The following is a 57,671-nucleotide window of genomic DNA, read 5'->3' as shown; positions in this document are numbered from 1 at the left end:
GCGCTGGCAACTTGTGCTGTGGGGTGTCTTGTCCGTCAGCTTCCTCCTTATTGGTCGTCGTTTGACTGTTAAAGACGATGACAAAGAAGGTGATCCGCATCTCAATAAAAGAGGGAGCCGATATCAAGGACGTGTGTTTGTGTTGAAGCAGGCACTCGCTCATGGCAAAGGCACGCTTGAGATTGGTGACTCTATTTGGCGTGTAAATGGCCCGGATTTACCAGCAGGTGCCCATGTGAAAGTCGTCGGCCAAGACGGCACAACTCTCATTGTGGAAGCAGCTTCAGAAGGCGAAGAGGCCTAGGCCTATTGGTATGGATTGAAATCTGGTGGCAGTGGCGGTTCTTCTGCCATCAGCAGAATTGAGATGCGGCGGTTTGCTGCAAGATATGGGTCATTCGGGAAGAGAGGCTCAGAATCAGCTTTTCCCACTACAGAATGAATATTGTTCGAAGGCAGACCATACTCAGAAAGAATCTGTCGTGCTGTGTTTGCGCGATCTGCTGAGAGTTCCCAGCCAGTTTCACTTGGAGCTGTGATGAGCTGTCCTGTCGTCGTGTGTCCGGTAATGCGGACACGGTTTGGCATCTTTGCCAGAACAGGCGCCATTTTAGCGAGGAGCTGCCTTGTTATCTCATAAGGGTACTTTGACCCTTCCGGATACATTGAACGGCCTTCCTGATCCACAATCAGGATGTTAAGGCCTTCATCTGTTTCTTCAAGAATGATGTTGTTGGAGATCTCTGTGATCTCAGGCATTTCCTGAAATGCCTGCCGGAGCGAAACCACTGCAGTTGCAAACTGCCTCGGCTTCTCGATGTCTGCCTTTTTGGTGGTGTGGGTGTTTGCTTCCGGGCCTTGTTTACGCTTTTCCGGATGGCTCTCAGTTGCAAAATCAGCGTCTGTAATTTGCTTCTCGTAGGTGATGTCTTTCATGAAATCGCGTAGTGGCACACCTTCGATTTCAAGAACACCAGCGCGTTTGGTCACCTGTTTGATGCCGAATGCGTCTTTGATCGAGCCCGCAACAACCTGAAGTTTTTGCTTGTCTTGGACCGAGAACGAAATAATCAATACGAAGAAACACACGAGCAGAGACATCAAGTCTGCAAACGTCAGCATCCATGCGGGTGCGCCTGCGGGAGCTGATTTTTTTCTACCTGCCATTGTGTCTCTCCCTTGCCCGAAGGACTAAGCCGCCGCTTCAATCATGTCGCTGCGGCCTTTTTCTGGGATATAAGCCAGCAACATTTCACGGATCAACGATGGGCTTTTGCTTTCACGAATCTGCAAAACGCCGTCGATGACAAGGGTTTGATTTAGCTCTTCCTGCTCAAATTTGGAATCCAGTTTATCGGCGACTGGGATACACACTACGTTTGCGATGAGTGAGCCGTACAGCGTTGTTAATAGCGCAATCGCCATGGAGGGACCGATTGTGGATGGATCATCCATAGTCGCAAGCATCTGTACCAGGCCGACAAGCGTTCCGATCATTCCAAAGGCGGGAGCTGAGTCGCCAAGTGCACGGTATACGCGGGCGCCTTCATTCAAGCGGGTCAGGTAGAGATCACGCTCTTTTTCCATCGAGTCGCGAATGAGATTGTAGTCGTAACCGTCAGCTACATACTGCATGCCTTTGGCGAGGGTAGGTTCCTCAATCTCGACATTCTCCAGACCGAGAGGGCCTTCCTTGCGAGCAGTTTCTGCAAGATGAGCGATATTCTCGACAAGTTCGCGAGGCTCGATCTTCTTATGGGTGAAAGCGAGTTTCGCTCCCATTCCAAAAGCACTTAGCAACCCATTTAGCGGGAATCTGACGAGTGTGGCTGCGAGGCCGCCACCTACCACGATCAAGATGGAAGGAAGGTCAACGAACTGGCTGAAGCTTCCACCCAGAAAGATAGCTATCAGCACAGTTACGCAAGCAGCGATAACGCCGATTATCGTGGCTAGATCCATTTAGCTTACCCGAATGTGCGCCTTTGATGAGGCAATTTAACTAGTGTTAATTTGGGGTATTAAGGCTAACCAAATCCTAATAAATGGGAAAAATTGGGTTGTGCTGTTGGAAGATGTGAACCAAATGGATGGCTATGAGAATCAAAATGCCCGAGGATGAACACATCTCGGGCATCAAAGAGCTTGTTCCAGGTGCGGGTCAGGCCGCGCCGATTTTCAGAAGATCAAGTGTGCGTATGATTCCAACTGGCTTGTCATTACTGACAATAAATAGTGAGCTGATCTTGAGTGAATTCATTACTTCCAGTGCTGATGGTGCCAGAAGTGTTTCTTCAATTGTTTTTGGATTGTGCGTCATGACATCCTCAACTTTCATATCGAGAAAGTTCGGGCTGATATGGCGGCGTAAGTCACCATCCGTGATGACGCCAATGAGTACTCCATCATTATTGGTAATGCCAAGAACGCCAAATCCCTTTTGGGTCATCAAAACGAGAGCTTCTTTCATAAGCATACCGTTTTGAGCGACTGGTAGATGATCACCTGTGTGCATGACATCTTTCACATGCATCAGACTTGCGCCTAGTTTGCCGCCAGGGTGGTAGACCTTAAAGTCTTGAGCTGTAAAACCTTTTGCTTCCAAGAGAGCAATTGCGAGAGCATCTCCCAGGGCGAGCTGAATTAAGGTGCTGGATGTGGGAGCCAATCCATGAGGGCAGGCCTCTGGAACTTTAGGCAATGTCAGACAGATATCTGAGGCTTGACCAAGTGCACTAGCTGCATTGCGGGTGATAGCGATCAACGGCACCTTAAAACGGCGGGTGAAGCCGAGGAGGCTTGCAAGTTCTTGGGTTTCGCCAGACCAGGACAGCGCAATTACCACATCATCTTCGGTGATCATACCAAGGTCACCGTGGCTTGCTTCGCTTGCGTGTACGAAGAAAGCGGGTGTCCCGGTGGATGCTAATGTCGCAGCCAGCTTGGTACCAATGATCCCGCTCTTGCCAATACCAGAGACGATTACGCGGCCTTTTGAGTGAGCGATTGTCTCTACCGCTTTTGTGAAAGGCTCTGCCAAGCCGTTGGAAAGGCTTGCCTGTAACGCGTTGAGCGCAGCAATCTCGGTTTCAATCGTCTTTGCAGCGGAGTGTATCCACTCATCAGCCGGGCGCAGAGGACGGTCTTCATGCGTTAGAAATGATGGCATATGCATTTGGCACTACTTCTTAGCTTTGCTCTCAGGAGCACAATGACGCTTTTGCAGCAAGATTCCTGCACTAAATAAGAGTGCATTGTGAACACTCTGGGGCAAGACTTGGTTTCCCCTCTACCAAATCTGAAAGGATAAAACAATCAGAGGTAGAGAGTCTCTTTGCAAGGAAACGTTAACCATGTTCGGCGAGTGTGGGGCTTGTTGAATTTCCTTCATTTGAAGGTGGATTGCTGGAATATTTTATGTGGTTGCGCCCAGACGTTTTGAAGAGCATTCAAAGCAGGTCAATTTTGGCCTGTGTTTTGATGCTGGGCGCATTTCCGTGGTGCTATGCTGTTGCGCAAACCAGTGATCTGGAGTTCAGGGATAGCCTCACTTTTGAGAATGACCCGAGTGCGGATTTTGAAAATCCTTCTGAAACGGATGCAGCGCCCTTTGAGCAATTGATTGAAGAAGGACCACCAGGTACCGCAACTCAGCCTCCTGTTCCGACTGTTAGCCAGCAACTCACTGGTACTGGTCGCAGGAGTAGGGAGGCCAAGTTTTCGGAGAGAGTTGCAGCTGCTTCTCGTCTTTCACGACCCGCCGGTGGAGGTGGGAATTCTGATGAGGGTGTTTTTGATGGAGAGACTATTCAGGACCGACCTGTTGGCATTCAGCTTGGATCGTTACGCCTGACGCCGTCGTTTGATGCTGGCCTTGGCTGGACCGACAATGCTGAGCAGGCAAATGGCGGTACGCCGGATGGGTTTTATGAAGTTGATGCGGCAGTTGGTGTGGTTTCAAATTGGGAGCGGCACGGACTCGGGTTGGAGCTTCGGGGTAGCCTTCGCGCTTTCTTTAGTGAACCTGATAATAACCAGCCTGTTGTCACCGGCCGTGGGAATGTGCGTCTTGATTTGAGTGACCTGACAACTGCCGGTATTGATGGTGTTTATTCATTTTCGCGAGAGGAGCGGTCCTCTGCTGAAAATGAGGCGTCGACTGGGCGTACCAATTCTGTGCAGGAAATTGGAGGTAGATTCTCACTCAGCAGGCAAGTTTCGTTGGTTCAGCTGCGTGGCGGCATTGGTGTAGACCGTACGATTTACGGTGGGCAAATGAGCAGTTCGCAGCCTCGCGATAATACTGTGTTTGATGCCACTCTGCGTACGTCATTTGATAATGGAGCTGCATTTGAACCTTACTTAGAAGGTGGGTTTCTTGTCCGAAAATACGATCAAGATTGTAGCGGTGATCCATCCTGCTTTGATAGAACATCGCGCGGTTACTTTGTAAAATCTGGTCTTCGTGTTGATCGTGGACCTAAGCTTCGGGGTGAGTTTGGGGTTGGTTATCGGGCTGAGTATCTGGATGACAATCGCCTTGATGCTTTGCAGGGGCTGATTTTCGATGGAGCTTTTGTTTGGTCTCCTACACGCCGGGATACTGTGACCGTTAGTGGAGCAACCAGCTTTAGCGGAACTAATATCAGTGGAGCTTCTGGTTCAATTCTTTATGCGGGTGATGTTCGGTATGCACATCAGTTTACTCAGGACCTGGTTGGTGATGTCCAGTTTGGCTACACTTACAGGACGTATCAAGGGGTAGATATTGTTGAGCAGGAGGGAACTGGATCCTTTGGTTTGGTGTGGGCTTTCTCCAAGGATGCAGCACTGCTTTCTCGTTATACGTTCCGTGCGTTTGAGAGCTCTTCGCTAAATAGCAACTACACAAGCAGCCTCATTGAAGCTGGCCTTCGGATAAGACGCTGAATTCTTGAAGTGTTTTGGAGCGCGTTAATTTTTTGAGATGCATCTAGTAAAAATTGACAAGCTTAAAAAGGGGTTTTGATTAAAAACGGCCTTTTTTTTACCATGGTTGACAGTCATGGCAGTATTGCCTCCGAGGGCTAAGCAAAAAGACTGCGCAAAGTGCGCCTAACAACCTCCCATTCGGGTGACTGGAGAAAGCAGTATGCGATTTTCTTCTTTGCCAGCTGTCCTGTGCGCTGGGTTTCTATTTTTCAGTAACTCCTACGGCTTTGCTCAGGGGAGTGATTTTCAAAAATGGATTGCAAGCTATAAGCGGACTGCTGGAGCTCAAGGCGTTAACGCTCAACTCTATGATCGTGTCTTCAAGGGGATGACCCCTGATCCACGAATTAAGAAGAGTGCAGAGAACCAACCTGAGTTTACGCGTGCTATCTGGCAGTATCTGGATAGCGCCGTTTCAGAGGATCGGGTGCTCCACGGGCGCCGCATGGTGGATGAATGGTCTGGTTGGCTTGATAAGATCGAGGCCAAATATGGCGTAAACCGTCATGTCGTGCTGGCGATTTGGGGGATGGAAAGTTCATATGGGCGTATTCTCGATAATACATCGATTGTTCGTTCAACGCCTCGTGCTCTAGCGACACTGGCTTACAATGGTGGCCGTCGCGGAAAATATGCACGCAAGCAGCTTATTGCTGCTCTTAAAATCCTTCAAAATGGTGATGTTTCGCCTACACAAATGCGGGGGTCCTGGGCGGGTGCCATGGGGCATACGCAGTTCATCCCGACGACTTATCAGGCCTATGCCGTTGATATTACGGGTGACGGAAAAAGAGATATCTGGAATAGCATTCCTGATGCGTTGGCTTCAACAGCAGCCTATCTCAACAAGATGGGTTGGCAGTCCGGGCAGACCTGGGGCTATGAGGTTACTCTACCGAAGAACTTCAATTACCGCTTAAGCAACCAACGCAAACAGCAGTCTGTTGTGAGTTGGGGCAAGCTGGGTGTGAAGCGGGCGAATGGCTCGAAGTTCCCACGTGGTGCTGACATGGCACGGCTTTATACACCTGCTGGAGCGAAGGGCCCTGCGTTCTTGCTGCTCAAAAACTTCTACGTGATCAAACGCTATAACAACTCAAGTGCTTATGCGCTTGGGGTTGGGCACCTTTCTGATCGATTGTTGGGGCTTTCTGGTTTTGCTGTGGAATGGCCGCGTGGTGATCGCCCTCTGACATTTAGCGAGAAAAAAGCGCTTCAGAAGGGGCTTTCCGAGAAGGGTTATAAACCTGGAGCTGTAGATGGAAAGATTGGTCAGAGGACCCGTCAGGCTATTCAGGCTTATCAAAAAGCGTCGGGACTGGTTCCAGATGGTCACGATTCAATAAAGCTTCTTAATAGGTTGCAAGGTAGAACATAATCGGGTTTCCTAATGGCAGGAAACCAATGCTGGTGGTTGGTTCCTGCTGGAGACTCGCGATTATGCAACGATCCTTTTTGTCCTTTGTGTTTGTGGCACTGATAAGCCTTTGCTTTGTCAGTGTTTCTGTTGTGCCCGTTGAGGTTGCAGCTCAAGTGAGAACCAACAGCACAGGCGCCCCCAAAAAAGGCAATAAGTCATTCTTTGGCTGGTTGTTTGGTGGGGGAAATAAAAGAATCGAGCAGGCGAATCCTACAAGGAAGAAGCGACGCAGAAGTACAACGCGAAAAAACCGTAGTGCTGGTGTTGCTGCAGTAAACACTCCCAAGATCGTTGAGAAAGAAAAGAGTAAGGACGCTAAGGTCCTTCTGGTCATTGGTGATGATCTGGCGATGGGCTTGGCTGATGGTTTGAAGGCCGTGTATGCTGAAACGCCTTCGATTAAAGTCAAGAAGCTTGTTTATCCTCAAACTGGACTTGTTGCAGATAAAAATCCGGACTGGCCGGAAGACGTGACAGCTGTGCTGAAGAGCGAAGATGTGGGTCTTGTGGTTGTTTCTTTGGGCGCACGCGATAACCGGAACATCAAGGTTGTAGGGCAAGGTGTTATTGATGGGCAGCCTGCCAGCTACGCTGAGGAGTTGCAGTTTCAAGGGGAAGAGTGGAAGAAAGAATACCGCTTTAGGACAGCCTCGTTGGTTGCAGCCGTCAGGAATGAGCAATTGCCTCTGATTTGGGTGGGCCTTGCGCCTGCAGAAGAGTATCTTACGAGTGCTAACTTCAGCTATCTCAATGATTTGTTCAAAGAGCAAGTTGAACCAGCTGGAGGTATCTTTGTCGACATTTGGGCTGCCTTTCAAAGTGAAGAGGGGGAATATACGCCTCATGGCCCGGACATTACTGGTAAGCGCCGCCGATTGAGGGCGAAGGATGGGGTCTACTTTACCTGGGCTGGATACCGGAAAGTCGCCTACTTTGTTGAGCGAGAAATAGCACGCATATTTGGTAGTGCGACGGCCTTCATTTTTGAAGGTGTGAAAGATGATCCGAACTTTATTGTTTTGACCGGTCGTCTAACGTCTCCTGAAACTAAGCTTATCGGACCTGATGATAAAGGCGGGAAAGCTGCTGCGGGAAGTGATCTGTTTAAGCTGACTGTATCTGGAGAAGTGCTGCCAGAAGTTTCTGGTCGAGCTGACGATACACGTTGGACCGGATTTTAATATCCGAAGTATTTTTTATTGATTGAGCTTTGAATATTAGCGCAGATTCAAGAATTTCTGCAGAAAATTAAATTTTATCGCTGTTTTTTCGAAAATGTATGCAATTCACAGCCTCATGGTAGTGTTCTGTTTACATACATGGGTAACATTACTCACATTAAATTTATGGGTGAAGTGGGGCTATTGATGGTTACCCAACCGCATGTTTTTAAGCTGTCGATGGTAGGCAAGTTTGTCTTGGTCGTATTTCTGGCCATGTCAATCATGTCGCTCGGCACGCTGTTTTCCTTTGTCACAATATACGATGCGTTGACGTCTGCTCTGGGAGATGAGGCGTTAAGGTCGCAGCTTATGTCAGATCATGGGCAAAGCGCGCTGGAGTCGCTGCTTGTCGACAATCTCATGTACATTGTGATGGTCTGTGCGCCTGTGGGAGCTCTGTTCTTTGTTGTGGCTGTCGTCATTGCACGGGGCATGCGAAACAACATGGCTGCGTTGCAACGTGGTCTGGATGCGCTGGCTGAAGGGGCATTGGACACTGAGATCAAATGCATAGAACGTGGAGATGAAATCGGGGCGATTGCTCGTTCTATTGCTCAGTTCCGTGTTGTGCTGAAAGATAGGGCTGAAGCAGATGCAAAAGCAAAAATACAGCAGGAGCTGGAACTTGCAGATGCACGCAAACAGGCGTTAGCCAGTGTTGCCCAGGAGTTTGAGGCTTCAGTTGGTCATGTCGTGCATGATTTGCTGGAGATCAGTCAGGCAGTGGAGACACGCTCCAGAGAGCTGGATGCGAGCGTGCAGGGTGCTCACAGTGCCATGACATCTTCCAGTGATGTCGCGCAAACCACACAAACCTCAGTGAAAGCATTGGCTGAAGCGGCAGAAGGTGTGTCGCGTTCTTCGGGGATGATTGGTGATAACACCACACAAGCTGCCCGTTTTGCGCAGGATGCTGCCGTGCATGCGCACAAGACCAATGAGATTGTTGGGCGTTTGGTGGAAAGCGGGAAGGCTATTGGTGAGGTGATCGAGCTGATTGATCAGATTGCTGACCAGACTAACCTGTTGGCATTGAATGCAACAATTGAGGCAGCACGCGCAGGGGAAGCGGGGCGTGGCTTTGCTGTGGTTGCAAGTGAGGTGAAAAACCTTGCTGGCCAAACCTCAAAAGCTACCGAAGAGATTTCAACACAGGTTGAGTCGGTGCAAAAGGTCGCTGAGCAAGCTGTGACAGCGATCCGCTCAATCGGAGAGACAATTGAGCAGATTAATTCCTTATCAACTGGCATTAATGAAGCTGTTGGTGATCAGAAGCAGGCAACTGAGGATATCTCTCGGGATCTGAATAGCGCGCACCAGAATGTGTCGCAGGTCGCGACAGACATGCTGGATTTGGATAGTGGGTTTCAGGGCACAAAAGACGCTTCGAATGACCTGCATCAGGCCGCTGGAAAGCTGGGTCATCTCTCCGAGAACTTACGATCTGAAGTGGCAAGCTTCCTGGAGAATGTGAAAGCTGCTTGATGTTCTTTGCATGCCTGCGGGCAAACGATGGTGAGTGGTATTTGAAAAAAAACTTATCCCCCTTAAGCGAATATGCCCTCATACTAATCCCATGCCCACGTGACGGGCAGCTGGCGGACCGTCCGTCAGCGTGTCGTGGGCTGGGTGGGGCTTTTGAGAGAGGTAACGCATCTTTCAAAGGTCCGGTGGAACCGATTTTCAGACGTGACTGCATGGTCTGAGAGGAAGGGCCCAAGCTTGAGGGGCATCACGCAGTGGCATTTGTTGGTCAGAGCAATAAATGTCAGGGACAGAGGACCTGTTTAGGCCGGGAAACTTGCCAAAGCAAAGCCGTTGTCTTTCCAGGAAACTGGCTATCGTGTCTTTCAGGATAAGAGGCGATGTTGTCCATATCAAAATGCCCGGGCAAGGCGCGTAGCCAATGCCAAAGACTCATTTCTAACAAGTAGCGCAGGCGTTGCCTGCCGCCTTGCTCATCCCGACTTCCGGGAACTTCAGTTCAACGCTGCATGGGGTGCCATGCGGTGCTTTCAGTGCTTGCACGCACTAATCTCGAGCGATTGCTTAGATCCAAGGAAAGCTTTTGATTGCTTTGAAGCTTGCTGCCCATGAAGGCCATCGATTACCGACAAATATTGAAACCTTCTGAGTGACCCAGAACACAAACATAAAAGCTGGAGAAAAAACAAGAACACCGAAAACACTGAACACGAACATGCCGACAAGAGACCTGACATGACTTGCAAAGTGCAAAGATAGGCCCTCCTGCCTAATTGCAGGATCATTTACTATGGTGAGCGCCCAAAACAACAACACAGCTAAAACAAAAGATCCGATCGAGCCTCTAAAGGCTCGCCACCAACCAACCGTCCCGCTACTGCCCCAAAATGAAAGGAATGGTATCGAGGCTAGAATAAATATAAAACCATACGCCCAAAGTCAGCTATCTTGGAGACCACTCATCCAAACGCAAAAGATAATGACCCATACTAAAATTGATACCAAAGCTGCGAAGCTTCTTGGATAAAATGACATATCCTCACCAGAAGTAATCGAACTCTATGAGCTACTCCCTCAACACCGCACCTCAATAGCCCGATCAGCGATGATCTCATCAGTATCCAGCCGGCATCCAATCGCGTAGACTTCAACACCTGCCTTTACAGCCGCATCAAAAGCCTCACCATATTTCGGGTCAATATCACGCGCCAAAACAAGCGCATCGCAATCATCACGCTGAATCAAAAACACCATTGCTGAGCGATGGCCTTCCCGGACCATATCAGCAAGCTCATCCAGATGCTTCGCACCACGCGCGGTCACAGCATCCGGGAACTCAGCAATCCCATCCTCTCGGGCCAGCGTAACGTTCTTCACCTCAACATAGGTGCGCTTGTCGCCCTCACCTTCCAGCAGAATATCGATACGGGAGTTCTTGCCGTACTTCACTTCACGGCGCAGCTTTTCATAACCGACAAGCTCAGGAATACGCCCTGCTTCAATCGCCTCTTCGACCAGGCCATTCGGACGGCTGGTATTGATACCCACCATCGCACCGTCAATCTCGAGCATTTCCCAGGAGTATTTCAACTTGCGTTTCGGATCATTATTGGGCGTCAACCAGACCTTAATGCCCGGATCTTTCAAGCCCATCATGGAGCCCGAGTTGGCACAGTGCGCTGTGATTTCAGCACCGCCATCATCGAGGGTAACATCAGCCAGAAACCGTTTGTAACGCTTAATCAGCCGGCCAGTGACCAGCGGTACATCAAATCGCATCGCGACCTTCCAAATTATTCAGCGTATTCCCGAAAAGTGGCTCCGGTTTTCGGACAAGAATACGCGCCAAAATGAAGACTGAAGATTATTTGGACCAGAAATCAGGATCCAGAAGAATAAGAACCGTGAACAGTTCCAGACGCCCCAGCAACATCGCGGCGCACAAGATCCATTTCACTGGATCAGGCAGCGCCGCAAAGTTGCCAGATGGCCCGATCATGGTACCAAGGCCCGGGCCAACGTTACCAACGGATGTCGCGGCGGCAGACACAGCGGTCACCAGATCCAGATGGAACAGGGACAGGATCAACGTCAGAATACCAACTGTACCGATGTAAACCACAAGGAACGCAAGAACGGAGAACGTCAGTTCTGGTGTCAGGTGCGTGTTACCATAGCTCACAGAGATCACGCGGTTAGGCCGCACCATCCGCCGCATATGCGCAATCACGGTTCCGAAGAACACAAGAAAACGGAAGACCTTGATGCCGCCCGTTGTCGAGCCTGTACAGCCACCAACAAACTTGAGCAGGAACGCAAGACCGATCACCGGAGCTCCCCAAGCGGTGTAATCCCCCATGGCATAGCCAGTACCCGTCACCACAGAAATCACGTTAAACGCGGATTGCAGGATCGCACTACCAAAACTATCTGCATTGCCAGAAGTGCCGAGATAAATCGTCAGAGCAAGAGAAATCAAACCCACAAGCCACAGAAACGCACGTACCTGCGGATCCCGCCACAGCAACATCGGCTGACCGCGTAGCCCCTGAATGATCAACACGAACGGCAGCGCGCCCACAATCATGAAAACAACTGCAATCCAGCCAGTCACCGGATTGGTGAAGTACCCAAAGGAATTGTCATGCGTAGAGTAACCACCCGTCGCAATTGTTGTGAGACCATGGTTGAACGCATCAAACATCGTCATGCCGGAGAACCAGTAAAGCACAATGCAAAGACTGGTCAGAAGCAGATACGTCAAACTGATCAGGCGGATCAATTCAATGGAACGGCTGACAATCTTTTCGCTTTGATCGGAGCTTTCTGTCTGAAACAGCTGCATTCCACCAATGCGCAGAAACGGTAAAAGCACGATCGCCATAACAACGATGCCAACACCGCCCATCCACTGCATCAACGAACGCCACACAAGCAGCCCCGGCGGAAGTGAATCAAGACCCGTCAGCACAGTAGAGCCGGTGGTGGTGAATCCCGACACGGCCTCAAACGCAGCATCAACATACGCAATACCCAGCCACAAAAACGGCAGAGCCCCAAACGCAGGCAACGAGACCCAGCATAGAGTTGTCAGGATAAAGGTCTGGCGTGTGTCCAGCCCGTCACGCAGCGCACCACCCATGGCCACGATTAGCAACATGCCAACCAGACCGGTAATTAACGATGAAATAATAAAGGCTTGCCAGTCAGCATTACGCGACACAACATCCACAAATGCAGGGACAAGCATGGCAGCAGCGAGGCCAACATAAAGGTACCCAAGCACACTTAAAACCGGTCGTATGGAAACCAAAATCAATCCGCCGATATAAAATCCAATTTAACCCGCCCGCTAGTCACATATTGTCCCTTAACGGACGAGATTGGAACGGTATGCTCTCAAACATTTATGAAGCATTGGTTTTAGGCCACTTAGTGATATCTGGCAATTGAATTAATCGGGCAACTACCTATTCACACAACAAGAATGAAACCGGACAGCCCAAACATGCTCAATGCACGGAATCCCTAGTCTTTCAGGGACGTAGCGTCAACGCCAGAATTGAGGATTAAACAGCACCAGCACCGTAAAGAGTTCCAATCTCCCCAGCAACATTGCCGCAGAAAGTACAATTTTCGCACTGTTGGGGATGTCGGCAAAGTTTCCAACGGGGCCAACCACATCACCAAGTCCCGGACCGACATTAGAAACCGCCGTCGTCGCTGCACTCATAGCCGTCACCAGGTCCAGACCAAGTCCACCAAGAATGACGGTAATCAGTCCCACAGTGGCCATATAGACCACTAAAAACGCAAGAACCGAGAACGCTAGTTCAGGCGTGATTTTTGTATCGCCATACCGGACAGGAACCACCTGGTCAGGCCGGATCATCTTATTCATGTACGCACGAACAGTGCCAAAGAACACGATAAACCGGAAAATCTTGATGCCACCACTGGTCGAGCCTGTACAGCCACCAATAAACGTCAACATCAGGAAGAAGCCCATCATCGGCGGGCCCCACGCCGTATAATCACCAAGTCCATAGCCCGTTGTGGTGATGATTGAAATCACCACAAACAGCGCTTCAACCACAGCACGGCCAAACGTGAACTTATTTTCAATGCCAAGATACAGAGCAGTCAAACTGGAGAGGACAATGATAACAAAGATAAAGACTCGTGCCTGAGGATCCTGCAGAAGTGCTTTCGGATTCTTGGTCAAGGATTTGATTAACACAACAAACGGCAGCCCTGAGGCAAGCATAAAGACCACAGCCACCCATTCTGCAGCAGTACTCTCAAAATATGCAAAGGACGCATCGTGAGTAGAAAAACCACCAGAGGATAATGTCGTCATTGCATGGTTCACTGCATCAAACAACGTCATGCCAGAAAACACATAAAGGATCGTACAGGTCAGCGTCAGCATGATGTAGACGCCACCAATCAAGCGCGTCAAATCAGTCGCACGGGCAACAATCTTCTCTCCGCGGTCAGAACTTTCTGTCCGAAACAGCTGCATCCCGCCAATACGCAGCAAAGGCATGAGCAAGATCGCCATAACGATGATGCCAACACCGCCGATCCACTGGGTCAGGGAACGCCAGAACAACAATCCCGGAGGCATACCATCCAGACCAATCAGAACCGTGGAACCTGTGGTCGTAAACCCCGAGACGCTCTCAAAAAAAGCGTTCTCAAAGCCGATCCCAAGGCTGAGAAAGGGCAGAGCGCCGCAGACTGGCATCACAACCCACGATGCTGTGGTCAGCAAAAACGCTTGTCGAATGGTGAGGTGTTCGAGTTTGTAGTTGGCCGTAGAAACAGCAAGCAGCAGGCCAAGCAAACCAACAAACAGAGAAGAGAGTGCAAACGCAATCCAGTCTGGATTGCTGAAGTAAATATCCAGCAATGCAGGTGCCAGCATCAAAATGGCCAGCCCAACCAGAAAGTATCCAAGCACCCGTAATACGGGACCCACCAGTGCCATAATATCTCTCATTTTCAGATGGGCTTCGCCTCTGGCGAGCGCACCAACACGCTTTAATCTCAAATCCTACAGAAACTCGGTTAAACTTCTCAGCAAACAGACACAACAAATCGGTTCGATGATTTTTGAGGTTACTGGGAAGTGAAAATTTGAAGGCTCATAACGAGACCGCAGATAAGTCCGGCAGGATGGATCGCCTATCTACGCCAAAAGTAGGGGGCAGCCAAGTTTTTTCTTATCCGGAATGCTCTCACCCTGGCAAAGTGCATAGCCATCAAGGTACAATTTTACCGGGCGTGGAGCCAACTTGGTGTCTGCAAAGTCCAATTTAAACTCGGAAAAACACTTGTATTACAAGTTCCCACAGCGCTGCGACAATACTACCTATAAGTCATTCTACCGCGACAGGATGTGATCCTCAGATCACGTTTTTCATTAGCCTTAACACCCGCTCAAAGTGAATTAATTTCATTATACTGTTGTTTTAAATAAGATATTGCAGCCTGAAATTTCACAGTATCTAAAAACAAGGCAATTCAACAAAATCAATTAGATAGCTCATATTGTCGCAGTTTTTCGTCTTATAGATTTCATCAATGACGCGATAGACTCATACGATTTTATTTAAGCTGCGTCCTTCTGCAAGTTCTCGCTGAACACCGTAAGCTTCCCTACGTCATTTCAGCTAGGGGCCTTTCGGAACTGAAGAACAGGGGAAGGGTATTCATGGTCTGAATTTGTGGTTTGCACGGTCTCTTGAAAAGACCCTGGAATCCGGAAGGAAAGATACAGCGAGTTTGAAGCCGCTGACGCAGTTGCACTTTAACACCTCCCATTAAGCTGCAACTCAAAACCCGAAAATCCTGACGGTTCCAACTCCTCCCAGCAAACCAGAAATCAAGGCCATGACGTGAGATGCCTTCATCAGCTTCGCTCACCAAGCAAGCACCGTGAAGCCACACTCTCCTTTCCTCCGTCAGTTTTATGGAGAATGGCTGTTATGCTTCAGCAGACAGACAAACACGAAGAATCCTATAGCGAGGCACACAAGCCTGCGAGCGAGTTCGAACAACGGTCTGATTATCTGGACCACGAACTCCAGATTATGAAACCACGCCGTTGGGGTCTCAACCTGCCGGGCCGCGACTTCCGTTTTGAAATGGAAGATTTTGTTCCTGCAATTGCAGGAACAATCGGCATCTCCGTGATGTACTCTGCGGTTATGACGGCATGGGCAACCGGCCTCACAGCAAAATGGCCACACGTCAATCTTGGTGCTGAGTGGATCATTGAAGTGGTTCGCGTTGAGATGCTCATCCCGGCGCTGCTCTTCTGCATCATCGGCTCTGGTTTCCTCAACCCACGTGCAAACCTTGCAGGCAACCACGGTCCAATGATCCCGCTCATTGGCTCTATCGCTCTTGCAGGCGCACACCCTCTGGCCTTGGCAGCACTCGTCTGTGCCTTCGGCCTACTCCTCAGTTATTTCAAAGGTGGCTCTCGTCTGGTGAACCTAACCAGTCAGGGCGTTGCTGGCGGCTTGCTCGTGTTCCTTGGCTTCATGGGGGCAAAGGGGCAAATCACATCCCTCTTCAGCTGGGCTGGCGGCCTGCAGGCGAAGCATGACCTTGCTTACAGCCTCTCTTACGTCGCTCTAGCAATCTTTGCCGTCAACATCGTGCTCTACGCCTTCCTCGCAAAGGTCGGAAAGCGCTGGCTCGCAATTCCAGCTTGCTCCGTCATCGCGGTTGTTCTGGCGCTCGCACTCGGCGCAGGTGTTGACCTTCAGTTCACCACAGCTCCTGGCCTGCCAAACATGAATCCATGGTACTGGTGGGGATCTACCGAGACCGGCTGGCAGCTTGGCATCCCTAGCTTCAACCACTTCGTTGCTTCTTTGCCTTGGGCAATTCTGGCAGTCGCAATGTGGTCCCCGGACTTCCTCGGCCACCGTATCTTCCAGGAACTCAACTACCCTAAGAACACAGATAAAGTTCTGATGGACGTGGATGACACCATGACCTGCTGCTCCCTGCGCCAGTTCACCGGTACATTCTTCGGCGGTGGTAACATCACCTCCTCCTGGGGCACCTACATGATCCCGGCAGCGATCGCGAAGCGTCCAATCCCTGCAGGCGCAATCCTGCTCGGCGCACTATGCATCGTTATCGCAACCATCGGCTACCCAATGGACGTAGCAGTATGGCAGCCAGTGATGTCCTGTGCTCTTCTGGTTGGTGTGTTCCTTCCACTTCTGGAAGCTGGCCTGCAGATGGTGAAATCCAGCAACGACACCAACTCCGCTGGTATCTGCATCTTCGCAGCCATCGTGACCAACCCTGTTCTGGCATGGGCAATCACCATGTTCCTCGACAACAATGGTCTCATTGGCGACAAGGAACGTGCAGAACGCCTGAGCTTTGCAGACCGCATCATCATTCCAGCAGGTGCAGTGATCATCTGTACTCTGGCAATGGCTGCAGTTGGCATGCTCCCAGGTATTCCAGCTCTCCTGTAAGCTGAACCAAACCAAATCTTAAAAGCGCGTCGCCCAGCGGTGCGCTTTTTTCGTTTCCTTAGGCACTGCGACAATACGCACCTGCGTAAAACCTGACGTCAGTAACCTACAGTACGGATGACAGCCTCGTCCTCATCTGACATATTCATAGGCACCAAGCAGCCCTATTCCTCTGATATTTCAAAATAAATCAGAGCGTGCAAAATTTTTCACCGCACCACTTTCTGTTTTTGGCTTTGCCCTATCCTCCACAAACCCACACTGTAATAGATTGCATCTATAACGTGATAGACTCTGGCGATTTCAACTAACCATGTGTTAGATGCAGACTCAACGTATGGATGCAGGCTTCCTCCCTCTCGCCTGCCTCCTAGGCGCATTCCCGAAATGAGGCTCGATTTTCGGAAAACAGGATGTAGTCGTAACAAAAGATCGAGGCGGTTTGCCGGGCGAGGCAATGCAAACTGCTTTGATTGCTCTAGGGGTTTGCTGATGTTTAAAATACCAAGCTTTATGCTGAAAGACGCGATCGTAGCCAAGCCGGGCTTCAATCGTTGGCTCGTTCCACCGGCTTCCATTGCAATTCACCTGTGCATCGGTTCTGCCTATGCATGGAGTATCTACAATCCGGCACTTGTCAGAGAAATCGGCGGCATAGCACCAGCAGCTGAAGATTGGTCTCTCAGTTCTGTGGTCTGGATCTTCTCAGTCGCAATTCTGTTTCTTGGTCTGTCTGCCGCTGTTGCAGGCAAATGGCTTGAGAAAGTTGGTCCACGCTGCGTTGGCACAACAGCTGCCTTCTGCTGGGGCGGTGGTTACATCATCGGCTCAATTGGCATCATGACCCACCAGCTCTGGCTACTGTATCTGGGGTACGGTGTCATTGGTGGTTGCGGCCTCGGTCTTGGATATGTTTCACCTGTCTCCACCCTGATCCGCTGGTATCCTGACCGCCGCGGTCTGGCAACCGGTATGGCCATCATGGGCTTTGGCGGCGGTGCAATCATCGCAGTTCCGCTGAAAAGCTGGCTTCTGGGCCTCTATGCCAAAGCACCAGATTATCTCGGCCCTCTCGCAGACGTACAAACAACCGTAGAAAACGGTGTACGCTACGTGCAGGTTGCAGGCCAGAAGCTTGAAGCCATTGTCGTCAGTGCATCACAAGCAGAAGCAGCCTTTGACGGTGCCCAAGCAGGCGTATATCTCGCTGGCACAGGCAACACTGGCGCAGCATCTACCTTCCTCACATTGGGTATTGTCTACTTCATCGTGATGATCCTGGCATCTTTCGCCTACCGCATTCCTGCACCAGGCTGGAAACCGGAAGGTTGGGAGCCACCACAGGAAGACCCTGCAAAACAAGGCCTTATCACTCGCAACCATGTGCATATTGATACAGCACTGCGGACACCACAGTTCTATCAGCTCTGGATCGTGCTCTGCTTCAACGTGACAGCTGGGATTGGCGTGATCTCCGTTTCCAAAACCATGATCTACGAGATCTTCGGCAACGGCATGCCAACCATTGTAGACGGAGCCTTCACCGCAACCTACGTCTTGATGATCTCCGTCTTCAACGCTATGGGCCGCCTCGGCTGGTCTACTCTTTCTGACTATATTGGTCGCAAGAACACCTACACCGTCTTCTTCGTGCTGGGCTCTTTCCTATACCTTTCCATTCCGCTCATCGCGGCGGAGGCAGGTACAAGCCCCTCCGTGATGTGGCTGGTGATGTTCTACGCAGCCACCATGACCATCTTCACCATGTATGGCGGTGGCTTCGCTACAATCCCCGCCTATCTGGCAGATATCTTCGGCACCAAATTCGTCGGCGGTATCCATGGTCGCCTGCTCACTGCATGGTCTGCAGCAGGTGTTGCTGGTCCATTCCTCATCACATTCCTGCGCGAACGGTCTGTAAACACCAAAATCCATGAGCTTGCGGAAAAAGTTGATCCAGCCGTATTCCTCCAGACTTTCGGTGAAGGCAAAGAGAAACTGGCTGAGCTCATCGCAGCAAAATCCATCTCTGTCTCAAGACTGATGGAAGTAGCTCCGGAAGGCACGGTTGATCCAACTCCGAGCCTCTACAACACCACAATGTATGTGATGGCTGGTTTGCTCGTCGCAGCACTCGTCTCCAACCTTCTCATGAAGCCAGTCCACCCCAAGTATCACATGGCTGAGGACGCACTGGGCGAAGGAGAGGCCACAACAACAAAACCGGCAGCATCTGGCAAACAAACATCTGCACCAATGCCTGCTGAATAAAAAGCAAACCCAAACAACTAAGCCCGCGATCATCGCGGGCTTTTTTTATGAGCAACTCGAAAGCAATGCTACTTTTCTAATCAACCTGCTCTGGAATCAGCGGCTTCTTATACTGAGCCGCACAATCCGCTAACGACGTAATAATTGCAGGCTCCAGCTCACGCTTTGTCATCACCATACCAATGCTGTGCGAAACAACTGGCTTGATCAGCGGTACGGAAACAATTCCTGCCCCAAGCGACAAGGCAGAAAATTCCGGCAAAATCGCGCAATACCCCGCACGGATGAACCCGCCAAGTGACGGGATTGTCTCTGCCTCAATCTCGGGGTCCAACTCAACACCGAGGAAGCGAAGCGTGCTATCCACCATCAACCGGTTTTGCAACTTCGGCGAAAGCGCCACCATCGCCCCGGCATTCACAGCCGTTTCCCACTCCACCGCGTCTACCCCTTGCAAACGATGTCCTACTGGCATGAACAGGCGGTAGTCTTCCTCATAAAGCGTGAAACTGCTGTGCTTCTTTGCATCGCTGAACTGAGTGTACGTGATGCCTGCATCAATCTGATAATCCTCAAGAGCCTTATGGATTTCATCATGGCTCATCAACTGGATCGTCGCATGTGCATGCGGATGGCTCTTCTTCAAATCCAGAATTAGAGAGGCTGTCGCAACATCAGCTGAGGGAATAACGCCGATATTAACCTTGCCGAACACCTCGGCACTCTTCCCCGCAACCTCGTTCCGCAAACTATTACAGTCCGCAAGCACCTTCTTCGCCCAAACGAGAATGCGCTCCCCTTCCGCAGTCAATCCATGAAACTTCTTGCCACGTTCAATAATGGGTACGCCCAGTTCAATTTCCAACTGGCGAATTCGGCCTGACAACGTTGGCTGCGTCACATTACAAGCCGCAGCGGCACGCGTAAAATGTCGCTCCTGAGCCAGAGTAACGAGGTACTGTAACTGCCGAATATCCAAGGACGATCACCCTTCACACAACGCTTGATAGAAACGCCCTATAGCACAATAGAGCAATCAGATCAGAATGGGCACGGACACTATAGCGTATCGCCGAAAAGTGGAAGCCGGTTTTCGGATAAAGATACGTAAGCAAAAAATGCCAATGCAGTGCACCAGGTTCTGCCCAGACGCGAACTGCATTAGCATTTGTTTTTTCAAAGAAAAGCAAAACAAATGCGCTGCGTTCTTACGCCACAGGAATATCGGAGTGACCTTTTCACAGAGTTTCCAGTGCGAACCATGACTTGGCCACATTGCCTCTCTTATCTGCCACTCTCAGTTTCCAGTGATTTGCAATCGGACCTTCCATGGCAAAAATCATTTCTCGTCCGCTCCTTTGGGCAGTCGGCACGGCCTTTTTCGTAATGCTGGCAGTCTTCGCCACGTACTTACTCCTGCCCTATGATCTGCCCGGTTCCGCAAATCTCACAAAAGTTAAAGATGAGCGCTTGCCAGCCCTGCGCGCAGATCTGACTTTCAAAGGAATGTCCTTGGGAAGCCCTGTTTTCCTACGTGTCTTCAAAGAAGAAAGCCGGTTGGAAGCGTGGATCCGGTCTGGCAAAACCTATCAGCCCTACAAGTCATGGGAGATTTGCAAATACTCTGGTGATCTGGGGCCAAAGCTGAAAGAAGGCGACGGTCAGTCCCCTGAGGGCTTTTACAATGTGTCAGCTAGACAATTGAACCCGAACAGCAGATATCACCTCTCCTTCAATCTCGGTTTCCCGAACGCCTTTGATCAGTCACTGGACCGCACAGGCTCTTACTTGATGGTCCACGGTAACTGCCTCTCCATCGGCTGCTACGCCATGACCAACCAACATATCGAGGAAATCTATCTGCTCGTGGAAGCTGCCCTTCAGAACGGACAAGGCGCAGTCCCAGTCCATATCTTCCCCTTTGAGATGACAGAGGAAAACCTCAGCAAGCACGCCAACTCAAACTGGCTGAACTTCTGGCGCAACCTCAAACAGGGCTACGATCTCTTCGAAGAAAACCGCATACCACCGGATGTGTCGGCAGAAGGAAAACGTTACAGATTTGATGTTTAGCCTACACCCTGAAAGCAGGTAGCTAGAGCAATGCTCCAACTACCCTCATTGATTACTCATCAAGCCTAGTGGCAGTGATAGGTCCCACGTTTGCGATCATTATGGCATCCATCACTATTCGTCCAACCGCTATGCGCCGCAGCGACCCCAACTCCTAAAGATACTGCAAACATTGCTAGGAATACACCAGCAAGAACTTTCCGCATTTTCCGCTCCATTAGTTCTCTTACAACAATGCGGAAATTACATTTTTCTTAAAATCAGCATATTCGGTAAAACAACAACATGCAGAGAACAGGTGAAAATATATAACTCATTGCATTGCCGAATCTTCTTTTGAGGACAACACAAGCAAATTGCTTCGAACCGCACTGAAAAACCATCACGCATTCTTGGCAAAAAACTGTGCAACAGTCTCACTATTGCAAGTTTACAATATAATTTTTTGGGAGAGTAATTTGGTGCGGACGGCGGGACTCGAACCCGCAAGCCCAGGGGCGGCAGATTTTAAGTCTGCTGTGTATACCAATTCCACCACGACCGCTTGCAGGCACCTGAGTACACGAGCAAACCACTTTCGTGCAAGAGCCTCTTTTCCGTTATCCAAGAAGTTCCTATAGCTTATCCCGGATTAAGCCCCTCAAAAAATCGATAGAATCCCAACAGGAACCACGGAATACAACGGGCTTCATAAAATGCGTGCGCAGTTAAGGATCTGACCTTCTTTTTTCGCTACACCTTTCAAAAATACCCGATATAAGTGGGGAAACACCAGATTACTCCCTAGAATGCCCCTAAAAAAATAGGAGAAGCTTCTACGGAGAAGCAGGGCTTGCGAGCAAGCATAACGGCATTTTACAGTTCCTCATGATGTAATCTGCGTTCGTCCCTGCGCGAAACGGAACAAGGAAAAAACGGGAAAATGATTGACTACGTAGACGCTGCCAACGCGCCCCTGAAAAATACCGGACAGATCAAGATCTACAGCCAGGAAGATTTTGAAGGTATGCGCAAAGCAAGCCAGATGACTGCACAGTGCCTCGACGCACTTGTGCCGCTGGTGCAACCAGGCGTCACAACGCAGGAAATTGATGACTTCGTTTTCAAGTTTGGCAAGGAGCGCGGCGGCGTTCCGGCAACACTGAACTATCGTGGCTTCAGCAAATCCTGCTGTACTTCCATCAACCGCGTCATCTGTCACGGCATCCCTGACTCGAAGAAGAAGCTGAAAGAAGGCGACATCGTCAACATCGACGTTACCTACATCGTTGATGGCTGGCACGGCGACAGCTCCCGCATGTATCCGGTTGGCAAACTCAAGCCAGCAGCCAAGCGCCTGATTGAAGTCACCCACGAATCTCTGATGCGTGCTCTGGAAGCTGCCAAGCCGGGCAACACCACAGGTGATATTGGTCATGCGATCCAGGAATACGTAGAATCAGAGCGTTGTTCCGTTGTCCGCGATTTCTGCGGTCACGGCGTAGGCAAGCTGTTCCACGACATGCCAAATATTCTGCATTACGGCCAGAAAGGTTCTGGCATCGAGCTCAAGCCGGGCATGATTTTCACAATTGAGCCAATGGTAAATCTGGGACGACCAGATGTGAAAGTGCTGAAAGACGGCTGGACGGCTGAAACCAAAGACAAAACATTGTCTGCTCAGTTTGAGCATTCCATCGGCATCACCTCAACAGGGTGCGATATCTTCACAACATCACCAGCAGGCCTGTTCAACCCAATGGAACCGGAAGCCGGAGCCGCTGCTTAGCCGCACCAAGTAAGGAGGGGGAATGAAACAAACCAGTTTCGGGTTTCATGAGGTAACTCCCTCTCCTCAGGAGCAGGCACCCACCGTGCCTGCACTCCAGAGCCATATCCCTCTGGACGAACCGGCAACTCTCCCGGTTCCGCCCTCTGCTAAACAGAGTAAATCCCCTAAGCCAGCCGCCAAACACTATCACGGTCATCGTGCACGCTTGCGTGAACGGTTTGAGGAAACAGGCCTGGACGGCCTCCAATCCTACGAGTTGCTGGAGATGCTCCTCTTCTCCTCCATCAAACAGGGCGACACCAAACCACTGGCAAAAGCACTGTTGGCTCAGTTTGGCTCCTTCGCGCAAGTTCTTGCAGCTCCAAAACAACGGCTGGAAGAGGTTCCCGGTTGCGGGCCACGCACAGCAAGTTTTATCAAAGAAATGCAGGCCGCATCTATTCTCTACGCTAAAGCGCAGGTTGTAGAGCGCGACCCCCTCTCCTCCTGGAGCAAAGTTCTGGAATACGTTCGCGCAGCTATGGCGCACAACGACAAAGAAGAATTCCGCATCCTGTTTCTGGACAAAAAGAACCGCCTCATCGCAGATGAAGTCCAGCAGACCGGAACAGTTGACCACACGCCCGTTTATCCGCGCGAAGTTACAAAACGGGCATTGGAATTGTCAGCCTGCGCGGTCATTCTGGTCCACAACCACCCTTCTGGCGACCCAACACCATCCCGCCAAGATATTGAAATGACGACGAAAATTTCAAACACATTGGAACCACTAGGGATAGTGCTGCACGATCACATCATCATAGCCGGCTCAGGTCACGTCAGTTTCAGAGGCCTTCAACTCATCTAAGCTATCCCCAGCAGCAGAACTCCATTCACATAAATTTCCCAAGCGATCGATAAAACACGTCGGTTGTACAGGCTCACTCAAGCAAAATCTCCGAACATAAGCATGGGCAAGTGCGTTTTCGCATACAATCAAGAGTTTTAAAGGCAGCATGAGTAAATTGCCGATGGCGGGACAACCGAGTTCGAAAACTCCCATGACTTCAGCAGTGTTGGGCAGTACTTTCGGCAATACGATTACACGAGGCAAAAAAATCGGAGCCCGCATGATGGCTCTGTTGATCCTGTGTGTTGTAGCTGCAGCTTTGGCTGTTGGGTATCTGGCGTTCTACTGGTCAACCCAGCGTGCGCTCGACTTCGAGGTCGATAAAGAAGTTCGCCTCGTACAGAGCAACCTCAAAGTGTTCCGCAATGGGCTCGCAAATGAAGCAGAGCGCATCGCCATCTCAAACAAGGCATACGCTTCTGTTCTTTCAGAAGAAACCAACATCCTGCTGGATGAGGATCTGACACCGACCCCAAGCACACGTGGTGATCGGGACATCTTCGTCATCCTCAACAAGGATATGAAGCCGCTTTACACCTACCGCCGCGACCTGCCATGGCACAGCGAAGTCTTTGAAGATCAGCTTCGTGGCCAGCTTGATGCCACACTGTCTGAGCTGGAAACACGGGCCAACACGAAGCAAACCCAGTTCCGTGTACCTGAACCACTGCGCAGCCACGCCCCTCTGGCATTGAGCTTGCGCGATGTTGTTCTGGTTGATGGTGCAATCGGCCTCGCCACAGTTGCAGCAATCACTCCGTCAACAGCACCGCCAAAAGGTATGCCAACAGTTGCCGGTTATCTGCTTTGGGTACGGTCACTGGACATCCGGTCCATCAGATCCTTTGAGGAATCAACGGGCTTGTCGGAAATGTTCATCACCACGAACAAGCCAAAAGCCGACTTCCAGCGTGTATCCCTGCCATTGCTCCGCCGCAACGGCGAGATCATCGCCAACCTGAGCTGGAAAACCACCGCAGCCTCTGGCGCGATCTACACCAACTCATCACCGTATTTTCTGGGAACCATCATCGCTATCTTGCTGATGACGATTCTCATTCTGCTCCGTTACATCAAGATGACAGACCGCATCTTGCAAAATGAAGCAGATGCGACACATGCAGCACTCCATGACGCCTTGTGTGGCCTGCCCAACAGAACATGGTTCGAGATTTTTGCAGCTGACGTGCTGCGACGCGACCGACAAAAACAGCGTATTACTGGCATTGTATTTCTGGATCTGGACCATTTCAAACAGATTAACGACAGCTTGGGCCACTCCATCGGCGATGAAGTCATCAAACTCGTCGCCGAACGCCTCAAAGTGTCGATCAACATGGAAGACCGGGTCGCGCGCGTCAGTGGAGATGAGTTCCTCATCGTACTGGCGCACCGCACCAGCATGGATGAGATCATCGAAACCTGCATGTACATCGAGAAGATGCTCTCGGATGCCTTCAAGGTTGAGAAACACAAGATCCTGACTACAGCCAGCATGGGCGTCGCGCTATCTCCTGAGCATGGACACGATCTGACAGCGCTTTTGCGCCGAGCAGATATTGCACTCTATCAGGCAAAGAAACTGGGCCGTGGCCGTTATGTGCTCTTTGAAAAGGAGATGGAGGACACTCTTCAGATCTCCCGCGAAATCGAAGAGGATATCAAACGCGCGCTCAATGCCAACGAATTCCAGAACTACTACCAGCCTATCATGGACAACACCGGCAAGAACATTCTGGCAGCCGAGGCTCTCATTCGCTGGAACCATCCGAAAAAAGGTCTTTTGCCACCAGCTGCATTTCTGCCGGTAGCTGAAGAATCCATGCTCATCAACCGCATTGGTGAGTGGGTGTTGGAGAACGCGATCAAGGATGGTTCAACCCTGAATGACGTCACCATGTGCGTGAACGTCTCTCCAACCCAGTTGCGGCATCCGGAATTCCCTGAGCTGGTCAACACATTGCTGGAAAAGTACCAGCTGGAACCTAACCGCCTGGAACTGGAAGTCACTGAAGACGTTCTCATCAACTACTCAGAAACAGTGGTTGAAGTCATCGAGCGTCTTCGTAATCTCGGCGTAAAAATTGCGCTGGATGATTTTGGAACTGGCTTCTCATCTCTCAGCTACCTGCGCCGCGATCTGTTCGACAAAATCAAGATCGATCGTTCCTTCATCAATGGTGCGGTGACTGATGCCAAAGCCAGAGAGATTCTGGCAAGCTCAATCACTCTGGGGCTCCGTCTTGGCATGGATGTGTGTGTTGAAGGCGTGGAAGAAGAAGAGCAGAAAGAACTGCTGCTCACCATGGATTGCCCAATGATGCAGGGTTATCTGTTCTCCCGCCCAATCCCACTTGGCAAGTTCCGTCTATGGCGTGATGACAGGGATGAAGAAGTGGAACAGAAGCCACGCAAAATCAGAGTGGGCGCAGCAGAATAATCTGCGCCCTTCGCGATCGGCTGTCATCTCAATTTAGTTCTCAGAAAAACTCTTCCAGAACGCAGCAAATGTCTCGCTGGTTTCCTGCTTGAAAGCAAAAGGCCGCTTGGCCGCTTCCTCCCAGCGCACACCGGAATTTTTCAGCACAGCAACACCCTGTTGTCCAAACTGCATCTTAAGCTGGTCAACAAGCCAGGCCTTCACCTGATCACGACGTTGAACCGCAAGACCACCATTATCGTGCAGCACAGAGTGATGTCTGTCGCTGGCCTCAATCAGCTCACTAAGGCCCCTGTTGTCCATTGCACTCAGCATCAACACAGGAACCTTCCAGTCCCCTCTCTTCGCACTCAAGCTCATGGCACCTTCCACATCCGCACGAGCACGGCTGGCAACGTCCCCCATATCAGCCTTGGTCACGCAGATAATGTCCGGCAGCTCCATGATACCCGCCTTCATGAACTGAAGGCTGTCACCAGATCCCGGCTGAATACAAAGCACGCAGGTATCAGCCACAAGAGCCACATCTGCCTCAGATTGGCCAATACCGACACTCTCCACGATCACCCGGTCCATCACAGCCCGCATCAGGATCACCGCAGCAATAGCATGCTCAGAGAGCCCACCAAGCCGGTCCCGCGCCGCCATGGAACGCACAAAAATCTTCTGATCTTCCGGATCTGTTGAAAGTCGTGTCCGGTCACCCAACAACGATCCACCAGTCACCTGAGAGGAGGGATCAACCGCAATCACACCAACGCTTTTTTCCGCGCTGCGGTATTCCGAAATCATTGCATTTGTCAGGGTAGATTTCCCAACGCCGGGAGGTCCGGTCAGCGCGATCACACGCGCGATTGGGTTTTGCAACGCCTCATCCAGCAAAGAGATCAGCTGAGGATGCCCCTCATAACTCTCGATAGCGCTGAGCAAACGTGCAAGAGCTGGCTTGCCGCCAGCTCTCAAGTCTTCCAGATTGGCAGGAGCCGACCGAGGCCAGCTCCTCCCCTTTTTCACAAAGCCACTCACCCCTTGTTCCGCTGTGCCAGCACTGCCTGAGCAGCAGCAAGACGCGCAACAGGAACACGGAATGGAGAACAGGACACGTAATTCAAACCAACAGTTTCGCAGAAGGCGATGGAGGCTGGATCACCCCCATGTTCTCCGCAAATACCAAGTTTGATATCAGCTTTCGTCTTACGGCCATTCGTGGCTGCAAGCTTCACCAACTGGCCAACGCCGTCCACATCCAATGAGACGAACGGATCCTTCTCCATCACCTTCCGCTCCTGGTACTTGCCCAGGAAGGACGCGGCATCATCACGAGAAATACCAAAGGTGGTTTGCGTCAGATCGTTGGTGCCAAAAGAAAAGAACTCGGCAGACGCGGCAATCTCTTCAGAAAGCAGCGCGGCCCGTGGCAACTCAATCATGGTTCCAACAGAGTACTCAGGCTTTTCGCCCAGCTCCTTGGCCACAACTGCCGCTGTACCGTCAATGCTCTCGCGAACAATATCCAGCTCGCTCTTCAAGCCAACCAGCGGCACCATAATTTCAGGTACCACCTTGCGACCATGACGCTTGGAAACGTCAAGAGCGGCTTCAAAGATCGCCCGTGCCTGCATCTCTGCAATTTCTGGATAGGAAATCAGCAAACGGCAACCACGATTGCCGAGCATCGGATTGAACTCTTCCAGCTCTTCCGCACGCTCACGCAATTCTTCCGGATCAATGTCCATCTGCTTGGCAACCTCAGCAATGTCCTCTTCCGTCTTAGGAAGGAATTCATGCAATGGCGGATCAAGCAAACGAATGGTGACCGGACGATCAACCATCAGCTCAAAGATATCGATAAAGTCCTGACGCTGGATCGGAAGCAACTTCGCAAGCGCAGCTTTGCGCTCTTTCACTGTGTCAGACAAGATCATTTCACGCACCGCAAGGATACGTTCGCCTTCAAAGAACATGTGCTCGGTACGGCACAGGCCAATACCTTCAGCCCCAAAAGAAAGCGCAACCTTCACATCAGCAGGTGTTTCTGCATTGGTGCGAATGTTCATGCGACGAATGTTATCAGCCCATTCCATCAGCTTTTTGAAGTCACCGGAAAGCTCAGGCTCCTGCATTTGGACCTTGCCAGCAAGCACCTGGCCATTGCCGCCATCAATGGTGATTGTATCACCCTTGCCAAAGCTGCGACCGTCAACCGTCATGGTCTCATTACGGGCATCAACACGAATGGTTCCAGCGCCAGCAACACAAGGTTTACCCATACCGCGTGCAACAACAGCCGCGTGACTGGTCATTCCGCCACGTGTTGTCAAAATGCCTTCCGCAGCATGCATGCCGTGAATGTCTTCAGGGCTGGTCTCGGTACGAACCAGAATAACAGAGCGGCCATTGGCCTTTTCTGTTTCAGCATCGTCAGAGTTGAACACGATCGCACCGCAGGCAGCACCCGGAGAAGCTGGCAGACCAACAGTCAGCTCATCCCGTTCGCTGGCAGGATCAATGGTCGGGTGCAGCAGCTGGTCCAGAGAAGACGGTGCAATGCTCGCAACGGCTTCTTCTTTGGTGATCAGGCCGCTCTCAGCCATATCAACCGCAATCTTCAGCGCAGCTTTCAGCGTCCGCTTGCCGTTACGGGTCTGAAGCATCCAAAGCTTGCCGTGCTCAACGGTAAACTCCAGATCCTGCATGTCGCGGTAATGGGTCTCCAACCTGTCACAAACAGCCTGGAACTCCGCAAACACCTCAGGCATGGTCGCTTCAAGAGATGGTTTTTCGGAATGCGCCTCAATGCGGGCTTTCTCGGTGATATCCTGCGGCGTACGAATACCCGCAACAACATCTTCACCCTGCGCGTTGATGAGAAACTCACCATAAAGCGCGTTTTCACCAGTGGACGGGTTACGGGTAAAGGCAACACCAGTCGCAGAGTTTTCGCCTGTGTTACCAAACACCATCGCCTGCACGTTTACTGCAGTGCCCCAGTCCTCTGGGATTTCATGCAGGGCGCGGTAAGTCTTGGCCCGTGGGATCATCCAGCTCTTGAACACGGCACCAACGGCACCCCAAAGCTGCTCTTCAGGATCCTCAGGGAAAGGACGACCAAGCTCTTCTTCAACCTTGTCCTTATAAGCCGCGACAATCTGTTTCCAGTCGTCGCCGGTCAGGTCAGTATCAAGGTAGTAGTCGTGCTCGTCCTTGAAATCTTCCAGAATTTCTTCGAAGTGATCGTGGTCTACGTCCAGCACCACATCAGAGTACATCTGGATGAAACGACGATAGCTGTCATAAGCAAACCGATCATCGTTTGCATCTTTGGCCAGCGCTTCAACAGTCCGGTCATTGAGACCCAGATTCAGAACCGTATCCATCATACCCGGCATGGAAACACGGGCACCGGAACGCACAGACAACAGCAGCGGTTTGGACGTGCTGTTGAACTTACGCTCTGTCAGCTGTTCAACAGCCGCAATGGCAGCATGAACCTGCTCTTTGAGCTCGGAAGGATACTGCTGACCTTCATCATAATAGTGCGTGCAAACTTGCGTTGTAATGGTAAAGCCGGGAGGGACAGGCAATCCTAGTCTGCTCATCTCGGCAAGGTTTGCACCCTTACCGCCCAGCAGCTCCTTCATAGAAGCATCGCCCTCGGTTTTGTTTTCTCCAAAGATGTAGACCCACTTGGTCATAACACCCCCCTTTATTGAGTGAGACGACAACCAATCTCACTTGGAATTGCACCACTGCCCACTATCTGCAATGAACAGGGTCATTATAGCAAGAGACTCAGACCTCGACCTTAGTGTTATTGCGTAAATACTTCTGAATTCTTGAGAAATATCAATATACTTACTTATCCGCAGATACTTGAAAAAATGTAGGTTCAATTGAAAGAATGTTCGGATACACTTAACAACATGCGGTGAGTTATCCGGCTGCTATAAAAACGCCATTCTTCGCTACTAACAGATTGATGTAATATTGAGTCGCAATCGGCTCTCAATGAGAGACATATATGACCCTGACAAGCTATTTTGCGCTGTTCCGCTCCAATTCTGCTTCTGCTCAGAACAATGGCCGTATGACCTATCATTCTGTTAATAAAAACAGATTCTCAAAAAGGGCCTTAATGGCCTCAGCGCTGGCGCTTGTTATGGTGAGTTCACCACTTGTTCCCGCTCAAAGCGCGAAGGCAAACTCCCAGTCCTTACCGGCTGCAAGCTCTCTGTCAGGAAGTTACCTGTCAGGCAGAAGCGCCCTTCTCGCTCAGGATCTGGCCGCCGCGTCCAACTATTTCACCTCAGCTCTGCACGGTGACCCGGATAATTTTTATATTCTCGACCGCGCATTTGTCACATCACTGGCAAACGGCAATGTCGAAAAAGCGCTCCCTCTGGCAAACCGCATTCTGGAAGAAGACAACGAGCACTTCCTTGCACAGCTGGCCGTTGCCGCGCAGCGCATTCATGAAGGTGACTTCACCACCGAACTGCCAGATGCCGTCACGCAAAACGTCAACCCACTGTCCCGTCTGAGCTTCGCTCTTGTTTCAGCCTGGGTCAAAGCGGGTCAGGGCAAAACAGATGAGGCCATCGCAGATCTGACAAGCACCACCGGCGCCAAGTGGTTTGACCTCTTCATCAATTTCAATGCGGGCCTGCTGGCTGAATACAACAACAATCCGCATCAGGCCGCCGAGTTTTATAAGGCAGCCTACGAGATTGACCGCGGTGCCCTGCGCAACGCCATATCCTACACCCGCATGCTCGCCGCCTCCGGCAGACAGCAGGAAGCGCTGGACATCGTTGCCGAATATGAGCAACTCATTCCAGAACATCCGCTTCTTGTCACACTGAGAGAGAAGATTGAGAGCGGCGAGGTTATTGAATCCGTCGCCAAATCACCAGCTGAAGGGCTGGCGGAAGCCCTGCACGGTCTCGGCATCGCAGTCAGCAAAGAAGGCGAAGAGCTCTCCGCAAATTACCTGCAACTCGCCGCCTACCTCAATCCGAAGAACGATTCAGCCCTGATTGGTCTGGCCTCATTGTTTGAGCAGCTTGGCGACAACGAGCGCGCCATTGAGTACCTATCAGCGGTGTCAGACGGCTCCCCAATGAAACGCGAAGCTGAAATCCAGATTGCGCTTCATTACAACATTCTGGATAATCTGGAAGAAGCCCGCGCCCATCTTGAAAAGCTGGTGGAATCCGATCCGAGTGACATAGAGGCCATCACCTCTTTGGGCAACGTGCTGCGCGGCCATTCTCTCTTTGAAGAAGCAGAAACCTCCTACAATCAGGGCCTGGATACCCTCAGCGAAATTCAGGCAAACCACTGGACGATCCTGTATTTCCGCGGCATCACCCGCGAACGTCAGGACAAGTGGGACGCTGCTGAAGAAGACTTCCGCGAAGCTTTGACCCTCAAGCCTGAACAGCCAATGATCCTGAACTACCTCGGCTACTCCCTGGTAGATCGCGGTCTGAAGCTGGATGAAGCGCAGAAGATGATTGAGCGCGCTGTTCGCCTGCGTCCAACTGATGGATACATCGTCGACAGCCTCGGCTGGGTTTACTATCGCCTGGGCCGTTATGAAGAAGCAGCCGAAAAGCTGGAACGCGCTGTCGCTCTGCGTCCGCATGATCCAATCATCAACGATCATTTGGGCGATGCATACTGGCAAGTTGGTCGCAAACTGGAAGCCCGCTACAAGTGGAACCACGCCCGCGACCTTGAGCCAGAACCAGAAGACCTGAAGCGCATTCTCGATAAGATCGAAAATGGCATGGAAGACGCCGTTCCGGTCGTCGCAAGCTCTGCAGACAACAAATAGCTCATAACACGATCATATTATGATGACTTTGGAAGATACAAAGGCAGCACGGGTTGAGGAATTAGCCCGTGCCAAGGTGAACCTTGCCCTCCACATCACCGGTCAACGGGAAGACGGCTACCACATGCTCGACAGCCTTGTGGTGTTCCCTGAAATCGGCGACCAGATCTCGGTTGAACCAGCCCCAGACCTTTCACTCCAGATCACTGGAGAGTTCTCTGCGAAGATACAGGGCGATCCTGCTGACAATCTGGTCATCAAAGCCGCAAACATGCTCGCAGAACACCTGCCCTCTGCATCAGGAGTTCAGATAGAGCTCGAGAAATCGCTCCCCGTTGCAGCAGGCATCGGTGGCGGATCCGCAGATGCAGCCGCAACCCTGCGCGCGCTCACGAGGATCTGGGGCGTGTCTCCGTCTCCAACAGATCTTGCCAAACTTGCCCTAAGTCTCGGCGCTGATGTGCCGATGTGTCTGGATGAAAAGCCTGCCCGCATTCGTGGTATAGGGGAGATTATCGAACCGCTGACAGATCTCCCATCTGGCGCGATCGTTCTGGTCAATCCATTGATTGAGGTCTCCACCCCAGCCATTTTCCACGCACTGGAAAAGAAAAACAACACCCCGCTGCCGGAAATACCGGAAGAGTTCGAGAGCATGAAAGCCCTCGCCAACTGGCTCAAATCCTGCCGCAACGACCTGCAAAAACCAGCTATCTCACAGGCACCAGAAATCTCTGAGGTCCTCGACCTTCTGGCCTCCCAGCCAGATACCCTCCTCGCCCGCATGTCCGGCTCCGGCGCCACCTGCTTTGCCCTCGTTGAAACCCTAGAAGCCGCCCAAGCCATAGCCTCCCACTTGCAGGAAGCTAAAGGAAACTGGTGGATCAAGGCGGCACGGGTTTAGGCTGAGCGTGGAAACCAAACTTATGTGCATCCAGGCTTTGCCATAAGTCTCTTTTTAAAAGCCATCTATGCTGCCAAGCGGTTCCACGATGGGGGCTAACCTCCCCATCTTTTCACCCAGAGCAGACACGCCTTTACCCTTCACAGATTACCCCGATCATTCAGAAGCCGAGGACAGTCTGCTGTGATCCGGTTTGCCTTGCAATTTTGCCTTCAATCCAAAGTTGTCCTCACATACACACCACAACAACTAGCTAAATTCCCAGGGGTAAACTCCTGATCTACCGTATCTTTTCAGCCGATGTTACAACATCATCAAGACAAGTTATGACTCAATAAGTTTATTTGATTTTGATTTTCTCCGCTCTGAAATCATCCTTCAGGCATAATAATATGCGGAGAGAATATGACTAATCAGCCCAAGTTGACCACTGCTTTTGGTTCCCCCGTCCCCGACAATCAGAACATTCAAACTGCAGGCCCCCGCGGTCCAGCTCTGCTGCAGGATGTTTGGTTCCTCGAAAAAATGGCCCACTTTGATCGTGAGGTTATTCCTGAGCGCAGAATGCATGCCAAAGGTTCTGGCGCTTATGGAACGTTCACAACAACCAATGACATCACCAAGTTCACTCGCGCTAAGATATTTTCCGAAGTTGGCAAAAAATCCGATTTATTTATGCGTTTCTCGACAGTGGCAGGAGAACGTGGCGCAGCTGATGCAGAACGGGATATTCGCGGCTTCGCCATCAAGTTCTACACTGAGGAAGGCAATTGGGATCTGGTGGGCAACAACACACCAGTCTTCTTTCTCCGCGATCCGCTAAAGTTTCCAGATCTGAACCATGCAGTAAAACGAGATCCGCGCACCAACATGCGCAGTGCGGATAACAACTGGGATTTCTGGACGAACCTGCCTGAAGCTCTGCACCAGGTCACGATCGTCATGTCAGACCGCGGCATTCCGGCGACTTATCGCCATATGCATGGATTTGGCAGTCATACTTATAGCTTCATCAATGCTGATAACGAGCGTTATTGGGTTAAGTTCCACTTTGAAACCCAACAAGGTATCAAAAACCTGACAGATGAAGAAGCCGCTCAAATCGTTGCAAATGATCGCGAAAGTCACCAGCGAGATCTTTATGACAGCATTGAGAATGACGAATTTCCGAAATGGACACTGTCAGTCCAGATTATGCCAGAAAAAGAGGCCGGCAATTATCACATCAACCCGTTTGATCTAACCAAAGTCTGGCCTAAGTCCGACTACCCGTTGATCGAAGTTGGCGTGCTTGAACTGAACCGAAATCCTGAGAACTACTACGCTGAAGTTGAGCAGGCTTCATTTGCGCCTTCTACAATTGTGCCCGGCGTCAGTTTCTCTCCCGACAAAATGCTTCAGGGTCGCCTGTTCTCTTATGGGGATGCTGCGCGGTATCGTCTTGGAGTTAATCACTCGCAAATCCCGGTCAATGCACCGCGCTGCCCATTCCATTCCTATCACCGCGACGGAGCCATGAGAGTTGATGGCAACAACGGTTCACGTATCGGATATGAGCCGAACATGTTTGGCGAATGGCAACAGCAACCAGATTTCTCCGAGCCACCACTCTCAATAGAAGGAGCTGCGGGTCATTGGGACCATCGGGAGGATGAAGATTACTACTCTCAGCCTGGCGCTCTTTTCCGCTCAATGAATGCAGATCAGAAAGAAGCTCTGTTTGCAAACACAGCCCGCTCGCTTAGCCCCGCACGTATCGAAATCCAACACCGTCATGTCCGCAACTGTTACCGCGCGGACCCTGCTTACGGCACAGGTGTTGCAGCTGCGCTCAACATCAGTATTGCAGATGTAAAAGACATCTAAATTACATTGATAACCAAAGATCAGGGGCTCTGCCAAAGCCGACCAACCAATAAAGGCCCCTGATCCACAATTGCCGAAGTACATTCTAAGGGGAAAATTCAATGGATTTCAAAGGTAACGATACCCGTATCAATCGACGCACGCTTATAACACGCGGTTCCACGATGGCTGTCGCCACAGGAGCATCTGTCGTTGCAAGCAACGCCTGGAGTGCAAGCAAGAACGAGGAAGACTTAAGCGCCAAAATCCTTCAGGTCATATCGGAGCTTGAAGCAGAAACAAATTCTGAGCTCGCAGCTATTACCTGGTCCAGACAACATATCGCGAACAGATTGCGGGCATCACTTAATTTGCCTATTGAGCAGGAAGAGTACAACAAGAATTATCGGGATTATTACGACCACAAGCTGCAAAAGGTATGATTTAAAGTAGCTTTTTCAATGCACTGCTGCACTTTTATTTTCAAACGAGCAGCAGTGCGAACTCCTACTTTATTTAGATTTTTTACTCAAGGCACGCCTTCAACGCCTGCCATCACTTTACCCTTGGTACACAAGTCTCACTCCCAGTACAGCCAACAAAAAAGCGCCGGGCATTTCTGCTGCGGCGCTTTTCAATTTCTTCGAACTGCTCTCTGATTAGCTCACACGGGCAATACAGAAGTCGACGGCTTCTTTCAGCGCCTGCTTGGCAGGACCGTCTGGCAGGCTGGTCAGAGCTTCAATTGCAGATGCACCATAATCACGCGCTTTTTGAACCGTATCAGCCAGAGCGCCAGTGTCGTTCAGCAGCTTGATGGCATGATCCAGATCGCCGTCTTTGATGTCTCCATCTTCCAGACAACGTTTCCAGAACGCCTTGTCCTCATCGCTGCCACGCTCCATCGCGTAGATGACAGGCAGTGTGATCTTGCCTTCGTGGAAGTCGTCACCAACGTCCTTGCCAAGATCAACAGTCGCTCCGCCATAATCCAGCGCATCATCAACAAGCTGGAAGGCATAACCAAGCTCTAGCCCGAACTTGCGTGCAGCAGCACGCATCTCGTCACCTTTATCGGCAATCTCCGGGCTCACTTCGCACGCAGCTGCAAACAGAGCGGCTGTTTTAGCCTCAATCACCCGCAGGTACATCTCAAAGGTCGTGGTGGTATCCTGAGCGACGCCCAGCTGAAGCACTTCACCTTCAGCAATGATTGCGGAGGCTTCAGACAGAATGCGCAGCGCTTCCAGAGAGTGCACATCAACCATCATCTTGAAAGCCTGACCAAGCAGATAGTCACCCACCAGCACACTGGCCTGGTTGCCCCAAAGCTTGCGAGCAGCCAGCTTACCGCGGCGCATATCGCTTTCATCGACAACATCATCATGCAGCAGAGTTGCCGTATGCATAAACTCTACAGATGCTGCAAGGATGACATGTCCCTCGCCTTCGTAGCCAAACATCTGTGCAAACGCCAGTGTCAGCATCGGGCGCAAACGCTTCCCACCTGAATCAATCAGATGGCGCGCAATTTCCGGGATCAGCTCAACATTAGAACCGGCTTTGGAGAGGATCAGCTCGTTCACCTTCTCCATGTCACCTGAAACGAGCTCTACGAGCCCCTGAATTCCAGCTGGTTTGGCTGTCTGAGATTGAAGACCAACAACGCCCACGGGATACCTCTATTTTGATTCCAACGGGACAATAGGTTGGTAGATAGTCTCGGGCAAGCTTTAGTAAGAATTTGCTGCCAATAAAGTAGTGTCGAAGGGATAATTTACCAATCACAATTAGTTTTTTTCACAATACCAACCCTAACCTGCATACTTTCTGGCAAAATAGGCAACTCTCTTCAAGAGGACACCATCGTGGAAGAACTCATCAGAACAACAGATCCCGTCCTCATCTCGCATCTTGAAGCCCTGCTGGGAGATGCCGAGATCATCTACTTTGTCGCTGACACCAACATGAGCATACTGGACGGCTCCCTTGGCTTTTTGCCGCGCCGGATCATGGTGGAAGCAGACCGTATGGATGAAGCTTGTCAACTTATGCGTGATGCTGACCTGGGACACTACCTAAAAGACGCGTGAAAACTTCTCTTTAGATAAACAATAGGGATTGCATGAAAACCGGCAGCCTGTATCAGTGCGTTATTGCGACTTTTCTTGATCCGGCGCCGCCATGACCAACCCTGAAACACCTCAATCTCAGCAGCAAACCACCAGGGACAAGTTCCTCGGCGGTAAAGTCATGGTTGAGCAACCTGCAAAAGGCCGTCATAGAGCGGGGCTTGATGCCGTCTATCTGGCCGCATCCCTGCCGCAAAGCACCACAGGCACGCTTTATGATTTGGGCACTGGCGTCGGCACTGCAGCTTTTTGCGCCGCCCACCGCCTGCCAAACATCAAAGCCGTCGGCGTTGAAGTTGACCCCGTCACCGCAGCGCTGGCCCGCAAAGGCCTGTCCCTGCCGGAAAACGAAAGTTTTGCTGACCGCGTCTCCATTCTGGAATCCAACCTCACCGCAAAGGGCAGCATTCGCCACCAAAGCGGCCTTGGCTCTTCCATCGCGGATCATGTGATCATGAACCCGCCCTACTACGACAGTACCCGCTTTCGCGTCACCCCGAAGTCAGACCGTGCGCCAGCCCACGCGCTGGATGAACGCGGCATCGAGCCGTGGATCAAAACCGCGAAAGATCTGCTGAAGGACGGTGGAACACTCTCCATCATCTTCAGAGCAGATGGCCTGCAAGACCTCCTCGACCCCATGCAACGCCGTTTCGGTGCCATTGATATCATCCCGATCCGCCCTACTGCAGACGCACCAGCCACCCGCATCATTGTCCGCGCAGTGGCCGCCAGCAAAGCCCCACTCCAGATCCTGCCGGGCTTCACCCTGCATGAAGAAGCAGGCGGCACCTTCACACAGCAAGCCACCACCATCATGCGCGATGGCATGGGCCTTGGCCTCACAAATCGTTGAGCAACACGGCTAACCTGCCGATAACAATCCGCTTTCAATATACGTTTTTCTCCCTATTATGATCGCAAGGCGCAAATCAAAGCGCAGCAGATGACAGGGCGGGAGCAGACTATTTATGAGCAGCAAGGTTGATCTACCAAACTCCATTGAGGAAACCCTCACGCTCTTAAGTTCTGGCGGGTATCTGGCAAATCGCGCACTCGCAACCGTGCTGCACCTGTCCCTGCGCATGAAACGCCCCCTCTTCCTCGAAGGCGAAGCTGGCGTTGGCAAAACCGAGATCGCCAAAGTCCTCTCAGCCACGCTCAACCGCCCGCTGGTCCGCTTGCAGTGTTATGAAGGGCTGGACGTGTCCTCCGCCGTCTACGAGTGGAACTATGCCGCCCAGATGGTCGAAATCCGCATGGCAGAAGCCTCCGGCAGCGTGAACCGCGAGAACCTCAACACAGCGCTCTACAGCCCTCGCTTCCTGATCAAACGTCCTGTACTACAGGCACTCGAAACCACAGAACGCGGCGCGCCTATCTTCCTGATCGATGAGCTGGACCGCACCGACGAAGCCTTCGAGGCCTTCCTGCTGGAAGTGCTGGCAGACAGTCAGGTGACGATCCCGGAGCTGGGCACCATCACCTCTGAAGAACCGCCGATCACCATCATCACCACCAACCGCACCCGCGAGATTCATGACGCTCTGAAGCGCCGCTGTCTCTACCACTGGGTTGATTACCCAACAGCAGAGCGCGAGCTGCAAATCGTGCAGACCAAACTGCCAACAGCCGCAGCAACCCTTTCCGGGCAGGTCGTCGCCTTCGTGCAAAAGCTGCGTGAGGATGACGCCCTCTTCAAAAAACCGGGTGTCGCTGAAACTCTGGATTGGGCAACCGCCCTCACAGAGCTGCAAGAAGTCGCGCTCGATCCGGAAATGGTGTCCGACACACTCGGTGTCCTGCTCAAGTATCAGGAAGACATCGACCGCATCAAAGGCTCCAGAACCCGTGCGATCCTTGACGAGATCCGAATGGAAGCCAACTCGCAGGCCACCATTGCTGGCAGCATGCCTGCTCCAACAGCATAGCCTTGCCTGATGCAGGACACGCTCGCCCCCGCTCCATCCCCGCGCCCACCCCACGGGCGCATCACCGAAAACATCGTCCACTTTGCCAGAACCCTGCGCAAAGCGGGCCTGCCTGCTGGTCCGTCTTCTGTGGTGGATGCAGTGAGCGCAGTCACCATCAACGGGATTGAAAACAAGCAGGACCTCTATTGGACCCTGCATTCTGTCTTCGTCCACAAACGCGACCAGCAACCCGTCTTCGATGAAGCCTTCCGCCTTTACTGGCAAAGCAAAGGCCTCGTTGAAAAGATGCTGGCCCTGCTGTCTCCGGTCGCGCCGGCAGGACAACGCGAGCCTGAAAAGCCACGCGCCGCTCAATCCCGTGTCGCCAATGCCTTTGAGGCCAACAAGCAGCGCGAGGCCAAAGAAACCAAACCACTGATAGAGGTAGACGCCCGCTTCACCGTCTCGGAAAAAGAAGTCCTGCAAAAGAAGGACTTCGCACAGATGACCGCCGAGGAGATTGCCGAAGCCCGCAGATCCCTCGCCCGCCTCACCATGCCAGCAGATCAGGTCCGTTCCCGTCGCTTCAAGCCCGTCCATTCGCACACTCTGGGCAAACAGGTGGATGCCAGAAGAACCATGCGCGCCACGCTAAAGGCTGGCGGCTCCATCATCGATCTCAAGCACAAAGCGCCCGCTCAGGTTCATCCACCCGTGGTCGCCCTCTGCGATATCTCGGGCAGTATGAGCCAATATTCACGCATCATGCTGCATTTCCTCCATGCTCTGTCAGAAAAGCGCAAAACCCATACCTTCCTCTTTGGCACACGGCTGACCAACATCACCCGTGCCCTGCGCATGAAGGACCCGGACGAAGCCCTCGCGGCCTGTACGGATGAGGTTGAAGACTGGTCCGGCGGCACACGCATCGCCAGCTCACTCCAAGCCTTCAACCGCACCTGGCTCAGACGCGTCTGCCACGGCGGCCCTGTGGTTCTGCTCATAACGGATGGGCTGGAACGAGAAGCCTACGACGAACTGTCCCTGGAAATGGACCGTCTCCACAGGTCTTGCAGAAGACTAATCTGGCTCAATCCGCTGCTGCGCTACGACAAGTTCGAGGCCAAAGCCCGCGGAATTCAGGCAATACTGCCGCATACCGATGAGTTTCGGGCAATCCATTCATTGGATGCGGTCAAAGATCTTTGTCTGGCGCTGAATGACAAGCGCATAAATAGTACATATGATGCGACGCAGAGATTCCTCTAGCACACATCCTGCTCAAACCTTCGGCTAGCCTGCGTGAGAACCGCAGAAAGCCCAACCTTTCTGTCAGATCCGATGACATTCAAAGTACTTCTGCACATTGTAAAAACAGTATCAGCAATCTACGCCAAGCGGTTCAACATCAACCGAGATGAGATCTGGTATCTTGCGAAACTTCAGGAAGAGCTCGGAGAGCTGACGGCAGCCCATTTGAAGGCCACCCGCCGCGGACGTTCCGGTTCAGCAACTCCAAAAGAACTGCATATGCAAAAGGAAGATGAAGCAGCAGACCTGCTGGCCCACCTTCTGCTTTATGCGGACCGCAATGATCTGGATCTGGAAAAAGCAATCCGCCGCAAATGGATGGCCCACCTTCCAGCCGAAATCATGGACAAGCAGGTCTGATACACCCACGTATCAGACGCCTCTCAGCGTTGTCACCTCCTTCATTGGCTTTCGAATTCACCGTGAAAGGCAATGGTGTCACGCGTATTGAGCAATGCCGTTGCCAAGCGACCAGTTCTCTTTTTCCACCTCAATCAGATTTATAAAGACGTCCTCTGATCGGATTTGAGGCTTATCTCCAAGTAGCTCGACAATGCGTTGAAACAGAGCCTTCTTCTGCGCGGAGCCGCGGGTGTTGTTGAGCGTAATCTGGATAAAAACCAGATCCTCACTGCGGGCAATATCAAGATATGAGCCGCCAAACCGAAAATTGGCACTGGTATGCTCTGTAATCGCCATAAACTGGTTGTCCTCTTGCGTCTCAAGCGCATCACGCATGGCATGATAAACACCATCAAAAATCGCCTGCCGGTAAACATCAGATTTTCCTGACCGCAATGAGATATGAACAAGTGGCATCAGCGTTTCCTCCTCTGGTTCGCTGAGGCAACTCTAGACGCGACTTTAATATTTGAATATACAATGACTAACTATATTAGAAATTGAAGTTCTAAATGATTGATCGTCCGCTTGATCTCGACGCAGTGCGCACATTTGTTAAAATTGCAGAACTTGGCAGCTTCACTCAGGCTGCTGAGACCATGCAGACGACCCAATCAACTGTAAGCCTGAAGCTGAAACGGCTGGAGAAGCGGTTAGGTTGCCAGCTCATAGAGCGAACCCCTCGCTACGTGCAGCTGTCTGCACAAGGCGTGACGTTTCTGGAACATGCGCGTGAACTATTAAAACAACACGACCATGCACTGGCCTCCCTCACCAATGCCCGTCAGCGATTGACCATTGGCATCAGTGATCATGTTGCAGGGCCAGAACTTCCAATGCTGATCGCCCGCATGAACGCACAGGATCCAGAACTCCTGATTGAAATACGGATTGGCTCCTCAGGCGACCTGCTGAAAAGCTTTGACCGGCAGGAACTCAACACAGTGATTGTGCGCCAGCACGAAAGCAGAGAAGATGGCAAGCTGATCGCAAATGAGAAGTTCGGCTGGTTTGCGTCGCAAGACTGGCAGCCTCGCGCCAACGAGCCCCTACCCGTTGCCACCATGCCGGAACCCTGCGGCGTGCGCGTCATGGCCGGACACCTGCTCGATCAGGCCGGCATTCCATGGAGAGAGGTCTTCGTTGGCGGCGGCGTCACTGCTGTATCAGCCGCCGTGATGGCCGGGTTGGGCGTAGCAGCTCTCGCCCGCCGTATGCTGCCAATTGGCGCAATTGATGTGGGAGAAAAGCTCGGCCTGCCTGATCTGCCCGCTTTGCCAATCATGCTGCATACAAGAGTTCGCAGCGGAAAACCGAACGAAGCGGTCACCGCACTCACCACTGCCCTCAAAAGCGCAGTGCCGGACTAAGCCTCGTTCAATTACCGCGCGATGGTGATTGGCTTGCTGTTGCTTGCCAGTTGGCCTTCCCAGCGGTTCCATTCTCTCATGCGCATACTGCCTTTGGCGCGGGAGAAGTTGTCAAACAAAACAAGCTCTTGCCCTTTCATGCGCCAGTTGGACACAAAGAACAGATCCCCATCCATGCAGTGATTGAACTTGGCAGAGTAGCCATCATCCTTAGGTTCTGTACCGAGTGTCAGCTCACAGACACGCTCATCAGAGGTCAGATAAACGGTCCAGCCGCCAACCATATCCTTCACCTGCACAATAGGCTGCGAACTGCGTTCCTCTTTCTTTCCAAGAGCTGCAGCTGCAACCACACCAGCCAGAAACGCCGTCGCAGTACCTGGATCAACAGTCGCCTGAGCTGAACTGCTTGTCGTCTTTGTGACAACAGTGCCATCCGCCTTAGTTTCCATATTACTTTGTGTGGTCTGTTCCTGCGCGACAACACTCTGGCTGGAAGCAGCATTGGCAGGCGGTTGCGCACCAGGTGTAGGCGCAGCATAGGGTCCAGCACCTCCTCCGGCACTTTGACAACCTGCAAGCGCCAGCAAACTCCCGACAACAATAAACCTCTTCATTTCATTCCCCCCAAAGAATACGCCCTAAATCTTTGTAATCTATCGTCTTGTCAGTTTCCCAGGCGAACAAGACCAAGCGCAGGGGCCCCACCCTCTTGCGCCTCCTCCCAGCGGCCATTCCCGCTTTCATGAAAGGATGCGATCACTTCATTTCTGTGATCGAACAGAACCAGAGCGTCCTGCCTCACACTCCACGCCCATACATTTGGCGTACCGGAACACACAGAACTTGCTGCATAATTTCCACCAAACTGTGCTGTTTTCAGTTGGAGTGCGCACGGGTTTTGCCCCTCACCGCGCATTACAGACCATTTGCCTGCAAGCACAACAACAGTTGCCAGATCTTCAGCCGTTTTCTGAGCACTCACAACGGTCGGTTTTGCGTTAGATTTTTTAACCGCCGCCTCAGTGAGATCAGGAGCGTCGCCGACATAGTTCGGCACACAGCCTGCCACTGCAAAACCTATTGAAATAATGAAGGTTTTGAACCGCATGAATACCCCTGATCATGCACAGACAAGCACTCAAACGCCCCACACTTGCTGCCTGCACCCACTCCACCAATTTTCCCAATATAGAAAAATTGAATTAAATTGATAATTTAACCTAGTAAATCTGAAGGTGATTTGAACAGGGCTAACTCTGAAGTATTCACTATTAAAGTGAGTTCCTCATACGCATCACAGCAGTCAACACTATGAATACATACTACATTTCAGATAATTACAAAGAGGGTGCAGCACTATACTGCGAACAGGCTGTCACCCTTCTCAGACAGGGCCACAGAAAGCATCTTCCTGAGGCAATCACGCCTCCGAGTTCTCGCGCTTTGAGCTCTCCAGATACCCTGCCAGCTGAGCCAGAGAAGCCTGCCAGCCTCCGCGCGTTGCTTCAATCATGTCCGCGCCGACCATCGACGTCACCTGTATGGTCACGCGAAGCTCGGTAGCACCTCCTTGTTCTTCCATGACAACAGCGATCAAAGAGACGCTCAACAGCATATCACTGGTTGAAACCAGCTCTGTAAACAGCAAGCAATCCGGAGCTCTGATATCATGATAGCGTGTCTCAACGCGAAACCGTAAATCGCCCTTTTGGCCGCACTGATGAATATCTAGGCCACCAACGCGAAAATCATTTTCAAGAAACTCAATAACTTCATCATCGGAAGGCACTCCCCACACCATCCGGGCTTTCGGCTCTTCCCATGCTGAGAACACATCCGCAGCAGATGCCTCCAGTACAGCACAGATCTCTATCGTGTCATGGGTAATCATCTGGCTCACAGCCCCTTTATGCCCTTGCGTAAGCAATAACCAATCCTACTCGCTTTTCTCAAAAGGGGAACCCGGTTCAAGAGTAAAGATAGGCGAAAATGAGCTTCGGTGAACGCAAGTACGCGCTAGGGGAAGTTGCACAGGACTGAAAGGCGGATCACCCTTCCTGGACAGGGCGACAAAAGGATCCGGATTCCTGGATTGCCTCAAGAGGGACCAGATTCAGCATGTACTGGTCGGCTTCCACACCTGAGTGTCCAAGCGCAACAAATTGATAGACACCATCCAGCCAGCATCCATCCTGCACAAACTCAGGCAGCTCGTAAAAGTCCAGAGAGCGCACTGCGTCCTGCGGGCCATTGTCATCAACCAGCCATTCGATAACCAGTGGTGTAGACTGCCCGGTACTGTTCTTGATCTGGGTAAGCTCCTCACGCAAAGCAGAACAATACTGTTCATCCAGATTGCCCAGCTTCACCCTTAGATGCCCCATCAGGCCATGATAGGCAGGTGGTGGAGCGGTGACACTGTAAGCAAACGGCCTCGCCTCTTCGCCGGCAGGCACGTCAACAGGCATTGCAGTCACCTCCCAACGCGGGACAGGCGTCTTGCCATCCCCTGCTTTACAAAGTGGCAGGTCAACCTGCTGGGCCGCCTCTACGGAGCCAACCCCAAAAACTGAAAAGACAATCACACATACCCATAATCTCATATGGTCCTAGTTCCCTAATGGTGTCGCAAATTCAGAAAGCTGTAGCGCCCAAAGCGCGGTTAAACGGTTGTAGCATTCCATGCCCAGAACGGGAGCAAGTGTTCCCTTCGGGTTCATGGCATACGGAATATTGCAGGTGTTGTTGCGAAAGGCCTTCCAGTTCCGACCAGCTTCAACAAGCGCGGTCTTGGTGGGCTTGTTCTCATTCCGCCTCAACTCCTTCTCAGAATTCAAAATCATCTTTTCCCAAAGGGCTGTTTCGCGCGAGTAGCATTCCCGCATACCCATGCTGGTCTGGTCCTGCAACTTCATGGCGCAATGTTCAAAGACCTTTCCAATGCACTGAACTCTGTCGTTAAACACAAGCCCCCCTTTTCGCAGGCACTCATGAAACTCCTTGATTTCTTCAGGTCGCGGCGTGTTAGGCCCCTGCGCGGCAGCAGCGCCAGAAGAACAAAGAAATCCAATCAACACCAAACATCGAATGATCATTGGGCACCTTCAATAAACAAGGCGCCAGTGTACGCGTGGAACCTTAAGCCCAACGTAGCCAATAAGAACAGAGCGCATTCAACCTTAATAGCGCTCTTCCAACCTCCCTAAACTCCAACAAAAAAGGGTCCCGGAGCATCGCCCCGGAACCCTCACAAAACCTGAATAAACTCAGGCTTTAAATCTTAGCGGTAACCGTAGGAACCGTCTTTCCACTCGTACCAAACGTAACCTGGCAGAGACACATCGCCCTTCTCGTTGAAGGACAGCTCACCAAGAACGGTGTCGAACTTGCCAGCGTTCAGCTTCTCTACAACTGCATCATAGTCGGTAGAACCAGCTTCAGCCGCAGCTTTCGCCCATGTCTGGATCGCAGCATAGGTGTAAAGTGCGTAACCTTCAGTGGTTTTGCCAGCAGCCTCAAGAGCAGCCACAACAGCAGCAGCTTCAGCGTTGTTACGTGGGTCCGGCGGGAAGGTCATCAGTGTGCCTTCACCAGCTGGGCCAGTGATAGACCAATACTCATCAGTCACAAGAGCATCACCGGAAACCAGAATGGTGTCCATGCCCTGATCAACCATCTGACGCTTCATCAGACCAGCTTCAGTGTGGTAACCACCAACGTAAAGAACGTCGACTTTTTCAGACTTCAACTTGGAAACCAGCGCGGTGTAATCTTTTTCACCAGCGGTATAAGCTTCATAAAGCGCTTCCTGCTTACCAGCAGCGTTCATCACAGCCTTAGTCGCGTCAGCAAGACCTTTACCGTAAGCAGTCTTGTCGTGGATCACAGCAATGTTCTGACCGCCGAACTCAGTCGCAAGCGTCGTGCCGGCAACTCTGCCCTGCTGGTCATCACGACCACACACACGGTAGGTACCAGGACCTGGACGCTCGTCAGTGTACTTCGGGTTGGTGGATGCTGGAGTGATCTGGATGATACCCTCTTCAGCATATACCTGAGAAGCTGGGATGGAAGAACCGGAGCAGAAGTGACCAGCCATGAAGGCTACGTTCTTACCAACCATCTGGTTGGCAACAGCAACAGCCTGCTTAGGGTCACATGCATCATCGCCAACTTCCAAAACAAGCATCTCGCCGTTCACACCGCCAGCAGCATTGATGTCAGCAACAGCCTGTTCAGCACCAGCTTTCATCTGTGCACCAAACGATGCGTACTGACCAGTCATTGGGCCTGCAGTAGCAATAGTGATTTCAGCCATAGCCGCGCCAGAGATTGCCATAGCAGCAACACCGGCAACGCTTGCCAAAAGATACTTTTTCATAAAAAACTCCCCGAGTCAGGTGCATTTCTCAATTGAAATTGAGCGGGAAACGCAATCGTCTCCCACCAGAGCAGGCAAACCCCTCGCCTGCTCAATGCTTCCGACAATGAGACCTCTCCGTACTCATCATCTGGATGCCTAGCCAGTCACCAGTGTGACCCAGAACTGACCGAATGCGCAACAATTATCTAAGTAATTTTGCGAATTAGTAATTATCTTGCTGGCCCGGCTTCAGCTTCCAGCCAAAGGGACCTGTTTTGTCATAAAGCCAGCTGTACTGCGTCACCATCTGCTTAGTCCGTGTCATGCGATAACTCGCCAGCGCAATGCCGATGAGAATGGCGTAATCCACCACCAGGTACTGAATGGAAAGCAGAGGCTCTTCAAACAACGCAAACGACAAGAATCGCATGGCCAATGACAACAGGAAGATGAACCAGAACAGGATCGGCAATGGCCGCCACGTGGTCGCAATAGAGCGCCCCGTCGCAGCAGCAGCCAGACCGCCTAACACAACAACCAGCATGATAAAGGCAGGCATCGAGCTGCCGTAAAGAATACCCATCTCTTCGCCTCCTTAGTGCGCGCCGCCTTCAAGATAAGCTGCCTTCACCTCTTCACGAGACAAAAGCTCCTTACCAGTGCCGGTCATGGTGATTGTGCCGTTGACCATCACGTAGCCCCGATGAGCCAGCTTGAGTGCGTGATACGCATTCTGCTCAACAAGGAACACGGTCAGACCATCGGCCCGGTTCAGCTCACGGATCGCATCAAAAATCTGCGACACGATGATCGGAGCAAGCCCCAGAGACGGTTCATCCAGCAACAAAAGACGCGGACGGCTCATCAAGGCACGGGCAATCGCCAGCATCTGCTGTTCACCGCCCGACAAAGTCCCGCCGCGCTGCTGCTGACGTTCTTTCAAACGCGGAAACAGCTCAAACGCACGGCGCAGGTCTTCCTCAAAATGCTCATTCCCGGCAACCATACCGCCCATCATCAGGTTCTCTAAAACCGTCATACGTGGGAAGATACGGCGACCTTCTGGTGACTGAGCAATACCGGTGCGCATAATCTCGTAGGTTGGCTTGTAGGTGATGTCCTCACCGCAATACGTCACAGACCCGTTACGAGCCTGCGGCGTGCCGCAAACGGTCATCATCAAGGTAGACTTCCCTGCACCGTTCGCACCAATCAGCGTCACGATCTCACCTTCATATACATCAAGATCAACACCATGCAGTGCCTGAATCTTGCCGTAGAAGGTTTTAACTCCGCGAATGCTCAGGAGTGGTTGTTGAGCGTTCATGCTATGCCCACCTCCTCTTCAACCTGATCGACTTCATCATCCTCAACCCCCAGATACGCCGCGATCACATGCGGATCGTTTTTGACGAACTCAGGAGAGCCATCAGAAATCTTCACGCCGTAATCCAGCACCACAACGTGGTCAGAGATTTCCATAACAACAGACATGTCGTGCTCGATCAGAACAACCGAAGTGTCATGCTCTTTGCGGATGTATTGAAGCAGATTGTTCAGCTCCAGACTTTCTTTCGGGTTCAAACCAGCAGCTGGTTCGTCCAGACAAAGAAGTTCAGGGCCGGTACACATGGCACGGGCAATCTCCAACCGGCGCTGATCGCCGTAGGAAAGATCAGCCGCAGGCGCATCTGCACGATCAATCAGATCAATGCGCTCCAGCCAGTACTTGGCAGTTTCAATCGCGTCCACATTGGACTTTTTGTAACCACCAAGCCCCAGCAGACCACCAATGGTCCAGTTGGAAGCAACCATCAGCGGATTGTGCTGTGCCACCATCAGGTTTTCCAGAATAGTCATACCGCCAAACAGACGGATGTTCTGGAACGTACGGGCAACTTTCGCGTCCGCCGTAATTTTGAAGTCTGCCATCCGTTCCAAAAGATGCTTTTCACCATTGGAGCGGTTCATGACAAGACGGCCTTCAGTCGGCTTATAAAAACCGGTGATGCAGTTAAACACTGTGGTTTTACCCGCACCGTTCGGCCCGATCAGCGCAGTGATGTCACCACGCCCAATGTTGAAGCTCAGGTCGTTGATCGCCGTCAATCCGCCGAAGCGCATGGTCAGGTGCTCAACCTTCAGAACAGGGTTGTTGTCCCAGGTGCTCATCCGTGGCCCTCCTGAACGAGATCGGCAGAGATGCCCTTAGCGTTTCTGGAAAGCGCCACACTTGGCGTTCTGCTTGAGATCAATCCACGCGGTTTCCAAACCATGATAACCACCATGATCATACCGAAGACAAGCATGCGGTATTCTTCAAACTCGCGGAAGAATTCAAAGCCACCGATCATCACAATCGCTGCAATCACCACGCCAATCTGTGAGCCAAGACCACCCAAAACCACAATCGCAAGAATGATCGCGGATTCAAGGAAGGTGAAACTCTCAGGAGAGATGAAGCCCTGACGCGTTGCAAAGAAAGACCCTGCAAAGCCAGCGAACATCGCACCAAGAGCAAAGGCTGTCAGTTTGGTATTCGTTGTGTTGATACCCAGTGCCCGACAAGCAATCTCATCTTCACGCAAAGCTTCCCATGCACGACCAATCGGCATCCGGCGCAAGCGCATGGTCACGAAGTTCGTGAACAAGGCCATTGCGAAGATGAGGTAGTACAGGAAGATGATGCGATGAATACTGCTGTAATCCAGACCAAAGAAGCTTGCAAAACCATCTTCACCACGGGTAAATTCCAACCCGAAAAAGCTTGGTCGCGGAATACCGGAAAGACCATCTGGCCCGCCTGTAAACTGATACCAGTTCAGCAGCACAACACGAATAATCTCACCAAACGCAAGCGTCACAATGGCAAGATAGTCCCCTCGAAGCCTCAGAACCGGGAAACCGAGAATGACACCCCAGAACGCTGCCAGAATACCGGCGAGTGGCAGACAGAGCCAGAAGGAGAAACCGAAGTAATGCGCGAGCAATGCATAGGAGTAAGCTCCAACCGCATAAAACGCCACATAGCCCAGATCCAGCAATCCAGCCAGACCAACCACAATGTTCAGGCCCCAGCCCAACATCACATAGGTCATCACCAGAATGGCCAGGTCAATATACTGACGCGACCCACGGGCACCGAGCCAGAACATCAACGCAAATGGAAGCGCAACAGCCAAAACGACCAGGCCATATTTAAGCACATTAGAGGAGCCTCCTCCCAATCCACCCTTTGGCAATAGGCCAGAGAGGTTGAGAGACGGCGGGTCTTCCCGTTTCCAGAAGAAAATGTTCATGGCGAGACGGCCAGCGAACACCACAAGCACTGCCACTGCAACCGCTAACCAGCGATGTTCCAGAAACAGCTCCGCGCCGCGGCCTGACGCCACATCCACGCGCAGACCAACCATGACACAGGCAAGCGCAAACGTAATAACCGCAGCACCCAAACTGTCTTTTACACTTGCAACAAGCAAGCTGTCTTTTTGTCTTGCTTGCATCAGACCTTCTCCACCTCAGGTTGGCCGAGAAGTCCTTCCGGCATAAAGATCAGAACAATCGCCAGGATCGAAAACGCGGCAACATCTTTGTATTCAACGGAGAAGTAGCCAGACCAGAACGTCTCGATAAGCCCGATCAGCAATCCACCCAGCATTGCACCCGGCAGCGATCCGATTCCTCCCAGAACCGCAGCGGTAAAGGCCTTCACACCAGCCAGGAAGCCGATGTAAAAATCTACCACACCGTAATACAGCAGGAACATCAGACCTGCGACCGAAGCCAGAGACGCACCCATCACAAAGGTAAGAGAGATTGTGCGGTCAACATTCACACCCAGCAAGGACGCCATCTTCCGGTCCTGCTCACAAGCACGCTGAGAGCGGCCCAGATTGGTGTTGTTGATGAGATAAGTGAAGCCACCCATCAAAATGACCGTCGTCACAACAATCAAGATCTGGATGTAAGACAGGTTTACGATAAAGCCAGAACCATCTGCACCACCATCAGTCAGCTGAAAGCTGCCGGAAAAGAGAGGTTGCAATGGCTTATTCTTGGCGCCTTGAGAAACCTGCACGAAGTTCTGAAGAGCAATTGATGCACCAATTGCAGTAATCAGCGGTGCAAGACGGAATGATCCGCGCAAAGGCCGATAGGCAATGCGCTCTACTGTCCACCCCCAAACAGCAGTCAAAGCCATGGCCACAACAAGAACGAGGGCCAGAGCCAAAATCAAAAGAAGCACCGGTGTAGCGGCTGTAATGCCAAGTGCAACAATTAGAATAAGTGCAACGAAAGATCCGACCATGAAGATATCGCCATGGGCGAAGTTAATCATGCCGATAATGCCATAGACCATTGTATAGCCAATGGCGATGAGACCATAAATGGACCCCAGCGTCACACCATTGATAAGTTGTTGGAGAAAGTAATCCATGTTTTATTTTGTTCCCCGCATGAGATCAGCTTTTAGTTGCTGTCCAGTCTGAATGCCTCCGAATTCAGACCCCAAATATTTTATGGTAAGCCGACCTGTAAGTATATTACCCATACTTATAAGTCCGTATTTTGGAATTTTCCTATTCTTTATACGCGTCAGGCGCATTTTTATTTCATACAATCCAAAATCTGGACTTATTCCTACTCCCGACAATCCACTAGGACAGTCTCTGAGACCAGAGCACCACAACCCATACGTGAATTTTCCTCATCCGTAGAAAGCCTCTTCCCTATTCTGTAATATATCACAGCTGTTGTATACTGACCATATCCGGACAAAAACTGCAAGATGGTACCCAGGATTTTTTGAAGATTTCCAATTTGCCCGCGCGTGAAGACCTTGTTGGGCCTTCAATTTTCAATGAAAATTCCGGAACAGCAAAATGCGCGCCTAAAACTAGAATATAGCCTCTGGTATATTAATCAGTTTTTCGCAGTAGAACTAGCTTTTCTCAGCAAATGGCTATAACTACTCTATTTCAAATACCTGTCGTTTTTGGGCGACTGAAAAGTACTAATGAATATTGTACAGTGTGAAACACAGATCATACCTGTGGGAATATCTTGGAACGAACTGGATGACGACAGCTTTAACCATGGCGCCAACTGAAAATACGAATAAAAGTCTCGCCTCGCATGAATTTAGAGAGGCAATGAGTCGTTTAGGCGCTTCTGTTCATTTGCTGGCCAGTGCTGGCCCAGCAGGGCGCATTGGCGCAACCGTTTCATCTGTGTGTTCCGTCTCGGACGATCCCGCCACCTTGCTTGTCTGCCTCAACCGCAGCGCAAAGGTGAATCAGATCGTCAAGGACAACGGCGTGTTCTGTATCAACACACTCATTCATGATCATACAGACTTGTCGAACGTCTTCGCTGGCCAGGGCGACCTGCCAATGGAAGAGCGCTTCGCAAAAGGAAGCTGGGGCACTCTGGCAACAGGAAGTCCTGTTCTGGAAAGTGCACGTGTCAGTTTCGATTGCCATATCAAAGAAGTAACAGAAGTCGGCACCCATTCAGTTCTATTTGGTGAAGTGGTCGCTGCACGTCTGGGTGAATTTGCACCCGCTCTGATCTACCTCGACCGAAATTACCATTCAGTCTAAGGGTGTTCCCTATTCCAGTTTTCGGAATAGATTTATCTTGAAACAGGGACTTCGGACATATCTTTGCCCGAAAGGGCCTACAGATTTTCAAACCAAGATATGCATAAAGACAATTAGTTAGAGTGCCCTGCGTTTTTTCATCGCTAAGGCGCTTCCTGTACGTTTTAATAATAAATTAGGGAAACACCATGTCCCCAACACCGCGCAACCTGATCACCGATGTTCCGGGATTGAAGGTCGGAAACGCTCATTGCGAAAAGACCAAATCAGGTGTCACCGTTCTCATTCCCGACGAGCAAGCCGTTGCCTCCGTCGCCATCATGGGCGGAGCCCCCGGCACACGTGACGTTGCCTTGCTGGAGCCGGAGCAAACCGTCAATGCCATTGACGCGCTCGTCTTGTCAGGCGGCTCTGCATTCGGACTGGATGCAGGCAGCGGTGCACAGGTTCGACTGGCAGAGCTCGGCAAAGGTTTCAGTGTTGGCAGTGCTGTCATTCCAATTACCCCCACAGCCATTCTATTCGACCTTCTCAATGGAGGGGATAAATCGTGGGGCAGAAATCCAATCTATCGCGAAATGGGCATCGAGGCCGTCGACAATGCAGCCGACGAATTCGAACTCGGCACTGCAGGCGCAGGTTTCGGAGCAACCACCGCTGATCTGAAAGGCGGACTGGGCTCAGCCTCCCTCGCCCTCCCCCGCGGCGGCACCGTCGGCGCGCTAATCGCCGTCAACGCACTGGGCCGCACCACAATCGGCGACACGCCTTACTTCTGGGCAGCCCCAAGCGAACAGAACGAAGAATTCGGCGGATTGGGCTGGCCAACCGAAATGCCTGGCATGGACCGCACCGTGCAAACCAAGTTCACGCTTGGCACAATCGACTTATCCCCGAACACAAACACCACCATCGGCGTTGTCGCAACTGACCTTATATTAACCAAGTCAGAAGCCAAACGGATTGCCACAGCCGCCCACGACGGCTACGCCCGCGCCCTATGGCCAGCACACACACCAATGGACGGCGATCTGCTCTTCGTGATTTCTACCGGCAAACGAAAAATGCAGGAGCCGATGGTCGAGCTGCTGGAACTGGGTGCATACGCTGCTCAGACAGTCTCCCGTGCCATCGCGCGCGGCGTGTACTGCGCACAAGAGTACCCGGGTGATACTGTACCAACATGGAAAAACCAGCATCGATCACGGTAGATTTGAATTCCGTATTCCGCTATTTCCGTTAAGGTAAAGATCCACATAGCAACGCGAACCAACGCACAAAAACGCTGAATTGCGCAAAACAACGCAAATTCGCGCAAAGTGCCTGATCAAGTTGTTGTGGGGAGTGCCGTGAAGGCAAAAAGATGCGCCGCCTCTGGTGTTGGGGGCAGAGGCGACGCGGGGGAGCAAAGGACGGAGTGTGCGGTAAATATACGCCGCCCCTTGCTTATCTCATGGGCCTTCCCGGTTTTAGGTAACCGGGAAGGCCTTTTTCTTAGGCCGGTTCCGGCTCAGCCTTCTGATCAATGGAAGGTTTTTCTTCCAGTTCTTTCAAAGACTTCTCTGCCTTACCTTTCCCTGCACCCTCACCTGGATGGATGCGGTAGAAGATGATGAACAGCAGCGGAACAGCCAGCAATGTCAACAACGTCGCAAACGTCAGACCACCCATAATGGTCACAGACATACTCGCGAACATCGGATCAACAATCAGCGGAGCCATACCAAGGATCGTTGTGATCGCTGCCATAGACACCGGACGCAGACGAGAAACACTGGCATTAACAACAGCTTCAAACCGGTCTCCACCAAGCTCCAGCTGCAAATCGATCTCTTCCAGAAGCACGATCGCATTCTTGATCAACATACCTGACAGCGACAACACACCAAGGATCGCCATAAAGTCGAGCGGCATACCTGTCCCAAGCAGACCAATCACAACACCGTTGATAGACATCGGTACGATCAGCCAGATGATGAGTGGTTCCCGCACCTTAGAGAACAACAGGATGGAGATAACAATCATCACGAGGAAGGTAACAGGCACCTTACTACCCAGCGACGCATTCGCATCCTGAGAGTTCTCGTACTCACCACCCCACTCCATGGAATACCCATCAGGAAGCGGAACACTCTCAATCGCACCCCGAATTCGAGCATGAGCAACCGACGCCAACTCATCCGGAGCACTCGCCCCAAGCACACTCAACGTCTTCACACGATCCCGACGACGGATCAAAGTATCCTCAGCTTCAGTAGAGATGCCGGAAGTCACCTGATCAATCGGCACATACTTGCGCTGCTGAGAGCTCCAAACCAGTGTGTTTATAAGGGCTTCGGACGCAGTCTCACCTTCAGCACGCTTACGTTTCACGATGATCGGAATGTCTTCATCCAGATCACGATAGTCGCCTGCACGGATACCATCAGAGGTAAACTGAACCGCAGTAGAAAGGTCCTGTCTCGTGATACCAGCAATACGAGCCCGCTGCTCATCAAACTTCGGATGCATCACCAGCTCACGTTCACGCCAATCGGTACGAACATCACTCAAGCGATACTGAGGATCCTTGAAGATCTGGATCATCTCTTCAGAGATAGCACGCAGAATATCAGCATCCGGACCAGTGATACGAGCCTGAACATCAGCACCAGATGGCGGGCCGAACACCAGACGCTCGGTATACACCTGTCCCTGAGGCAACTCAGCAACACCGAATGCACGGATCTTCAGTGCGAGATCATTAATGATATCAGTGTTTTCAGTCCGAACAATCACCTGACCATAGTTGGAGCTACCGTCTTGAGCTGAGTAAGTCAGCATAAAGCGGGTCGCACCCTGCCCGATGAAGGAGTTGGTCGAAACAACACCTGGCAAAGACAAGATCTCGTTCTCCAGCTTCTCCATATCACGCGCAGTCGCATGAATGTCGGTACCATGCGGCAACCAGTAGTTCACATAGAACAGCGGCGTCGCAGAGTTCGGGAAGAAAGAGTTTGCAACAAACTGGAAAGACCAGAAGCAAACCACAGTCACACCGATCAGAGCTGCCAAAGACAACCAACGCAGTTTCAGCGTCAGCACCAGGATCTTACGGAACATGGTGTACATGAAGCCGCGGTAAGGATCATGCTCATCACCGGAGATGGCAGCCATCTTGAAGAAGTACTTACCAAACAACGGCGTAACAAGAATCGCAAACAACCAGGACATCAAGAGGGAGATGCCAACCACAGCAAACAGCGAGAACATGAATTCACCAGTACTGTCACTGGAAAGACCAATACCTGAGAACGCCATAATGCCGATAACGGTTGCACCCAGAAGTGGCCATTTGGTCTGCTCAACAACGGTCGACGCAGCTTTGATAGGCCGCATACCGCGTTGCATGTTGATCATCATCCCTTCGGCAACAACAATCGCATTGTCCACCAACATACCCATGGCGATAACAAGCGCACCAAGCGAAATACGCTCAAGCTCAATACTGCCCAGCTTCATCAGCAAGATCGTAGAAAGAACGGTCAGCAACAGAACCGAGCCAACCACCACAGCTGCACGCCAGCCCATGAAGATGCCGAGCACCACAATCACGATGGAAACAGACATCACAAGGTTCCAAACAAAGGAACCAACGGCCTGATCAACCACTTTGTGCTGTTCGTAGATAGGGATGACTTCCATGCCAATAGGCAGGTTCGCACGCAAGTCATTCAGATGCGCTTCAACGTTTTGCCCAACGGCCACAACGTTTGTGTCTTCAACAGCAGCAACACCAAGGGTAACCGCGCGCTGGCCATTATGACGAACCAGAACCTTCGGATTTTCAGGCTCTTGCACAGAAAGCGTTGCCACATCAGACAAACGAACCATCGCTGTAGAACCCGGATTACCGATCACGAGATCCTGAATACTACGGTAGCTGTCAAAGGCAGAAACAGTCGAGATACGAATGCGCAGATCACCGGAAACAGTCGTACCGTTCGCCTGAATAGCGTTTTCCGCATTCAGCACATTCTGTACGTCCGCAATGGTAATTCCCAGCTGTGCCAAGCGGTCCTGATCCATCGCAATGATGATCTCGTCCTCAGGCTCACCAAGAATAGAAACCTTAGCAACATTGTCGACAGTCAGCAGCTCACGACGCAGCTCTTTCACGGTCTTACGGATATCCCGGTTGGAGTATCCATCAGCCGTCAGAGCATAGTACATGCCGAACACATCACCGAAGCTGTCATAGACAACGGGAGTGCGAACACCATTTGGCAGGTTTGGCACTTCGTCGTTCACTTTACGACGCAGCTCATCCCACACCTGCGGCAGCTCAGTGCCATCATAGGTGTCTTTCATTTCCACCTGAATACGAGAGAGACCCGGTTCAGAGGTACTGCGAACTTCTTTCAGCTGAGGCATCTGCTGAATGGCACTTTCCAGCCGTTCAGTAACTTCTTCCTCAACTTCCGCAGCGCTAGCACCCGGATAAGAGGTGATCACCTGCGCTTCTTTAATGGTAAATGCCGGATCTTCCAGTCGTCCAATGCCGCCCAGAGCCCAAATGCCCCCAAGCAGAGCAATCAGAACAACCATCCAGACATTGACCGGCTTCTCGATCGAGTAGCGTGCAATATCCATATCAATAACTCCTAGACGCTACTCTTACAGCTTAGGCACGATCAGCTGATTTTCGCTCAGGTGGCTCACACCAGCCGTTACGATCATCTCGCCGTCTTTCAAGCCGGAAAGCACCGGAATGAAGCTGCCAAGCACAGTTCCAAGCAAAACTTTACGACGACCAACACGCTTTTCGCTTTCATCAACAACCCACACATACGGGCTCTTGTCAGGAGAAGAGCCAACTGCAGATGTTGGCACGAAGAAGGCCGTGGTCTGAGACTTATCAAGACCATTGAGCTTAACTTTTACGCTCGCAGTCATGCCAGGAATGATGTTGTAACCATCATCGTTATTCATGGCCAAAGTCACACGATAGGTCTGAGCAACCTTGTCTGCTTCCGTGCTGTGCTCACGATATTCCAATGGGAATACCTTACCCGGATGGGAAGGGAACTCAGCAGTCATCTTTAGAACAGAAGATTCAGTCGCCTGAGCAAACAGCGTTTCAGGCACGTTGATATCGATGCGAACTTCACTCACATCCTGCAACCGGGCAATGCTGGTACCAGCATTGATGATCGCATAATTATCCAGCGAACGAGAGGTTACGATTGCATCGTAAGGCGCAACGATCTTTGTATAACCAAGGTTCTGCTTAGCTTTATCAAGGGTCACGTCTGCAAGATCAAATGCTGTCTTTGCATTGTCGTACTGACCTTCAGAGATAACCTGCTTGTCTTTCAATGTTTCAAAGCGCTTCAGGTCTTTCTTCTTTTGTTCAAAGTTGACCTGAGCTTCACGAACAGTGTTTTCGTAGTCAGTTGGGTCAAGCGCCGCAATCAGATCGCCTTTTGCAATACGCTGCCCTTCAATGATTGGCATTTCAACAAGCTGACCAGACACACGAAACGCCAGATCGACGGTCTGAACCGCATCGACACGACCAGTGAAGTTACGCGTAAAGAGATCATCAATCTCAGAAACGACCATGACACGAGCAGGACGAGGAGCAACCGTTTTCGGTGCTTCAACAACTTCCTGCTCCTGACAACTTGCAAGCAGCAGAGCAAGTGCCCCAACAAAAACAGGAGCACTCAGGCGTCCTATTCTACTTTTTCCGCTTATTTTCTGCATTTTACCTTAGTTTCCAGCTTCAGCGTTCAGTTCGGCGTACCGGTTATTCTGGGAGGTAATTTCCAACACGCGATCAATAAGTTCATCAATTTCACCAGTGCTGTTTTGTTCAATACCCAGCGCTTGGCGATAATAAAGCCCGTCTATTATGAGCAAACACATATGCCCCGTAACCGGGTCACTA

49 protein-coding genes and 1 tRNA gene (2 of these 50 running past the window's edge) are annotated in these 57,671 nt (G+C 51.4%); 23 read left to right on the top strand and 27 right to left on the bottom strand.

Annotated elements, in window-relative coordinates; translation table 11 throughout:
• Positions 1–304, top strand: the 3' portion of a protein-coding gene (locus tag PsW64_RS10210) for an NfeD family protein (RefSeq protein WP_063290285.1). Its footprint begins 164 nt before the window's first position; 304 of the gene's 468 nt are visible here — the last part of the coding sequence; its start codon lies beyond the left edge, outside the window; its stop codon occupies positions 302–304.
• A gap of 2 nt (positions 305–306) precedes the next feature.
• On the opposite strand, the gene PsW64_RS10205 is transcribed toward PsW64_RS10210, so the two are convergent.
• The 3 genes from PsW64_RS10205 to PsW64_RS10195 form a co-directional block, all read right to left on the bottom strand.
• A complete protein-coding gene (locus PsW64_RS10205; protein ID WP_057461830.1) occupies positions 307–1,167 on the bottom strand; it encodes an OmpA/MotB family protein in 861 nt (286 codons plus the stop codon).
• Positions 1,168–1,191: 24 nt separating this feature from the next.
• Positions 1,192–1,962 (bottom strand): motility protein A, encoded by a 771-nt coding sequence (locus PsW64_RS10200; protein ID WP_008551696.1) that lies wholly within the window; start codon positions 1,960–1,962, stop codon positions 1,192–1,194.
• A 199-nt stretch (positions 1,963–2,161) separates the two neighbouring features.
• Positions 2,162–3,175, bottom strand: coding sequence for a KpsF/GutQ family sugar-phosphate isomerase (locus PsW64_RS10195; protein WP_057461829.1), 1,014 nt, complete (start codon positions 3,173–3,175; stop codon positions 2,162–2,164).
• A 242-nt stretch (positions 3,176–3,417) separates the two neighbouring features.
• Here PsW64_RS10195 and PsW64_RS10190 point away from each other — a divergent pair, with 242 nt between their 5' ends.
• From PsW64_RS10190 to PsW64_RS10175, 4 genes are all read left to right on the top strand, one after another.
• Positions 3,418–4,929 carry an outer membrane beta-barrel protein gene (locus tag PsW64_RS10190; RefSeq protein WP_208980705.1) on the top strand — a complete coding sequence of 504 codons (1,512 nt, stop codon included), beginning with the start codon at positions 3,418–3,420 and terminating at the stop codon, positions 4,927–4,929.
• A gap of 202 nt (positions 4,930–5,131) precedes the next feature.
• Entirely contained in the window at positions 5,132–6,349 is a 1,218-nt protein-coding gene (locus PsW64_RS10185; protein WP_063303508.1) for a lytic murein transglycosylase, read from the top strand.
• Positions 6,350–6,411: 62 nt separating this feature from the next.
• A complete protein-coding gene (locus tag PsW64_RS10180) occupies positions 6,412–7,572 on the top strand; it encodes an SGNH/GDSL hydrolase family protein (RefSeq protein WP_208980704.1) in 1,161 nt (386 codons plus the stop codon).
• Positions 7,573–7,758: 186 nt separating this feature from the next.
• Positions 7,759–9,099 (top strand): methyl-accepting chemotaxis protein, encoded by a 1,341-nt coding sequence (locus tag PsW64_RS10175; protein WP_208980703.1) that lies wholly within the window; start codon positions 7,759–7,761, stop codon positions 9,097–9,099.
• Between the two features lie 1,074 nt (positions 9,100–10,173).
• Here PsW64_RS10175 and sfsA read toward each other — a convergent pair.
• From sfsA to PsW64_RS10150, 3 genes are all read right to left on the bottom strand, one after another.
• Positions 10,174–10,878 (bottom strand): DNA/RNA nuclease SfsA, encoded by a 705-nt coding sequence (gene sfsA, locus PsW64_RS10160; protein ID WP_063303505.1) that lies wholly within the window; start codon positions 10,876–10,878, stop codon positions 10,174–10,176.
• Between the two features lie 85 nt (positions 10,879–10,963).
• The gene (locus tag PsW64_RS10155) at positions 10,964–12,415 is read right to left on the bottom strand and encodes a TrkH family potassium uptake protein (RefSeq protein WP_244276710.1); all 1,452 of its coding nucleotides are present in this window, start codon (positions 12,413–12,415) and stop codon (positions 10,964–10,966) included.
• Positions 12,416–12,649: 234 nt separating this feature from the next.
• Positions 12,650–14,065, bottom strand: a complete 1,416-nt coding sequence (locus PsW64_RS10150) for a TrkH family potassium uptake protein (protein ID WP_082831075.1) — start codon at positions 14,063–14,065, stop codon at positions 12,650–12,652.
• A gap of 1,027 nt (positions 14,066–15,092) precedes the next feature.
• On the opposite strand from PsW64_RS10150, the gene PsW64_RS10145 reads away from it, so the two are divergent.
• Both PsW64_RS10145 and PsW64_RS10140 read left to right on the top strand, forming a co-directional pair.
• The gene (locus PsW64_RS10145) at positions 15,093–16,610 is read left to right on the top strand and encodes a DUF3360 family protein (protein ID WP_208980702.1); all 1,518 of its coding nucleotides are present in this window, start codon (positions 15,093–15,095) and stop codon (positions 16,608–16,610) included.
• Positions 16,611–17,102: 492 nt separating this feature from the next.
• Complete coding sequence (locus PsW64_RS10140) at positions 17,103–18,881, top strand: OFA family MFS transporter (RefSeq protein WP_063303503.1); 1,779 nt, start codon at positions 17,103–17,105, stop codon at positions 18,879–18,881.
• Positions 18,882–18,957: 76 nt separating this feature from the next.
• Here PsW64_RS10140 and PsW64_RS10135 read toward each other — a convergent pair whose 3' ends face one another.
• Complete coding sequence (locus tag PsW64_RS10135) at positions 18,958–19,860, bottom strand: LysR family transcriptional regulator (RefSeq protein ID WP_063292730.1); 903 nt, start codon at positions 19,858–19,860, stop codon at positions 18,958–18,960.
• Between the two features lie 350 nt (positions 19,861–20,210).
• Between PsW64_RS10135 and PsW64_RS10130 the strand changes: the two genes are divergently transcribed.
• The gene (locus PsW64_RS10130) at positions 20,211–20,954 is read left to right on the top strand and encodes a L,D-transpeptidase family protein (protein WP_082831066.1); all 744 of its coding nucleotides are present in this window, start codon (positions 20,211–20,213) and stop codon (positions 20,952–20,954) included.
• Between the two features lie 65 nt (positions 20,955–21,019).
• On the opposite strand, the gene PsW64_RS28430 is transcribed toward PsW64_RS10130, so the two are convergent.
• Positions 21,020–21,127 carry a YHYH domain-containing protein gene (locus PsW64_RS28430; RefSeq protein WP_446737466.1) on the bottom strand — a complete coding sequence of 36 codons (108 nt, stop codon included), beginning with the start codon at positions 21,125–21,127 and terminating at the stop codon, positions 21,020–21,022.
• Positions 21,128–21,413: 286 nt separating this feature from the next.
• A tRNA-Leu gene (locus PsW64_RS10125) sits at positions 21,414–21,498 on the bottom strand.
• Positions 21,499–21,876: 378 nt separating this feature from the next.
• On the opposite strand from PsW64_RS10125, the gene map reads away from it, so the two are divergent.
• The 3 genes from map to PsW64_RS10110 all read left to right on the top strand — a co-directional run bounded on the left by map (position 21,877) and on the right by PsW64_RS10110 (position 26,054).
• Positions 21,877–22,722: a type I methionyl aminopeptidase gene (gene map, locus PsW64_RS10120; protein WP_063292731.1), complete on the top strand. Its 846-nt coding sequence runs from the start codon at positions 21,877–21,879 to the stop codon at positions 22,720–22,722.
• Between the two features lie 22 nt (positions 22,723–22,744).
• A complete protein-coding gene (gene radC / locus PsW64_RS10115; protein WP_063292732.1) occupies positions 22,745–23,572 on the top strand; it encodes a RadC family protein in 828 nt (275 codons plus the stop codon).
• A gap of 193 nt (positions 23,573–23,765) precedes the next feature.
• Complete coding sequence (locus tag PsW64_RS10110) at positions 23,766–26,054, top strand: bifunctional diguanylate cyclase/phosphodiesterase (RefSeq protein ID WP_208980701.1); 2,289 nt, start codon at positions 23,766–23,768, stop codon at positions 26,052–26,054.
• A gap of 33 nt (positions 26,055–26,087) precedes the next feature.
• Here PsW64_RS10110 and PsW64_RS10105 read toward each other — a convergent pair whose 3' ends face one another.
• Together PsW64_RS10105 and ppdK are read right to left on the bottom strand one after the other, a co-directional pair.
• A complete protein-coding gene (locus PsW64_RS10105; protein WP_208980700.1) occupies positions 26,088–27,068 on the bottom strand; it encodes an ArgK/MeaB family GTPase in 981 nt (326 codons plus the stop codon).
• Between the two features lie 8 nt (positions 27,069–27,076).
• On the bottom strand, positions 27,077–29,749 hold the full coding sequence (gene ppdK, locus PsW64_RS10100; protein WP_063303502.1) for a pyruvate, phosphate dikinase: 2,673 nt from the start codon (positions 29,747–29,749) through the stop codon (positions 27,077–27,079).
• Between the two features lie 326 nt (positions 29,750–30,075).
• Here ppdK and PsW64_RS10095 point away from each other — a divergent pair, with 326 nt between their 5' ends.
• From PsW64_RS10095 to PsW64_RS10080, 4 genes are all read left to right on the top strand, one after another.
• On the top strand, positions 30,076–31,893 hold the full coding sequence (locus PsW64_RS10095) for a tetratricopeptide repeat protein (protein WP_063303501.1): 1,818 nt from the start codon (positions 30,076–30,078) through the stop codon (positions 31,891–31,893).
• A 22-nt stretch (positions 31,894–31,915) separates the two neighbouring features.
• The gene (locus tag PsW64_RS10090; RefSeq protein WP_063303584.1) at positions 31,916–32,797 is read left to right on the top strand and encodes a 4-(cytidine 5'-diphospho)-2-C-methyl-D-erythritol kinase; all 882 of its coding nucleotides are present in this window, start codon (positions 31,916–31,918) and stop codon (positions 32,795–32,797) included.
• Positions 32,798–33,202: 405 nt separating this feature from the next.
• Complete coding sequence (locus PsW64_RS10085) at positions 33,203–34,663, top strand: catalase (protein ID WP_063303500.1); 1,461 nt, start codon at positions 33,203–33,205, stop codon at positions 34,661–34,663.
• Between the two features lie 101 nt (positions 34,664–34,764).
• On the top strand, positions 34,765–35,085 hold the full coding sequence (locus PsW64_RS10080) for a hypothetical protein (protein WP_208980698.1): 321 nt from the start codon (positions 34,765–34,767) through the stop codon (positions 35,083–35,085).
• 216 nt (positions 35,086–35,301) lie between these two features.
• On the opposite strand, the gene PsW64_RS10075 is transcribed toward PsW64_RS10080, so the two are convergent.
• Positions 35,302–36,315 (bottom strand): polyprenyl synthetase family protein, encoded by a 1,014-nt coding sequence (locus PsW64_RS10075; protein ID WP_063303499.1) that lies wholly within the window; start codon positions 36,313–36,315, stop codon positions 35,302–35,304.
• 195 nt (positions 36,316–36,510) lie between these two features.
• Here PsW64_RS10075 and PsW64_RS10070 point away from each other — a divergent pair, with 195 nt between their 5' ends.
• The 5 genes from PsW64_RS10070 (at position 36,511) to PsW64_RS10050 (ending at position 40,358) form a co-directional block, all read left to right on the top strand.
• Positions 36,511–36,735, top strand: a complete 225-nt coding sequence (locus PsW64_RS10070) for a putative signal transducing protein (RefSeq protein ID WP_057462549.1) — start codon at positions 36,511–36,513, stop codon at positions 36,733–36,735.
• 91 nt (positions 36,736–36,826) lie between these two features.
• On the top strand, positions 36,827–37,630 hold the full coding sequence (locus PsW64_RS10065) for a tRNA1(Val) (adenine(37)-N6)-methyltransferase (RefSeq protein WP_063303498.1): 804 nt from the start codon (positions 36,827–36,829) through the stop codon (positions 37,628–37,630).
• A gap of 115 nt (positions 37,631–37,745) precedes the next feature.
• Positions 37,746–38,705, top strand: a complete 960-nt coding sequence (locus PsW64_RS10060; RefSeq protein WP_063303497.1) for an AAA family ATPase — start codon at positions 37,746–37,748, stop codon at positions 38,703–38,705.
• 9 nt (positions 38,706–38,714) lie between these two features.
• Complete coding sequence (locus tag PsW64_RS10055; protein WP_063303496.1) at positions 38,715–39,956, top strand: vWA domain-containing protein; 1,242 nt, start codon at positions 38,715–38,717, stop codon at positions 39,954–39,956.
• 72 nt (positions 39,957–40,028) lie between these two features.
• On the top strand, positions 40,029–40,358 hold the full coding sequence (locus tag PsW64_RS10050; protein WP_057462552.1) for a hypothetical protein: 330 nt from the start codon (positions 40,029–40,031) through the stop codon (positions 40,356–40,358).
• A gap of 78 nt (positions 40,359–40,436) precedes the next feature.
• Here PsW64_RS10050 and PsW64_RS10045 read toward each other — a convergent pair whose 3' ends face one another.
• Positions 40,437–40,817: a tautomerase family protein gene (locus PsW64_RS10045; protein ID WP_057462553.1), complete on the bottom strand. Its 381-nt coding sequence runs from the start codon at positions 40,815–40,817 to the stop codon at positions 40,437–40,439.
• A 95-nt stretch (positions 40,818–40,912) separates the two neighbouring features.
• Here PsW64_RS10045 and PsW64_RS10040 point away from each other — a divergent pair, with 95 nt between their 5' ends.
• Positions 40,913–41,770, top strand: coding sequence for a LysR family transcriptional regulator (locus PsW64_RS10040; RefSeq protein WP_063303495.1), 858 nt, complete (start codon positions 40,913–40,915; stop codon positions 41,768–41,770).
• 11 nt (positions 41,771–41,781) lie between these two features.
• On the opposite strand, the gene PsW64_RS10035 is transcribed toward PsW64_RS10040, so the two are convergent.
• The 11 genes from PsW64_RS10035 to PsW64_RS09985 form a co-directional block, all read right to left on the bottom strand.
• On the bottom strand, positions 41,782–42,387 hold the full coding sequence (locus PsW64_RS10035; protein ID WP_057462554.1) for an AprI/Inh family metalloprotease inhibitor: 606 nt from the start codon (positions 42,385–42,387) through the stop codon (positions 41,782–41,784).
• A 50-nt stretch (positions 42,388–42,437) separates the two neighbouring features.
• Positions 42,438–42,881, bottom strand: a complete 444-nt coding sequence (locus PsW64_RS10030; RefSeq protein WP_057462555.1) for an AprI/Inh family metalloprotease inhibitor — start codon at positions 42,879–42,881, stop codon at positions 42,438–42,440.
• A gap of 312 nt (positions 42,882–43,193) precedes the next feature.
• The gene (locus PsW64_RS10025) at positions 43,194–43,664 is read right to left on the bottom strand and encodes an SRPBCC family protein (RefSeq protein WP_208980697.1); all 471 of its coding nucleotides are present in this window, start codon (positions 43,662–43,664) and stop codon (positions 43,194–43,196) included.
• 157 nt (positions 43,665–43,821) lie between these two features.
• Positions 43,822–44,376 carry a hypothetical protein gene (locus tag PsW64_RS10020; protein WP_063303494.1) on the bottom strand — a complete coding sequence of 185 codons (555 nt, stop codon included), beginning with the start codon at positions 44,374–44,376 and terminating at the stop codon, positions 43,822–43,824.
• Between the two features lie 6 nt (positions 44,377–44,382).
• On the bottom strand, positions 44,383–44,868 hold the full coding sequence (locus tag PsW64_RS10015; protein WP_063303493.1) for a lysozyme inhibitor LprI family protein: 486 nt from the start codon (positions 44,866–44,868) through the stop codon (positions 44,383–44,385).
• A gap of 185 nt (positions 44,869–45,053) precedes the next feature.
• A complete protein-coding gene (locus PsW64_RS10010) occupies positions 45,054–46,154 on the bottom strand; it encodes a branched-chain amino acid ABC transporter substrate-binding protein (protein WP_057462558.1) in 1,101 nt (366 codons plus the stop codon).
• A 205-nt stretch (positions 46,155–46,359) separates the two neighbouring features.
• The gene (locus PsW64_RS10005) at positions 46,360–46,719 is read right to left on the bottom strand and encodes a DUF6867 family protein (protein WP_057462559.1); all 360 of its coding nucleotides are present in this window, start codon (positions 46,717–46,719) and stop codon (positions 46,360–46,362) included.
• A 12-nt stretch (positions 46,720–46,731) separates the two neighbouring features.
• On the bottom strand, positions 46,732–47,463 hold the full coding sequence (locus tag PsW64_RS10000; RefSeq protein ID WP_057462560.1) for an ABC transporter ATP-binding protein: 732 nt from the start codon (positions 47,461–47,463) through the stop codon (positions 46,732–46,734).
• Entirely contained in the window at positions 47,460–48,308 is an 849-nt protein-coding gene (locus PsW64_RS09995; protein WP_057462561.1) for an ABC transporter ATP-binding protein, read from the bottom strand. The genes PsW64_RS10000 and PsW64_RS09995 overlap by 4 nt, the downstream gene beginning before the upstream one ends.
• Complete coding sequence (livM, locus tag PsW64_RS09990) at positions 48,305–49,639, bottom strand: high-affinity branched-chain amino acid ABC transporter permease LivM (protein ID WP_063303492.1); 1,335 nt, start codon at positions 49,637–49,639, stop codon at positions 48,305–48,307. Before livM ends, PsW64_RS09995 begins: the two co-directional genes overlap by 4 nt.
• Positions 49,639–50,574: an ABC transporter permease subunit gene (locus tag PsW64_RS09985; RefSeq protein ID WP_057462563.1), complete on the bottom strand. Its 936-nt coding sequence runs from the start codon at positions 50,572–50,574 to the stop codon at positions 49,639–49,641. Before PsW64_RS09985 ends, livM begins: the two co-directional genes overlap by 1 nt.
• A 715-nt stretch (positions 50,575–51,289) precedes the next feature.
• On the opposite strand from PsW64_RS09985, the gene PsW64_RS09980 reads away from it, so the two are divergent.
• Both PsW64_RS09980 and PsW64_RS09975 read left to right on the top strand, forming a co-directional pair.
• Entirely contained in the window at positions 51,290–51,739 is a 450-nt protein-coding gene (locus tag PsW64_RS09980) for a flavin reductase (protein WP_244271768.1), read from the top strand.
• A gap of 188 nt (positions 51,740–51,927) precedes the next feature.
• Entirely contained in the window at positions 51,928–52,950 is a 1,023-nt protein-coding gene (locus PsW64_RS09975; protein WP_063303491.1) for a P1 family peptidase, read from the top strand.
• A gap of 283 nt (positions 52,951–53,233) precedes the next feature.
• On the opposite strand, the gene PsW64_RS09970 is transcribed toward PsW64_RS09975, so the two are convergent.
• The 3 genes in view from PsW64_RS09970 to PsW64_RS09960 are tightly spaced (at most 24 nt apart) and all read right to left on the bottom strand, a layout consistent with a single transcriptional unit that may run on beyond the window.
• Positions 53,234–56,371, bottom strand: a complete 3,138-nt coding sequence (locus PsW64_RS09970) for an efflux RND transporter permease subunit (protein WP_063303490.1) — start codon at positions 56,369–56,371, stop codon at positions 53,234–53,236.
• Between the two features lie 24 nt (positions 56,372–56,395).
• Positions 56,396–57,487 (bottom strand): efflux RND transporter periplasmic adaptor subunit, encoded by a 1,092-nt coding sequence (locus PsW64_RS09965; protein WP_057462565.1) that lies wholly within the window; start codon positions 57,485–57,487, stop codon positions 56,396–56,398.
• A gap of 6 nt (positions 57,488–57,493) precedes the next feature.
• On the bottom strand, positions 57,494–57,671 hold the 3' portion of the coding sequence (locus PsW64_RS09960) for a TetR/AcrR family transcriptional regulator (RefSeq protein ID WP_057462566.1). Its footprint extends 392 nt past the window's final position; the window shows 178 of its 570 coding nt (coding positions 393–570); the start codon falls outside the window, past its right edge; its stop codon occupies positions 57,494–57,496.

Source organism: Pseudovibrio sp. W64, assembly GCF_001623145.1.
Taxonomy (GTDB): Bacteria; Pseudomonadota; Alphaproteobacteria; order Rhizobiales; family Stappiaceae; genus Pseudovibrio.
Note: the sequence above shows the minus strand (reverse complement) of the source record. Positions and strands in the feature narration are given on the sequence as shown.

Bases quoted from the DNA above. Each gene is read 5' to 3' on its own strand.
- PsW64_RS10180 (WP_208980704.1), top strand. From the start codon at position 6,412: ATGCAACGATCCTTTTTGTCCTTTGTGTTTGTGGCACTGATAAGCCTT.
- PsW64_RS10040 (WP_063303495.1), top strand. From the start codon at position 40,913: ATGATTGATCGTCCGCTTGATCTCGACGCAGTGCGCACATTTGTTAAA.
- PsW64_RS10015 (WP_063303493.1), bottom strand. From the start codon at position 44,868: ATGATCATTCGATGTTTGGTGTTGATTGGATTTCTTTGTTCTTCTGGC.
- PsW64_RS10205 (WP_057461830.1), bottom strand. From the start codon at position 1,167: ATGGCAGGTAGAAAAAAATCAGCTCCCGCAGGCGCACCCGCATGGATG.
- PsW64_RS10185 (WP_063303508.1), top strand. From the start codon at position 5,132: ATGCGATTTTCTTCTTTGCCAGCTGTCCTGTGCGCTGGGTTTCTATTT.
- PsW64_RS10195 (WP_057461829.1), bottom strand. From the start codon at position 3,175: ATGCATATGCCATCATTTCTAACGCATGAAGACCGTCCTCTGCGCCCG.
- PsW64_RS09965 (WP_057462565.1), bottom strand. From the start codon at position 57,487: ATGCAGAAAATAAGCGGAAAAAGTAGAATAGGACGCCTGAGTGCTCCT.
- PsW64_RS10140 (WP_063303503.1), top strand. From the start codon at position 17,103: ATGTTTAAAATACCAAGCTTTATGCTGAAAGACGCGATCGTAGCCAAG.
- PsW64_RS10145 (WP_208980702.1), top strand. From the start codon at position 15,093: ATGCTTCAGCAGACAGACAAACACGAAGAATCCTATAGCGAGGCACAC.
- PsW64_RS28430 (WP_446737466.1), bottom strand. From the start codon at position 21,127: ATGTTTGCAGTATCTTTAGGAGTTGGGGTCGCTGCGGCGCATAGCGGT.
- PsW64_RS09980 (WP_244271768.1), top strand. From the start codon at position 51,290: ATGAGTCGTTTAGGCGCTTCTGTTCATTTGCTGGCCAGTGCTGGCCCA.
- PsW64_RS10005 (WP_057462559.1), bottom strand. From the start codon at position 46,719: ATGGGTATTCTTTACGGCAGCTCGATGCCTGCCTTTATCATGCTGGTT.
- PsW64_RS10055 (WP_063303496.1), top strand. From the start codon at position 38,715: ATGCAGGACACGCTCGCCCCCGCTCCATCCCCGCGCCCACCCCACGGG.
- PsW64_RS10030 (WP_057462555.1), bottom strand. From the start codon at position 42,881: ATGCGGTTCAAAACCTTCATTATTTCAATAGGTTTTGCAGTGGCAGGC.
- PsW64_RS10000 (WP_057462560.1), bottom strand. From the start codon at position 47,463: ATGAACGCTCAACAACCACTCCTGAGCATTCGCGGAGTTAAAACCTTC.
- PsW64_RS10035 (WP_057462554.1), bottom strand. From the start codon at position 42,387: ATGAAGAGGTTTATTGTTGTCGGGAGTTTGCTGGCGCTTGCAGGTTGT.
- PsW64_RS10060 (WP_063303497.1), top strand. From the start codon at position 37,746: ATGAGCAGCAAGGTTGATCTACCAAACTCCATTGAGGAAACCCTCACG.
- PsW64_RS10045 (WP_057462553.1), bottom strand. From the start codon at position 40,817: ATGCCACTTGTTCATATCTCATTGCGGTCAGGAAAATCTGATGTTTAC.
- map (WP_063292731.1), top strand. From the start codon at position 21,877: ATGATTGACTACGTAGACGCTGCCAACGCGCCCCTGAAAAATACCGGA.
- PsW64_RS09975 (WP_063303491.1), top strand. From the start codon at position 51,928: ATGTCCCCAACACCGCGCAACCTGATCACCGATGTTCCGGGATTGAAG.
- PsW64_RS10085 (WP_063303500.1), top strand. From the start codon at position 33,203: ATGACTAATCAGCCCAAGTTGACCACTGCTTTTGGTTCCCCCGTCCCC.
- PsW64_RS10065 (WP_063303498.1), top strand. From the start codon at position 36,827: ATGACCAACCCTGAAACACCTCAATCTCAGCAGCAAACCACCAGGGAC.
- PsW64_RS10090 (WP_063303584.1), top strand. From the start codon at position 31,916: ATGACTTTGGAAGATACAAAGGCAGCACGGGTTGAGGAATTAGCCCGT.
- PsW64_RS09970 (WP_063303490.1), bottom strand. From the start codon at position 56,371: ATGGATATTGCACGCTACTCGATCGAGAAGCCGGTCAATGTCTGGATG.
- sfsA (WP_063303505.1), bottom strand. From the start codon at position 10,878: ATGCGATTTGATGTACCGCTGGTCACTGGCCGGCTGATTAAGCGTTAC.
- PsW64_RS10190 (WP_208980705.1), top strand. From the start codon at position 3,418: ATGTGGTTGCGCCCAGACGTTTTGAAGAGCATTCAAAGCAGGTCAATT.
- PsW64_RS10130 (WP_082831066.1), top strand. From the start codon at position 20,211: ATGGCAAAAATCATTTCTCGTCCGCTCCTTTGGGCAGTCGGCACGGCC.
- PsW64_RS10175 (WP_208980703.1), top strand. From the start codon at position 7,759: ATGGTTACCCAACCGCATGTTTTTAAGCTGTCGATGGTAGGCAAGTTT.
- radC (WP_063292732.1), top strand. From the start codon at position 22,745: ATGAAACAAACCAGTTTCGGGTTTCATGAGGTAACTCCCTCTCCTCAG.
- PsW64_RS10200 (WP_008551696.1), bottom strand. From the start codon at position 1,962: ATGGATCTAGCCACGATAATCGGCGTTATCGCTGCTTGCGTAACTGTG.
- PsW64_RS10080 (WP_208980698.1), top strand. From the start codon at position 34,765: ATGGATTTCAAAGGTAACGATACCCGTATCAATCGACGCACGCTTATA.
- PsW64_RS10010 (WP_057462558.1), bottom strand. From the start codon at position 46,154: ATGAAAAAGTATCTTTTGGCAAGCGTTGCCGGTGTTGCTGCTATGGCA.
- livM (WP_063303492.1), bottom strand. From the start codon at position 49,639: ATGCAAGCAAGACAAAAAGACAGCTTGCTTGTTGCAAGTGTAAAAGAC.
- PsW64_RS10025 (WP_208980697.1), bottom strand. From the start codon at position 43,664: ATGATTACCCATGACACGATAGAGATCTGTGCTGTACTGGAGGCATCT.
- PsW64_RS10020 (WP_063303494.1), bottom strand. From the start codon at position 44,376: ATGAGATTATGGGTATGTGTGATTGTCTTTTCAGTTTTTGGGGTTGGC.
- PsW64_RS10110 (WP_208980701.1), top strand. From the start codon at position 23,766: ATGACTTCAGCAGTGTTGGGCAGTACTTTCGGCAATACGATTACACGA.
- PsW64_RS10050 (WP_057462552.1), top strand. From the start codon at position 40,029: ATGACATTCAAAGTACTTCTGCACATTGTAAAAACAGTATCAGCAATC.
- ppdK (WP_063303502.1), bottom strand. From the start codon at position 29,749: ATGACCAAGTGGGTCTACATCTTTGGAGAAAACAAAACCGAGGGCGAT.
- PsW64_RS09985 (WP_057462563.1), bottom strand. From the start codon at position 50,574: ATGGATTACTTTCTCCAACAACTTATCAATGGTGTGACGCTGGGGTCC.
- PsW64_RS10095 (WP_063303501.1), top strand. From the start codon at position 30,076: ATGACCCTGACAAGCTATTTTGCGCTGTTCCGCTCCAATTCTGCTTCT.
- PsW64_RS09995 (WP_057462561.1), bottom strand. From the start codon at position 48,308: ATGAGCACCTGGGACAACAACCCTGTTCTGAAGGTTGAGCACCTGACC.